This is a genomic window from Pseudonocardia acidicola, assembly GCF_012911935.1.
GTDB classification, from domain to species: Bacteria; Actinomycetota; Actinomycetes; order Mycobacteriales; family Pseudonocardiaceae; genus Pseudonocardia; species Pseudonocardia acidicola.
Genome location: NZ_JAAXLA010000039.1, coordinates 1 through 56308, shown reverse-complemented (window position 1 = coordinate 56308; position 56308 = coordinate 1). Strand labels below are relative to the sequence as shown.

The following is a 56308-nucleotide window of genomic DNA, read 5'->3' as shown; positions in this document are numbered from 1 at the left end:
CCGGGTCTCCGCCCTGCAGCGGATCACCCGCGACGGTGACGTCCTCGAGATCGGCGCCGGCGTCCGGCAGTCGGAGCTGGAGACCGACCCGGTGGTCGGCGACGCGGTCCCGCTGCTGGGCCAGGTCGTGCCGTACATCGGCCACATCGAGAACCGTCACCGCGGCACCGTCGGTGGCAGCCTCGCGCACGCCGACTCGGCGGCCGAGCTGCCGTGCGCCGCCGTCACCCTGGACGCCGTCGTGGTCGTGCAGGGCCCGGCGGGCCGCCGCGAGATCGGTGCCCGCGACTTCTTCCAGGGCTGGATGACCAACGCCCTCGAGCCCGACGAGCTCGTCGTCGCGGTCCGGATCCCGGTCACCCCGGCGACGTCGGGTTCGGCGTTCGTCGAGGTCGCCCGCCGTGAGGGCGACTTCGCCCTGGCCGCCGCCGCGGCCGTCGCCGCCGTGGACGCCGAGGGCCGGTTCACCTCGCTCGCCGTCGGTGTCGCCGGCATCTCCGCGACCCCGGTCCGGGCGAGCGGCGTGGAGAACGCCCTCGTCGGGCAGCCGGCCACGGCCGAGAACATCGCCGCCGCGGCCAAGGAGATCGCCGCCGAGGTCAGCTCGGGTGACGACCTGCACGCCACTGGCGCCTACCGCAAGCACCTCGCCGTCACCGTGGTGAAGCGTGCGATCGGCGCGGCCGTGAAGAACGCCGCTGCTGCTGAGAGGAGCGGGTCGTGACGACCACCGAGAACACCGACTTCGAGGCCAAGTACGGCAGCGACACCCGGACCGTGACCCTGCGGGTCAACGGCAAGGACGTGACCCGCGAGGTCGCCACCCGCACCACCCTGGCCGACTTCCTGCGCGACGACCTCGACCTGGTCAGCGTGCACCTCGGCTGCGAGCACGGCGTCTGCGGCTGCTGCACCGTGCTGCTCGACGGCGGGTCCGTGCGGTCCTGCCTGATGCTGGCGGTGCAGGCCGTGGGCCACGAGGTCTCCACAGTCGAGAGCCTGTCGGCCGACCAGAACAACCTGCACCCGATCCAGGAGGCGTTCGCCGAGGAGCAGGGCCTGCAGTGCGGGTTCTGCACCCCGGCGATGGTGCTGCGCGCCCAGGAGATCCTCGCCGACGGCAAGGAGCGCAGCGACGACGAGGTCCGCCACGAGATCTCCGGGATCCTGTGCCGCTGCACCGGCTACCAGAACATCATCAACGCGGTGCAGAACGCCGGTCGCAAGCTCCGCTGCGGCGGCGCGGGGAGCTGCGGCGCCGGCCACGAGGCTGACAAGAGCAAGGGGGCCTGACGCGATGACCGCTGTCGAGAACGAGAAGCCCCAGTACAAGTACATCGGCACCGACCGCAAGCGGGTCGAGGACCCGCGGCTGCTGGTGGGCCGCGGCGGATACATCGCCGACCTGAAGATGCAGGGGCTGCTGCACGCCGCCATCCTGCGCAGCCCGGTGCCGCACGCGAAGATCGTCTCGATCGACACGTCCGAGGCGCTGAAGATCCCCGGCGTCGTCGCCGTCATCACGGGCGAGGACGTCAAGGCGCACATGAACCCGTGCATGAACTTCGGCCCGCCGACGATCTCGCAGTACCCGATCGCGGTGGACAAGGTGCGCTATGTGGGCGAGGCCGTCGCGGCCGTCGTCGCGGACAGCCGCTACATCGCCGAGGACGGCGTCGAGGCGCTCGTCGTCGAGTTCGAGGACCTGCCTGCGGTCACCGACCCCAAGAAGGCGCTCGAGCCGGACGCGGCCCTGCTGCACGACGAGCACGGCAGCAACCTGGGCTACGAGCGCACCTTCGAGTTCGGTGACGTCGCGAAGGCCCTCGGCGACGCCGACCTGGTCGTCGAGGACACCCTGCACTGGGGCCGCTCCGCCGGCATGCCGATGGAGACCAGCGGCGCGATCGCGCGGCCGGGCCTCAACGGTGTCCTGGAGGTCTTCTGCAACTCGCTGAACTTCAGCTACCTGCAGTTCCTGGTCGCCGGTGCGCTGCGCATCCCGTCGAACAAGCTGACCATGCAGCCGGTCCCCGCCGGCGGCAGCTTCGGCAGCAAGTTCACCGCGCACAAGGTGCCGACGCTGGCCGCCTTCCTGGCGCTGCGCACGCAGCGGCCCGTGTCGTACGTCGAGGACCGCCTCGACCACCTGATGAACTCCGACCACCACGCCTCGGACCGCTACTACGAGGCGAAGATGGGCTTCACGGCCGAGGGCATCATCACCGGCCTGGACATCGACGTGGTCGACGACTACGGCGCCTACCTGCAGTTCGGTGTCGGCACCCACGGCAACGCGTTCTCCCAGGCCGTCGGCCCGTACAAGTTCCGCGACCTGAAGTACCGGCTGCGTGCGGCGCTGACCAACAAGTGCCAGCAGGGCGCCTACCGCGGCTTCGGCTCCGAGGTGCACAACTGGGTGCTGGAGCGGCTGATCGACAAGGCCGCCGCGCAGCTGGGGCTGCTCCCGGAGGAGATCCGGCGGCGCAACTTCATCCTGCCCGAGCAGTTCCCGTACAAGATCCCCGGCGGGAACGTGTACGACAGCGGGAACTACCCGGCGGTTCTCGACAAGGCGCTGTCGATGATCGACCTGGAGCACTGGCGGGCCGAGCAGAAGCGGCTGCGCGAGGAGGAGGGCCGCTACATCGGGATCGGCCTGGCCACCACCCAGGAGCGCTCGGTCTTCTCCTCGACGGAGTTCTGGTTCTGGTTCGACGAGCCGGCCTTCCCGATCACCTCGAGCCCCGAGAGCGCGACGATCACGATCGACCCGACCGGCGCGTTCCAGCTGCTGCTGCACTGCCAGGCCATGTGGGGCAACAGCCCGGAGACGGTGTCCACGACGATCGTGGCCGAGGAGTTCGGCGTCGAGCCGGAGACGGTCAACGTCAGCTACGCCGACACCGCGCGCGCGCTGCCGGGCACCGGCCCCGGCGGTAGCCGGTTCACCGTCATGGTCGCGGGCGCGGTCCGCGGCGCGGCGCGCAAGCTGAAGAAGAAGCTCATCGACATCGCCGCGCACACCCTCGAGGTGGCCGCCGAGGACCTGGAGCTGGTCGACGCCCGCGTCCAGGTCAAGGGGGCACCGGAGAAGTCGCTCGGCCTGCCGGAGCTGGCCGCGTCGGCCTACTTCTTCGCGCTCAGCCTGCCCCCGGGCATGCAGAGCGGGCTGGAGGAGAGCTACACCTACGACCACCCGTACACCACGCTGCCCTCGGCGGACCGTACGGACCTGGGTGTCTTCTACCCGATCATGGGCCACGCCTGCCACATCGCGGTCATGGAGGTCGACCCGGACACCGGGCAGACGACGTTCCTCGACTACGTCGCGGTGCACGACGCCGGCACCGTGGTCAACCCGAAGAGCCTGGGTGGCCACGTCACCGGCGGTGCCGCGCAGGGCCTCGGCTCGACGCTGTACGAGGAGCTGGCCTACGACGCCGACGGACAGTTCAAGTCCTCGACGTTCATGGACTACCTCGTGCCGACCGCCAACGAGGTCCCGCCGTTCCGGATCGGGCACGTCGAGACCCCGTCGCCGTACACCGAGTACGGCATCAAGGGCGGCGGCGAGGGTGGCCGCATGGTCACCCCGTCGGTGGTCTCCGCGTGCATCGACGATGCTCTGCGGGAGTACGGCATGCGCGTTCGCGAGCTGCCGGTGAAGCCGTCGGAGATCGTCGAGACCGTGCAGGCCGCCATCGCGGCGGCGGAGAAGTAGGCGACCGCCGCACCGAGCTCGGCCCGGCCCCGGAGTCACTCGCGCTCCGGGGCCGGGCCGATCCAGCGGCGTCGCGCCGCAGAGTGAGGATTGAGAGTGCAGCACCCTTTTGCGTCCCCCGCTGAGCTGAAGGACCAGCTCGGCAAGGTCAGCTACCTCGCCGACGACGCGTTGTCCATGGCGACCTTCCTCGCGCTGGGGCTCAACCGCCCGCTGCTGCTCGAGGGTGAGAACGGCGTGGGCAAGACCGAGATCGCCAAGGCGCTCGCCACTCTGCTGGGCCGGGACCTGATCCGGTTGCAGTGCTACGAGGGGATCGACACGAGCCAGGCGCTCTACGACTGGCACTACGGCCGGCAGCTGCTCGCCGTCCGCGGATCCGAGGACGCCGGCGCCGCCGACGTGTTCACCCGTGACTACCTGCTGAGCCGCCCGCTGCTCCAGGCCCTGGAGGCCGGCGACCGCGCGGTGCTGCTCATCGACGAGCTCGACCGCGCCGACGACGAGTTCGAGGCCTTCCTGCTCGAGCTGCTGTCGGACTTCGCGGTGACCATCCCCGAGGTGGGCCGGGTCGCGGCCGCGTCGCCGCCGCTGGTCGTGCTGACCTCCAACCGCACCCGGGACCTGCACAACGCGCTGCGCCGCCGCTGCCTCTACCACTGGGTCGCACACCCGGACGCCGACCGCGAGTTCGAGATCCTGCGGGTGCGCGCGCCCGAGGTGCCCGAGGCGCTGGCCCGGCAGGTCGCCGCAGCGGTGCACCGGATCCGCGGCCTCGGCCTGGGCAACCCGCCCGGGGTGGGGGAGACGATCGACTGGGCGGGCGCCCTGCACATGGTCGGTGTCGCGACGCTGTCCCCGGAGATCGCGGCCGCGACGCTGAGCGCACTGGTCAAGGACATCGACGACCAGCAGCTCGTTGCCGAGAAGATCGACGACGTGGTGATCACGACCTCGTGAGCACGAGCCACACCGAGGACGCGGGCGCCGGCAACGGCCGCGCCGACATCGGCGACCCGCTCGAGGTGACCGGGCGGACCTGCGTGGAGTTCGCCGGCCTGCTGCGCCGCCGGGGCCTGGACATCGGCCCCGAGCAGACCACGGCGTTCTACTCCGCGCTGCACCAGCTGGACCGTCCCGGCCTGCGCGACATCTACTGGGCCGGCCGGGTCGTGCTGGTCAACCAGCGTCACCTCTACCCGGTCTACGACTCGGCGTTCGTCGAGTTCTTCGGTCCGCCCACTGTGGATGACCACGGCCTGCCGCCGCTGCCGCAGCCCGCCAAGCCGACGAGCACCGTGGAGCGGGAGGCCGACAACTCGGGCACTCCCAGCCCGCGGGTCGCCGAGCTGGAGGAGAAGGCCGACGAGGCCCGGCTGGTGCCCAGCGAGGTGCAACTGCTCAAGACCAAGTCGTTCGCGCTGATGAGCGCCGACGAGCGGCGCAAGGTCGCCGCGTTGATCCGCCGGCTGAACCCGGAACTGCCGCGCCGGCGCGGCCGGCGGCGCAAGCCGGCCGCGACCGGCCCGCACCTCGACGTGCGCGGCCTGCTGCGGGCAGCGCTCCCGACCGACGGGGAGCCGATGCGATTGCCCCGGCGCCGGGTCCCGCCCCGGGAGCGGCCGCTGACGCTGGTGATCGACGTGTCCGGCTCGATGGGACCCTACGCGCTGGCGCTGCTCCGCTTCGGGCACGCCATGCTGCACGCCGGGCACCACGTCGAGGTCTTCACCTGCGGGGTGCACCTGACCCGGGTCACCGAATCGCTGCGCCGCGCCGGCGTCGACGCCGCGCTGCGCCGGATCGGTTCCGAGGTCGACGACTGGGACGGCGGCACCATGCTGGGCTCCTCGATGCGCGACCTGGTGGACCGCTTCGGGGCGCACTCCGCGGTACGCGGCGCGCTGGTCGTCATCTGCTCGGACGGCCTCGACCGCGACGACCCGCTGGTGCTGGGCGAGGCGATGCGCAGGCTGGCCCGCCGGGCGCACCGCGTGGTCTGGCTCAACCCGCTCAAGGGGGATGCGCGCTACCAGCCGCTGGCCCGCGGGATGGCGGCGGCGCTGCCGCACATCGACGCCTTCCTCCCCGGGCACAACCTGGTGAGTTTCGAGGCGATGTGCCGCGCGCTGGCCGCCCGCCGGACGGCGGCCTAGATGGCGGGCGCCGTGGATCCGCCGCACCGGGCCCGCGGGTTCGGCGCGGGCGTCGGCTTCTGGGTCGTGGCCTTCGGGTTCGTCGTCGTGATGTCCCTGGGCACGGTGCCGACCCCGCTCTACGTGCTCTACGAGGCACGCGACGGTCTCTCGGCCGCGGTCATGACCATCGTGTTCGCCGCCTACGCCGCCGGCGTGCTCGGCAGTCTGTTCCTGCTCGGTCACCTCTCCGACCGGCTCGGCCGGCGCCGGATGCTGGTGGGTTCGGTGCTGCTCAGCATCGCCTCCGCGCTGCTGTTCGCGACCTGGCCCGAGCTGGCGGGGCTGCTGCTGGCCCGGGTGCTGTCCGGCATCTCGGTGGGCATGGCCACCGCCACGGCCATCGCCTACCTCGGGGAGCTGCACGCGGTGGCGCGTCCCGGGGCGGGCAGGCGGCGCGCGAACGTCGTCGGGACCGCGGCCAATCTCGGGGGGCTCGCCCTCGGACCGCTGGTCGCGGGGCTGCTCGCCGATCTCGCACCGCGGCCGCTTGAGCTTCCGTTCTGGACCTACCTGGTGCTGCTGGGCGTCGCGCTGCTGTTGCTGAGCCGGGTGCCGGAGACCGTCACCGGCTTCCGGGCACCGTATCGGCCGCAACGGATCGTGGTGCCACCCGGCGCGCGGGGCCGGTTCGCGGCCGCGGCGTTCGCCGCGTTCGTGGGGTTCTCGCTGTTCGGGTTGTTCGCCGCCCTGGGCCCGGCGTTCATGCTCGGCACCCTGCACCGGTCGTCGCACACCCTCGGCGGGCTGACGACGACGTTGACCTTCGGGACGGCGGCGGTGGCCCAGTCCCTGGTGCGTGACCCCACGCGTCGCCGCCCGACCTTGGCGGGGTTCGCCGCGATCCCGCTCGGGCTCGCGCTGGTGGTCGCCGCGGCGTGGTGGGTGGTGCTCCCGCTGTGGGTCGTCGGGGAGATCCTCGTCGGCGCCGGGGTGGGCCTGGTGTTCGCCGCGGCCGTGGGTGTGGTGGCGGTGAGCACGCCGCAGGAGAACCGGGCGGAGGCGCTCGCCGGGCTGTTCCTCGCCGCCTATCTGGGCCTCGCCCTGCCGGTGCTCGGGCTCGGGGTGGCGATCGAGCTCATCCCGCTGGCGGTCGCGTTGACGGTGTTCGCAGGCCTGGCCGCCGCCGGTGCCGTGGCGGCGGGGTGGGTGGTGCTGCGGGCCAACCGCGACCTCGTCCCGGAGCCCTGACCCCGCTTCCTCACCCACGAGATGCCATCGGGGTGGCTTTGCCGGCACTCAACGCCAGCAAAGCCACCCCGATGCGGTGTGTCAGGACGGTGATCAGGCCAGGTGGACGTACTCGTACTCGAACGGCTTGCCGTTGATGCCGTTGGTCGGGGGGGCGATCCAGCCGGCGATCTTGCCGGGTTCGTAGACCGGGCGCATGAGCGAGCGGACGTGGGTCTTGTCGACCTCGCTGGGCAGCCAGGAGTCCTTCTTGGCCTCCCACTGCTGCTCGGTCATCAGCTGGCCGCCCGGTGAGACGTGGTGGTCGGCGAACAGGCCGACGTGGCGGTTGAACCCGACGTGCGGCAGCGTCAGCCGCCGGTCGACGCCGGCCTGCTCGAGGACCCGGTTCCAGCGCTTCAGACCGCTCTGGCAGTCCTTGACGTACTCGTTGCGCAGGTCGTGGTTGAGCGCGAGCAGCGCCGGGACCTCGTTCGTGGTGATCTCGCCGCCGGAGACCAGATCGACGTGCGCGGAGTCCTCGGTGAGCTGGTGGTCGTCGCGGCGGCGCTCCTCCTGCCAGCGGCCCTTCAGGCCGGCGGTGAAGTAGTTGGCCGCGTTGGTGGACTGCTCGGAGCCGAACAGGTCCAGCGACACCGAGTAGTGGAAGTTGATGTAGCGCTGGATGACGTCGAGCGGGATGCCGCCGTGCGCGGCGACGTCGGCGGTGTCGTGCTCGCGCATCAGCTCGGCGGTGCGGGCCACCACGCGGTCGACACCGGTGGTGCCGACGAACATGTGGTGCGCCTCCTCCTTGAGCATGAACTCACACGTGCGGCTCAGCGGGTCGAACGCCGATTCCTTCAGCGTGCCGAGCTGGTACTTGCCGTCCCGGTCGGTGAAGTAGGTGAACATGAAGAACGACAGCCAGTCCGGGGTCTCCTCGTTGAACGCGCCGAGGATCCGGGGGGAGTCGAGGTCACCGGAGTTGCGCTGCAGCAGCGCCTCGGCCTCCTCGCGGCCGTTGCGCCCGAAGTAGGCGTGCAGCAGGTAGACCATCGCCCACAGGTGACGGCCCTCCTCGACGTTGACCTGGAACAGGTTGCGCAGGTCGTACAGGCTCGGCGCGGTCTCGCCGAGGCGGCGCTGCTGCTCCACCGACGCGGGCTCGGTGTCGCCCTGGATGACGATCAGGCGCTGCAGGTCGGCGCGGTACTCGCCGGGCACCTGCTGCCAGACCGGCTCGCCCTTCTGCTCGCCGAACGCGATGCGCCGGTCGTCGCCGCGCTCGGCGAGGAACACCCCCCAGCGGTACTCCTCCATCGCGACGTGGCCGAACTGGGCCCAGCCCTCACGGCCGACGTCGACCGCGGTGCGCAGGTAGACGTCCTGCGTGGGCACCGCCGGGCCCATCGTCTTCCACCAGGTCAGGAAGTTGGGCTGCCACGACTCGAGCGCGCGCTGCAGCTTCCGGTCGCCGGCGAGGTCGACGTTGTTGGGAATCTTCTCGGTGTAGTCAATCGACATTGCTGGACATCCCTACTCAGACACGTCTGCGGTCGAATTCGGCCTTGCGTCCGGTGCCGTACTTGCGCAACGCCCCCTCCGGGCCGGAGGCGTTGGGGCGAACGAAGATCCAGTTCTGCCATGCGGTGAGCCGGGAGAAGATCCGCGACTCCATGGTCTCCGGGCCGACGAACCGGTGGTTGGCCTCCATCCCGGTCAGCGCGTCCGGGGACAGCGAGGCGCGCTCCTCGAGCATGATCCGGATCTCGTCGTCCCAGTCGATGTCGTCCGGGGCGTCGGTGACCAGCCCCAGGTCCATCGCCTCCCGGGCGGTGATCCGGCGGCCGACCTCCTGGCGCAGCTCGGCCACCGCGGTGTCGTCGCCGTAGAACCGCGAACCGAGCCGGGACAGCCCGTTACCCATCGGGAACACCCCGAAGTTGCTCTCGGACAGCACGATCTGGGCCTCGTCGCCCTGCTCGCTCGCGTCCTCGTCCAGGGTCCCGTCGAGCATGTACTGCCGGTCACACGCCAGCGCCAGCTCCAGCAGCGCGCCGGCGAAGCACGAGCCCGGCTCGATCAGCGCGATCAGCGACCGCGACGTCACGTCCAGGCGCTTGAGCACCCGCTTGAAGTAGTGCCGGATCTCGTTGACCAGCCAGTCGTCGCCGGAGTGCTCGGCGATGAGCCGCTCGAAGGCCAGCGCGTCCTCCACGTCGCCCCGGGTGCGGATGATCCAGGTGCCCAGCTCGAGCTCGTTGGCCCGCAGCCGCAGGATCAGGTCGTCGAGCTCGCGGGTCATGGCCAGCGGCCAGAACTGCGCACCCAGCTCGTGCACCCGCTCCAGCGACTCCGGCACCCCACCCGACGGGCCCAGCACGGTGATCTCCACCAGGCCCCGCGCGCGGTCGAAGCTCGCCTTCACGTGCCGGTAGGAGATGCCGTCGGCGCTCTCCTCGCGGTGCAGCGGCGCGAGCGCGATGCCCGTCGCGCCGGACGGACGCGGCGACCGCGCCGCCGCCTCGGCGGCCCGCTGGGCCACCGTCTCGTCCCAGGCCCGCTTCGGGATGGTCTCGTCGACCAGCTTCCACTCCACCGCCTGGCGGCCGCGGATGCCCTCGGCCCTGGTGGCGAACACGTCGGCGCGGTCCTTGCGCACCCGGCGCTTGTCGATCACCCGGGTCAGCCCGCCGGTGCCCGGCAGCACACCCAGCAGCGGCACCTCCGGCAGCGACACCGCCGAGGAGTTGTCGTCGATCAGCAGGATCTGCTCACACGCCAGGGCCAGCTCGTAGCCACCGCCGGCCGCGGTGCCGTTGACCGCGGCGATCCAGGTCTGCCCGGAGTTCGCCGTCGCGTCCTCGATCCCGTTGCGGGTCTCGTTGGTGAACTTGCAGAAGTTCACCTTCCACGGATGGCTGGACCGGGCCAGCATCCGGATGTTCGCCCCGGCGCAGAAGTTGCGGTCCTTGGCGCTGGTCACGACCACCGCGCGCACCTCGGGGTGTTCGAAGCGCAGCCGCTGGGTGGCGTCGTAGAGCTCGATGTCCACCCCCAGGTCGTAGGAGTTCATCTTCAACTCGTAACCGGGCACCAGACCGGCGGTCTCGTCGATGTCGAGCCGCAGATACGCCACCCCCGTCTCGGCGGCCTGCGACAGGTCGAGGGTCCAGTGCCGGTAGCTCTCCGGCGAGGCGTCGAAAGAGATCGTGGGGATCTCGGCAGCGTCCGGATCGGCCGGGGCGCTTGCGGTGGTGGTCATCTCGGGATCCTCCTGCGCTCGGGCGCGGTGGGTTGACCATCACTCTACAGCAACCTTGCGCCGCGGGACAGCAGTGTAGAACGTCGATCGGTGTCGTCAGCGCGGGTCGGCGCCCGGCACCCGCTTGCGCAGTTCACCGACGTCGTTGGGCGCGAACCCGTGCGCGGTCAGCCACGTGGTGACCGGCTCCGGGTCCGGATGCCCGTGCGGCACCACGTTGTAGATGTAGTTGAGGTGCCGCTCGGCGGCCTCCTGCTCGAGGTGGTCGAGGATGAAGGCGCCGACGCCGGACCCGCGCCGCTCCGGTTCCACCAGGACGAGGATCTCGGCGTCGCCCCAGGTGTCGTCGAGCCGGCCGTAGCCGAGCACCCGGCCACCGTCCTCGACCCGCCACCACTCGTCGCCCAGGGCGTCGCCGTCCGTCGGCGAGCCGAAGCCGAACAGAGCCGGGTCGAGCCCCCCGAGGACGCGGGTCTTGTCCGCATCCCATCTCGCGGGGGTCTCGCGGATCCACTGCGCCGATGTCAGCTGGGTCGTCATGCCGGCCTCCTTGCGGGCGTCCCGATGCGTGGCAGTGTGTCGGGGCCGCGACGACGGCGCAGCCCGGGAGCGGCGCCGATCCGCTGCTCACTCCGGCCAGTCGTAGAAGCCCCGGCCGGTCTTGCGGCCCAGCTCGCCGGCGGCGACCTTGTCCACCAGCAACCGCGGCGGGGTGAACCGCTCGCCGTAACTCTGCGCCAGGTTGCGGGCGACGTCGAGCCGCACGTCGAGACCGACCAGGTCGGTGAGTCGCAGCGGGCCCATCGGGTGCCGGTAGCCCGGCGCCATCGCCCTGTCGATGTCCTCGGCCGCGGCGACGCCCTCCTCCAGCATCCGGATCGCCTCCAGGCCCAGCGCGATGCCCAGCCGGCTGGTGGCGAACCCCGGGGCGTCGCGCACCACGATGGTCTCCTTGCCGACGAGCTCGGCGGCCGCGCGGGCGGCGTCGATCTGCTCGGGGGCGATGGCCGGCGCGTGCACGATCTCGATCAGCGGCATCGACCAGACCGGGTTGAAGAAGTGCGGCCCGAGGAAGTCAGCCGGTCGGGCAGCTCCTGCGCCGCGGCGGCGTCGAGCTTGCCCCGCTCGGCGGCGCGTGCCGCCTGGTGCGCGGCGATGCGCAGCGCGGTGGCGGCGCGTTCGGCGTCGGGCTCGACGACGGTCACCTCAGCGCCCGCGGCGGCGAACACATACGCGATCCCGACGCCCATCGTGCCGGCGCCGATGACTCCGATCCGTTGGGCCGCAACGGACTGCGTCACGCCGGCGCCTCCTCGCCGGTGGCCGCCCCGGGCGCCGGCGTCGTGGCCGCGAGCGCCCGCAGCCGGAACCGCTGGATCTTGCCGGTGGCGGTCTTGGGCAGCTCGGCGATCGGGAGCACGGCCCGGGGCCGTTTGAAGGAGGCCAGCCCGGCGCGGCAGAAGGCGATCACCTCGTCGGGGTCGATGACGGCCCCCGGCCGGGGCACCACGTAGGCGATCGGCTTGTCCAGGCCGTCGGAGTCCGGCACGCCCACCACGACCGCTTCCTCCAGGTCCGGGTGCTCGAGCAGTCGTGACTCGACCTCGGTCGGGCTCACCCAGATGCCGCCGACCTTGAGCACGTCGTCGGCGCGGCCCAGGCAGGTGTACGTGCCGTCGTCATTGCGCACGTACTGGTCGCCGGTGCGCATCCACTCGCCGTGGAACACCGCCCGGTTGACGTCGGTGCGGCACCAGTAGCCGGTGCAGACCGACTCCCCGGCGATGAACAGCATCCCGGACTCGCCGGTGCCCTCGATCACCGTGCCGTCGGTGCGCCGCAGCTCGATGCGGTAACCGGGGACGGGTGTCCCGGAACTGCCCGGGACCACCGCACCCGGCCGGTTGGAGATGAAGATGTGCAGCGCCTCGGTGGAACCGATGCCGTCGAGGATCTCGATGCCGAACCGGTCACGGATGCCGTGGAACATCCGGGCGGGCAGCGTCTCACCGGCCGAGGTGCCTTGCCGGACGGTGCGGAAGGCGTCGTCGGGCAGATCGCCGGCCAGCAGCGGACCCCAGAAGCTGGGGACGGCGAAGAACAGCGTGACGCCGTGCTCGGCCACCCGTTCGGCGAACAGGCGCGGATTCGGCCGCGACGGCTCGAGCACCGTGCTGGCGCCCACCGACAGCGGGAAGAACATCGAGTTGCCGATGCCGTAGGCGAAGAAGAGCTTGGCCACCGACAGGCACACGTCGTCGGCGTGGATGCCGAGCACCTGGTGGGCGTAGGTCTCGCACACGTACCGGATGTCGGTGTGCCGGTGCATCGCGCCCTTGGGCGTCCCGGTGGTGCCGGAGGTGTAGAGCCACAGTGCGGGGGACTCGTCCCAGGTGGTGTAGGGCGCGGTCACCGGGGTGTCGGCGCCCGCCGCCAGCAGTTGCGCCCAGGTCAGCGCTGTGACCTGGGGGCCCAGCGCGGCCGGGTCCGGGCCCTGCGCGCCGGTGAGGACGACGTGCCGCAGATCGGGCGCGCCGGCCGCCGCGGCATGCACGACGTCGCTGAACTGGTGGCTGCCCAGCAGCACCCGGGCCCGCGAGTCGGCGACCAGTTTGCCCAGTTCCGGGCCGGTCAGCATGGTCGACGACGGCACCGCGACGGCACCGATGTACATCGTGGCCAGGATCCCGGTGAAGAGCTCGACGTCGTCGACCATGCACAGCAGGACCCGCTCCTCGGGCCGGACCCCGATCGTGGTGAGCCCTGCGGCGACCCGGCGGACCTCGGCCGCGAGCTCGGCGTAGGTCAGGGTCCCGCCGGGATGCCGGACGGCCACCCGGTCGCCGTCGCCGGCGATGACCCACCGTTCGGTCAGGTACTCCGCAGCGTTGAAGAGATCGGTCATGAACGTGGCTCCTGTGCCGTTCGGGTGCTCGAACTCTACTGCTTGATCACGTTGCGTCAACGATTCGTAGAAAATCGCGATGTCCGAACTGTCCGGCCGGACACCTCCGGATGGGCTCCTCCGATGGGGACGCGAATCTTCACAACCTCATGCGCATGCTGATATGAAACCCGGGTAGTGGCGCGGCACACAGTCGGCCCCAGCGATCAACGCGGAGCCGGGGCTGCCCGCGCGGCTCCCCGACCCGAATCCGGCGACCCGACCGTCCGATGTTCAAGGGAGAACACAGCATGCAGACCCGTGGCGCGATCGTCCGGCAGGCGCCGGGCAAGTACGAGGTCGTAGACCTGGAGGTCGACGACCCCCGTGCGGGCGAGATCCAGGTCAAGTTGGTGGCGTCCGGGATGTGCCACTCCGACGACCACATCGCGACCGGTGACATCCCGGTCGGCGTCTACCCGTTCGCCGGTGGCCACGAGGGCGCCGGGATCGTGACCAAGGCCGGCCCGAACACGAAGGGCCTCAAGGAGGGCGACCACGTCGTCTTCTCGTTCCTGCCCGCCTGCGGGTACTGCCGCTGGTGCGCCTCCGGCATGCAGAACCTGTGCGACCTCGGCGCCGGCCTGCTTGCCGGGTCGCGCTGGGACGACCCGACCGACTTCCGCCTCAAGCTGACCGACGGCACCCCGGTCGGCCAGATGTGCGGCATCTCGACCTTCGTCGAGACCACCACCGTGTCGGTCGACTCCGCAGTCAAGATCGACGACGACATCCCGCTCGACAAGGCCTGCCTCGTCGGCTGCGGCGTCGGCACCGGCTGGGGCTCGGCGGTCAACTCCGCCGGCGTGCAGCCCGGCCACACCGTCGTCGTCATGGGTGTCGGCGGCATCGGCATCAACGCCGTCCAGGGGGCCGCGCACGCCGGGGCGTCGAACGTCATCGCCGTCGACCCGGTTGCGTTCAAGCGGGAGAAGGCCCAGGAACTCGGCGCCACGCACGCGGTCGAGACGATGGAGGAGGCCATCGAGCTGGCCAAGCAGTTCACCAACGGCCAGGGCGCGGACTCCTCGATCGTCACCACCGGTGTGGTCAAGCCCGAGCACGTCCAGCAGGCGTTCGCTGCGATCCGCAAGGCCGGCACCTGCGTGGTGACCGCCCTCGGTGACATCACCGAGGTCGGCATCCCGATTCCGCTGGGTGAGCTGACGCTGTTCCAGAAGCGCCTGCAGGGCGCGCTGTTCGGCGCCTCCAACCCGAACTGGGACATCAAGCGGCAGCTGCAGCTGTACCGGGAGGGCGTGCTGAAGCTCGACGAGCTGGTCACCAAGACCTACACCCTCGACGAGGTGCAGCAGGGCTACCAGGACATGCACGACGGCAAGAACATCCGCGGCGTCATCGTCTACGACAGCTGATGTCCTCGTCGGCGGGGTGGGCCGGATCGGCCCACCCCGCCGACGCGCGTCTTCTCCGGGAGCATCCGTGACGCCCAGCCCCCCGGTCACCACCGGGCCTCCACCCATCGTCGGCCTGCGCCGCGAGCGCGAAGTGCTGACCGTCGCGCTGGCGACCGGCCGGCACGTCGTCATCGAGGGTCCGCCCGGCACCGGGAAGTCGACGCTGCTGCGCTCGATCGCCCGCGACGCCCGGCAGGACGTCGTGTTCGTCGAGGGGAACGCCGAGCTGACGCCGGCCCGCCTGATCGGTGCCTTCGACCCGTCGCAGGTGCTGGTCGACGGCTACCAGCCCGCGAGCTTCGTCGACGGTCCGCTGCTCACCGCGATGCGCGGCGGCGGGCTGCTCTACCTCGAGGAGCTCAACCGCGTCCCGGAGGAGACGCTCAACGTCCTCATCACCGTGCTCACCGAGGGCGAGATCGCCATCCCGCGGCTCGGCACCGTGCACGCCGGCGCGCGGTTCCGGCTCATCGCCGCGATGAACCCGTTCGACGCGATCGGCACCGCCCGGGTCAGCCAGGCGATCGCCGACCGCATGTGCCGGGTCGTCCTCGGCTACCAGGACGAGCCGTCCGAACGCGCCATCACCGCCTCGGTCAGCGGGCTCGACGGGCGGGTCGTCGAGCTCGCCGTCGCACTGACCCGGGCGACGCGGGAGCACCGCGACGTGCGCATGGGGTCGTCGGTGCGCGGAGCGATCGACCTCGCGCTGGTCCTCACCGGACTCGGTGAGCTGCGCGGCGAGACCCGGCTGGAGGGCGAGACCGCGCGCGACGCCGCCTACGCCGCGCTGTCGGGCCGCATCCGGATCGCCGACGGGGTGGACCGCACCCCGGAATCGGTGATCGACGAGCTGCTGGACCGGTTCTGGCCTGCCGAGGAATCCGAGCCCGGCGACCCCGCCGAGGACCCCGCGGACGGCCCGGGAAAAAAAGCTGACGGCCTGCCGCCACCCGCGGCAGGCTTCCAGCCCCGGCAGCGCCCCGGTCGCGAGCGACCCGGCCGTACGGAGGGCCGCCAGCAGCTCGCGGCGCGCCACGAGCACTTCTCCGAGGTCTCACCCGAGGTGGGTGAACTGGACCCGGAGGCGTTCGACGCCGTGCTCGCCAAGGACCCGGATGCGGCCGCCGCGCTGCTCGCGGACATGGCGGTGGCCACCGACGTGCAGCTGCGCGCCGCCGCCCGGCGGCTGGCCGGGCGGGTGTTCATCCGGCTCGGCAAGGTCGGCCCGGCCAAGGCGCGCGGCACCCGCAAGCTGGGCCCGTCGCGCGGCGGGGAGGGCGACCTCGACCTCGACCGGACGCTCGACGGGTGGCAGCCGGGCATCTCCCGGCGGCCCATGCCCGAGGACATCGTCACCCGCACATGGACCGCGCACCGGCGCGCGATCTGCCTCGTCGTGGACATCAGCGGTTCCATGCAGGGGCTCGCGGTGGCACTGGCCGCGGTCGCCGCCGCGGGCGTGGTGCTGGCCGCGGAGACCGGCGGGTCCAAGCTCGAGCCGGGCGTGCTCGCGTTCAGTTCCGGGGTGACGACGCTGCAGCGCCAAGGGGTCCGCCGCCCGTCCGAAGAGTTGATCTCCGAGCTGGTCGCGCTGCGCGGGCACGGCACCACCGACCTGGCCGCGGGACTGCGCGAGGCCGGTGCGCAGCTCGCCGGGGCGGTGGCCGACGAGCGGATGGTGGTGCTGCTGTCGGACTGCCTGCACACCGCAGGCGACGACCCGGTGACCGCGCTCGCGGGTATCGACCGGCTGCACGTGCTGTGCCCGCTGCCCGGCGCCGACGCGGAGGCCGCCGCGGCGGCGCTGGCCGCCCGCGGTGGCGGCGTCAGCCAGCCGGTCCGCCGGCTGGCGGAGGTGGCCCCGGCGCTCACCCGCATACTCGCGTAGCTCGTGCGCGGTCAGTGGTGCTCTGGCGCCACCTACCGCGCACGATCGATACGCTCTGGGCGTGGGGACCATTGTCAGCTTCCACGCCCATCCCGACGACGAATCGATCGGCACCGCGGGCACGCTCGCCCGCGCCGCGGCCGCCGGGCACCGCGTCGTCCTCGTCTTCGCCACCCGCGGTGAACTCGGCGAACCGGTGCCGGGAGTGCTGGCCGACGGCGAGCAGCTGTCTCTGCGGCGCTCCGCCGAGTGCTACGCCTCCGCGCAGGCCATCGGTGCCGCCCGCGTCGAGTTCCTCGGCTACACCGACTCCGGGATGATGGGCGAGCCCACCAACGACGCCCCGTATGCCTTCTGGCAGGCGAAGGTCGAGCACGCGGCGCGGCGGCTGGCCGTCATCCTCGACGAGGAGGAGCCCGACGTCCTCACCGTCTACGACGACAACGGCGGCTACGGCCACCCCGACCACATCCAGGTGCACCGGGTCGGGTTGCGGGCCGCGGAGCTGAGCGCGGTCCCGGTCGTCGCGCAGGGCACGATCAATCGCGACTGGATGGTCCGCGGAATCAGCGGCATGGCTAAGTCGGGGGAACTGCCCGAGGGCTGGAACCCGCCGTCGGTGGACGCCCCGAGTTTCGGCAAGCCGGAGTCCGAGATCACCCACCGGGTCGACGCGATGGACTTCGTGGACGCCAAGCGGGCCTCGATGCGCGCGCACGCCAGTCAGATGGGCCCGGACCACTTCCTGCTGGCGATGCCCGAGCCGCTGTTCGCGATGGGGATGGGCACCGAGTTCTACATCGTCCACCCGGAGCCCAGCCCGGCCGAGGCCCCCGACCTTTTCCTGGACCTGTTCACGCCGATGCGCGACGGCCGGGCCGGCGTCTAGCGGTGGATCACGCCGCGGCACACCAGTTCCACGGTCACGGCCACCGCGACGGTCTCCACGGCCAGCAGCAGCACCAGCACGAGTAGTTGCACGGCACCGGCCTGGATCGGGGTCGCCCCGCCCAGCAGCATCCCGACGAACGCGCCGGGCAGCGTGACGAGCCCGACGGTCCGGGTCTGGTCCAGCGCCGGGACCATGGCCTGCGCCGCGGTCGGCCGGGCGATCTCGATCGCGGCGTCGCGGTCGAGGAACCCGAGTGACAGCGCCGCCTCCACCTCGCCGCGCCGTGCCGTCAGTTCGTCGAGTGCGCGGCGTCCCGCCAATGACGTGGCGGTCATGGCGCCGCCGATGAGGATGCCGGCCATCGGGATGATCGCGACCCCGTTGGCCGGGACGACGCCCGAGGCGACCAGCCCCGCGGTGACCGGCAGCGGCGCCAGCGCGACCGGAAGCGCCGCCCACCACCCGCTGCGGTGCCGTGTGATCCGCCGCGCAGATGTGAAGGCTGCCACTCCGACCATCAGCGCGACGAACCCGGCGCTCGCCCCGACGGAGCCGACGATCGCCCCCAGCAGCGCCGAGACGGCGCCCAGCTGCAGCACCGCGCGGCCCGCGGCCAGCACCGTTGCGCGCGCCGTCCCGAGCCGCGCCCAGAACGCGATCACGGCTCCGACCAGCACCGCAGCCGCCGCGGCGACCCCCAGCACGGGTCCGAGAACGATGTTGGGTGAGCCCACGTCGTCGTTCTACTCTCCGTAGAGCACAATGTCGGGCGCAGACTGCCCACCCAGGTGATGACCTTCAACCCGGGAGCGCCCCGGGCGGTCTGCGGAGATAGAGTCCGGCCTTGCCCCACCACGAGGCCAGTGCAGGAGGCACAGTGACAGCCGTCGCGCCCAAACCGATCACCGCGCGCCCGTTTCCGGCGCGACGATCGGCCAAGGGATCCACGCTGCTGAAGATGCTGCGGACAACGGACCCCAAGGACATCGCGATCCTGTACCTGGTCACGTCGTTCGGCTTCTTCCTACTCGGTGGCGCCATGGCGCTGCTGATGCGCGCCGAACTGGCGCGTCCGGGGCAGCAGTTCCTGTCCAACGAGCAGTACAACCAGCTGTTCACCATGCACGGCACGATCATGCTGCTGCTGTACGCGACGCCGATCCTGTTCGGGTTCGCGAACTACATCGTGCCGCTGCAGATCGGCGCCCCCGACGTGGCGTTCCCGCGGCTGAACGCCTTCTCCTACTGGCTGTTCCTGTTCGGCGGCCTGACGGTGATCAGCGGGTTCCTCACCCCGGGTGGCGCGGCCGACTTCGGCTGGTTCGCCTACAGCCCGCTGTCCGACGCAGTCCACTCACCGGGTGCCGGTGCCGACCTGTGGATCATCGGCCTGGTCGTCTCCGGGCTGGGCACGATCCTCGGTGGCGTCAACTTCATCACCACGATCGTCTGCATGCGTGCGCCCGGCATGACGATGTTCCGGCTGCCGATCTTCACCTGGAACATCTTCGTGACCGCGATCCTGATCCTGATCGCGTTCCCGGTGCTGACCGCCGCGCTGCTGGGCCTGGCCGCCGACCGGCACCTGGGTGCCCACGTGTTCGACCCGGCCAACGGCGGGGTCATCCTGTGGCAGCACCTGTTCTGGTTCTTCGGCCACCCCGAGGTCTACATCGTCGCGCTGCCCTTCTTCGGCATCGTCTCGGAGATCTTCCCGGTCTTCAGCCGCAAGCCGATCTTCGGCTACAAGGGCCTGGTGTTCGCGACCATCGCGATCGGCGCGCTGTCCGTGGCCGTGTGGGCGCACCATATGTACGCCACCGGCGCGGTGCTGCTGGCCTTCTTCTCCTTCACCACGTTCCTGATCGCGGTGCCCACCGGCGTCAAGTTCGTCAACTGGATCGGCACCCTGTGGAAGGGCAAGCTGACCTTCGAGACACCGATGCTGTTCTCGGTGGGCTTCCTGGTCACGTTCCTCTTCGGTGGTCTGACCGGCATCCTGCTGGCCTCGCCGCCGCTGGACTTCCACGTCTCCGACTCGTACTTCGTGGTCGCGCACTTCCACTACGTGCTGTTCGGCACGATCGTGTTCGCCACCTACGCCGGCATCTACTTCTGGTTCCCGAAGATGACCGGCCGGATGATGGACGAGACCCTCGGTAAGATCCACTTCTGGACCACGTTCATCGGCTTCCACATGACGTTCCTGGTGCAGCACTGGCTGGGCGCCGAGGGCATGCCCCGCCGGTACGTGGACTACCTGCCCACCGACGGCTTCACCACGCTGAACATGATCTCCTCGATCGGCGCGTTCATCCTCGGCGCCTCGACGCTGCCGTTCATCTGGAACGTGTTCAAGAGCTACCGGTACGGTCGCGTCGTGACGGTGGACGACCCGTGGGGCTTCGGCAACTCGCTGGAGTGGGCGACCTCCTGCCCGCCGCCCCGGCACAACTTCACCGAGCTGCCCCGGATCCGGTCCGAGCGCCCGGCGTTCGAGCTGCACTACCCGCACCTCGTCGCGCGGGCTCGCGCCGAGGCCCACGCCGGTCACTCGGCGGCACCGTCCGAGCTGGCGGCGCAGGCCGTCGGCCCGGAGTCCCAGCCCGACGACGACCCGAAGTCTCGGTGATCCCGGCAGCGCTGCGCCCGGTCGACATGAGGTCGGCCGCACAGTGAGCGACACCCCGAATACGGGTAACCGGTCGACCGTGCTCATCACGGTGACCGGCCCCGACCGGCCCGGTGTGAGTTCGGTGCTGTTCACCGCGCTCACCCGGCACGGGGTGGATCTGATCGACGTCGAGCAGGTCGTGATCCGCGGCCGGCTCACCCTCGGCGCGCTGGTGGCTGCCCACCACGACCCGGAGGACCTCCAAGAGGCCGTCGAGCAAGCGATGGACACCATCGGGATGCAGGTGCACACGTCGGTCCAGCGCGACGACGACGCGTCGGCCACGCGCGCGTCCACTCACGTCGTCGTGCTGCTGGGCCGGCCGATCACCGCCCGGGCGTTCAGTGAGGTGGCCCGGGAACTCGCCGCGGTCGGGGCGAACATCGACTCGATCCGGCGGGTGGCCGACTACCCGGTGACCGGTCTGGAGCTGGGTGTCTCGCCCGATCCGAACGACCCCACTGAACACCCGCACGGCACGTTGCGCGCGCACCTCGTGGAGGTCGCGCGTACCGCCGGGGTGGACATCGCGGTGGAGCGCGCCGGGCTGGCCCGGCGCAGCAAGCGGCTCATCGTGTTCGACGTCGACTCGACCCTCGTGCAGGGCGAGGTCATCGAGATGCTGGCTGCGCGGGCCGGTGCCGAGGCGGAGGCCGAGGTCCGCGCGGTCACCGAAGCGGCGATGCGCGGCGAGCTGGATTTCAGCGAGTCGCTGCGCCGCCGGGTCGCCGTGCTGGAGGGCCTGTCCGAGTCGGTGCTCGACGAGGTCGCCGCGCAGCTGGAGCTGACTCCCGGCGCCCGCACCACCATCCGCACCCTCAAACGACTCGGCTACCGCTGCGGTGTCGTCTCCGGCGGGTTCAGCCGGGTGATCTCCGGGTTGGTCGACGAGCTCGGCCTCGACTTCTGCGCCGCGAACGAACTGGAGATCGTCGACGGCCGGCTGACCGGCCGGGTGCTCGGCGACATCGTCGACCGGCCCGGCAAGGCCGTCGCGCTGCGCCGGTTCGCCGAGACCTACGGGGTTCCGCTCGAGCAGTGCGTTGCGGTCGGCGACGGCGCCAACGACATCGACATGCTCTCCACAGCGGGCCTGGGCATCGCCTTCAACGCCAAGCCCGCGCTGCGCGAGGTGGCCGACGCCGCGCTGTCCCAGCCCTACCTCGACGTCGTGTTGTTCGTGCTCGGGATCACCCGCGACGAGGTCGAGCGGGCCGACGCCGCCGAGGGTGTGCTGCGGCGGGTGCCGATCGCATGAGTGTGCTGGGGCGATCACCGTGTGACACCGACGCCCCGGTCCACCCCGGGGCCCCCGTGCTGGCGCCGCTGGCGCAGCGCTACTGCAGCGCGCCCGGGGTGATACCCCCGGAGGCCGACGGGGTCGTCTGGGCGATGCCGGTGGTGCTGCGCATCGAGCGTGACGCACCCCGGCGCACCCCGCTGCTCGAGGCGGCCGCCGAGGCGGCGCTCGCAGTCTGCCTGGATCCCCGCTCACAGCCCGGCGGGGAGTGGTACGACGACGTCTCGACGTGGATCAACGGGCGCATCCGCAAGATCGCCCGGCGGGCGCGCGGCAGGCATTGGCAGGTCGTGCAGGACCTGCCGGGAATCACGGTGGACGAGGACGGCGCGCAGGTGCGCGCGCTGGTCCCCGGACCCGTCAACGCAGTCCCCAAGATCGTCTCCAGGCTGCAGATCGAGGGCACCGACCTGCCGCCCGACTCGCCGCCCCCGCCGCCGCCGGGAGTGCCGGTGATCTGGCTGAACCCGTCCGTCGAGATGACCGTGGGCAAGGCCGCGGCGCAGGTCGGGCACGCGTCGATGTTGTGGGCCGCTGTCCGCGGGGTCTCCGAGGTGCCGCACTTCGCGGTACGGACGGCCGACGTGCCCGGGTGGACCGCGTTGTGCGACGCGGTCGAGCGTGGCGAGGCGGTGGCCGTGCGCGACGCCGGCTTTACCGAGGTCGAGCCGGGCACCATCACCTGCGTCGCGATCGGCTAGGACCCCTTCCGGAGGCGGCGCAGCGCGGCGCGGACCTTCTCCGGGTCGTCGGTGGTCCAGAACGGGGGCAGCGACGCGCGCAGGAACCCGCCGTAGCGCGCGGTCGCGATCCGTGGGTCGAGGATCGCGACGACCCCGCGGTCGTCCGTTCCGCGCAGCAGCCGCCCGGCGCCCTGGGCGAGCAGCAGCGCCGCGTGCGTGGCGGACACGGTGAGGAACCCGTTGCCGCCGCGGGAGTCCGCCGCCTTCTGCCGGGCCGCGACGAGCGGGTCGTCCGGGCGCGGGAACGGGATCCGGTCGATGATCACGCAGGACAGCGACGGCCCCGGCACGTCGACGCCCTGCCACAGGGACAAGGTGCCGAACAGGCAGGTCTCCGGGTCCTCGGCGAACCGCTTGACCAGCAGCATCGTCGAATCGTCACCCTGACACAAAAGCGGGACGTCGAGCCGGTCGCGCAGTGCCTCGGTGGCCTGCTTGGCCGCGCGCATCGAGGAGAACAGCCCCAGCGTGCGCCCACCCGCGGCCTCGATCAGCCCGGCGATCTCGTCCAGATAGGACGGAGCCAGCCCGTCTCGGCCGGGTGGGGGCAGCCGCTTGGCGATGTAGAGGATCCCGCTGCGCGCATGCGAGAACGGGGAGCCGACGTCCAAACCCGACCACCTGGGTGCGTCGGGATCCGGGACCGGGTCGCCGGCCTGCTCGGCGACACTCTTCGCCGGCGGTAGTCCCCACTGCCGGGCCAGCGCATCGAACGAGCCACCCAGCGTGAGCGTCGCCGACGTCAGCACGGTGGTGCGCTGACCGAAGAGCCGGTCGCGCAGCAGCCCGCCGACCGACAGCGGGGCGGCGCGCAGGACCTTCGAACGCGCCCCGTCGGGGCCCTGTTCGGCCAGCCACACCACGTCGCGGCGCTTGGCCGGGTCGGGCTCGTCGAACGCGCCGAGCAGCCGCACCGCGACCTCGGACACCTCGTCGAGAAGGGCCAGTGCGAGCTTGCGGCCGGTGGCTCCCTCCGGATCCTCGCGGCGCTCCCCGCCCAGGCTCTGCCGGCACGACGCCGCCGCGTCCCGGACCACCGACAGCGCACCGGCGGCGGCCTTCGGCAATGCGTCCCAACGGCCCGGTGGCAGGTCCTCGAGGACCATCGCGAGGCCCTCGCCGGACTCGGCGAGCCGGTCGGCGATGGTCTGGTCGACCAGCCGGCCGCAGCGGCGGGCGGCCGCGCCGACCATGCCGGAGGTCAGCTCGGCGGTGGCGGCGCCGGTCACCCGGTCGACCAGCTCGTGCGCCTCGTCGACGATCACGACACCGTGTTCGGGCAGTACCGAGGCGTCGCCCATGGCGTCGATGGCCAGCAGCGCATGGTTGGTGACGACGACGTCGGCGCGTCCGGCCTCAGCGCGGGCCTTCTCGGCGAAGCAGTCCTCGCCGACGGGGCAGCGGGCGGCGCCGAGGCATTCCCGGGCGCTCACCGAGACCTGCCGCCACGCGCTGTCGGGCACACCGGGGACGAGCTCGTCGCGGTCACCGGTCTCGGTGTCGGAGGCCCATTCGTGCAGCCGTTTCACGTGCCGGCCCAGCGCGGAGATCGCGAACGGGTCGAACAGCTGCTCCTCTGCCGGGTCCTCGGCCATCCCGTCGTCGCCGTGCAGCTTGTTCAGGCACAGGTAGTTGCGCCGGCCCTTGAGGATGGCGAACGTCGGGAGCCTGCCCAGCAACGGCTTGAGCGCCTTGGCCAACCGGGGCAGGTCACGGTCGACGAGCTGGCGCTGCAGCGCGATCGTCGCCGTCGAGACGACCACCGTCGCGTCGTCGGCCACCGCGTGCCGGATCGACGGCACCAGGTACGCCAGCGACTTGCCGGTGCCGGTGCCGGCCTGCACGGCCAGGTGCTCGCCGCTGCTGATGGCCTTGCGGACGGCCTGGACCATCGCGTCCTGGCCCTCCCGGCGCTGACCGCCGACCGAGGTGACCGCCGCTTCCAGCAACTCGGCGACGCCGGGGACGTCGTGGGCGGAGGGCACCCCGGGAGGTTACCCGGCGGCCTGCGGCGCCCGTGGCGGATCGGCCCGGATGCCGGTGGATCCGCCGACGAGGCCGGTGTGCGGGACTGCCCGGCTCGTCGCTACGCGACGGTGACGCCGGCGGCGCGCAGCTCCTCCAGTGCCCGCTCGGTGCTGTCCGGGGCGACGCCCGCGCAGTAGTCGAGCAGCACGGTGGTGGCGAACCCGGCCGCGGCCGCGTCGAGGGCGGTGGCCCGCACGCAGTGGTCGGTGGCGATGCCCACGATGTCGACGGTGTCGACGTCGTGGTCCCGCAGCCACAGGGCCAACTCGGTGCCTGCGGCGTCGGTGCCCTCGAAACCGGAGTATGCGGCCGCGTGGGCGCCCTTGCTGAACACCGCCTCGATGGGGGCGACGTCGAGATCGGGATGGAACGACGCTCCCGGCGTGCCGACCCGGCAGTGCGGCGGCCAGGAGTCCACGTAGTCGGGGGCGTCGCTGAAGTGCGCACCCGGGTCGACGTGGTGGTCGCGGGTGGCGACGACGTGGTCGTAGCCGGCACCACGGACGTGGCCCGAGATCCCCGCGGCCACCGCGGCGCCACCGGTGACGGCCAGCGACCCGCCCTCGCAGAAGTCGTTCTGCACGTCGACGACGATCAGTGCGCGTCCCATCAGGACCCCTCGAACGTGGTCGGGATGGCGGGCTCGCCGCGGGAGAGCTTGAGCCCTTCCCACGGCACGGACACCAGCGCCGCGCGCAGCCGTTCGCGGGACTGCTCCAGCGTGGGCAGGTCGGGCACCCGCTTCCCGCCGCGGACCAGGGGGACCGGCAGCACCCGGTCGTGCGGGCCGAGTGGGGGCTGCTCCGCGGCGGGGTACACAACCTCCTCCACCGCGGTGCCCGTCGGCTTGTAGCGGCGCAGCGCCGACTTGCGGCCGCCGCGCGACTCCTTCGACGTGCTCCGCTTCGCGACCGGGCGGCCGCCGACCTCGACGAGCTTGAAGACCATGCTCGCGGTCGGCGCGCCGGAGCCGGTGACCACCGACGTCCCGACGCCGTAGGAATCGACGGGCTCGGCGCGCAACGACGCGATGGCGTACTCGTCGAGGTCGCCGGACAGCACGATCCGGGTGCCGGTGGCGCCGAGTGCGTCGAGCTGTTCGCGGGCCTGCTGCGCCATCACACCCAGGTCCCCGGAGTCGATCCGGATGGAGTCCAGCTCGGGGCCCGCCGCGGTGATCGCGTTCTCGATGCCCTTGCGGATGTCGTAGGTGTCGACCAGCAGCGTCGTCTTGGGACCGAGCGCGGCGACCTGGCTGCGAAACGCGGCGAGCTCGTCGTCGTGCAGCAGTACGTAGGCGTGCGCGGCGGTGCCGGCGGTCGGGATGCCGTGGCGGCGACCGGCCTCGAGATTGGAGGTGGCGGTGAACCCGGCGAGGTACGCCGCCCGGGCGGCGGCGACCGCTGACTCCTCGTGGGTGCGCCGGGAGCCCATCTCGATGATCGGCCGGCCGCCCGCGGCCGTGACCATCCGGGCGGCGGCCGAGGCGACGGCGCTGTCGTGGTTGAGGATCGACAGTACGAGGGTCTCCAGCAGGACGGCGTCGGCGAACGTCCCGCTCACGGTCAGGATGGGGGAGCCGGGGAAGTACAGCTCGCCCTCGGGGTAGCCGTCGATGTCGCCGCGGAAGCGGTAGTTCGCCAGCCAGTCCAGCGCCGTCGGGTTCACGACCTCGGCCAGCCGCTCCAGCTCGGCGTCGCTGAAGCGGAAGTTCTCGAGCGCGTCGAGCAGCCGGCCGGTCCCCGCGACCACGCCGTAGCGGCGGCCCTCGGGCAGCCGGCGGGCGAAGACCTCGAAGACGGTCTCACGATCGGCGGTGCCGTCGGCCAGTGCGGCAGCCGCCATCGTCAGCTCGTACCGGTCGGTGAGCAGGGCGGTGCTGGTCGACCCTGAGATGCCGCTCATGGCACAGCAGCCTATGTGCCCTGCACAGCTCGCGGAGCGGGTGTCACCATGGAGCCCATGACCGCGCCACTCCCAGCCCCCACCCGACAGGTGGATCCGGTCATCGACGAGGATGCGGCGGGCGACACGCCGTGGCAGGCCATCGTGTGGAACGACCCGGTCAACCTGATGTCCTACGTGACCTACGTGCTGCAGAAGCTCTTCGGCTACCCCGAGTCGAAGGCGACCGCGCTGATGCTCGACGTGCACCACAAGGGCAAGGCCGCGGTGTCGTCCGGCGACAAGGACAAGATCGAGGGGGACGTGGCCAAGCTGCACGCCGCCGGCCTCTGGGCCACCATGCAGCGCACGTGAGCGCGCTCGCGGCGTCACCGTTGCACACCGCGGCGGGCACGGTACCGACGAGTGCCAGCGAGGAGGCGGCGTGAACGGATGGAAGCGTTCCGGGCGGGGCGCACGGGCCAAGCTGGTCGCGAACCTGGAGGTCCAGGAGGCGGCCGTGCTGCGCGGGCTGATCGGCGAGGTGCGCCAGATGCTGGCGGCCCGCACCGAGGAGAATCCCCCCGACGAGCTGGCCGTGCTCACCGGGCTGCGCACCGGCCCGTCGACGAAACCGGACGACCGCGTGCTCGCCCGCCTGCTCCCGGACTTCTCCGGTGACGACCCCGACCTCTCCGGGGCGATGCGCTCGCTGCACGAACCGGAACTGATCGAGGCCAAGGACGCTGCCGCGACCGTCGTGCTCGACACACTGCCCGAGCTCGGCGGCCGGGTGGAGCTCACCCCGGACCAGGCCGACGCCTGGCTGGCCGCGCTCAACGACGTGCGGCTGGCACTCGGTACCGCGCTGGACGTCAGCGAGGATCTGCCGGAGGAACTGCCGCCCGACGATCCCCGTTCTGCGCACCTCGGGGTGTACCACTGGCTGACGTTCGTGCAGGACGCGCTGGTGCAGTCGCGGATGCAGTTGTTGTAAGCGGTTCAGCTGAACCGCCCACGCGGGGCGGTGCGACCTGTCACGATGTCCGCTATGGCGGAAGATGGCGGGATTGCCGGGATCGGCGAGGCGTTCCGCGACCTCCAGCGTGTCGGCCCGGACCTCATGCTGGTGGCGTCGGAGATCGCGGTGGCGAGCCCGGGTGGGGTTGGTGCGGGGGCGTTCTACATCGACCCGGAGCGGGCGCAGGAGTGCATCGATCGGCTGAAGGCCGTCGCGCTGGATGTTGCCGATGTCCTCCCGTCATTGCTGACGGCTTACTTCTCGCCACCCGCCCGTGATGAAGTCAGCGCCAACATGACTCAGCAGGCCTGGGAGATGCTGAGGCAGTCGGAGGCCTTCGTGCGGGCTTGGCGCGACGACATAGCTTCGACCGTGGCAGCCCTCGAACAGCAGCTCGCTGCGTACCGGCGCGCTGAGACCGCGAATCGGGCGCAACGCGCGTGATTCGGCGGTCACGGGCAGCAGGCGTCGTAGCCCTTGCTGTGCTCCTCATGACTGGCTGCGGGCCGACGACGACAGGAACAGGTGCGGCGTCGCCTGCCTCGACAGCAGAAGAATCTGTGTCCAATCCAGCCTCCGCACTCGCTCCCCGGGTACAACACCCCAGAGATGCTCGGCGAATCAGCGGCTGTGCGGCACTCGCGACATCGCAACTCGCGGAGCTGAGTCTAGATCCGAGCTCAGCTGCCGATATCTCGAGCGCCTCTACCAGCGGATGCCGATGGCAGGCGTTTGACCGGTCGTTCATCGCGGCGGTCGTCGTGGCTGTCGACCTGCCTGTCGGCGGATTGGAGGGCGTCTACCTGGGGCGGGCCACCTTCACCGTCTTCGAGCCAGATCAGGTCGACGGATTCCCCGTTGTCCGTACCGATCGGAACGGTGGCCCAGACTGCACACTTCACGTAGGTCCGGCCGACGACCAGTTGGTGGATGTCTTGGTCAGCGAAGTCCTCAACAGGTCCATCGACACATGTGACGCCGCGAGCCGGGTTGCCTCGGCGGTCCTCTCGACACTCCCGCCCAGAAGCTCATAGGAGGAGCGATGGCGGCCGAATATCCCGGCACCGAAATCGCCTTTGAAGCGCGCTCGCTCGCTGAGATCCGGGATCCTGTCCTTGACGGGCCTGGCCATGCCGTTATCGATCAGGCCATCGACGCCTACGACAGGTTGGCCAGCACCCTTGAGCAGGCAGCTGCCGACGTCCGCGCCGCGCTCGCGGCCGCCCAGAGCGCCCACTCGGGCGCGGCTGCGGAGGCCAGCCAGGCACACATCACCCGGCTCGCGACGCCGGGCGACGTCGGGGCGGCGCATGCCCGCCTGGCCAAGCTGGCGTTGCAGGACCAGGCGGACTATCACGTGGCGATCCGCAATGAGATGCAGGCGCTGGCGGGTATCGACGAGACGGATCTCCCGCCGCAGGCCGGACTCTCGGGACGCACGGAGAACGAGGCTGTTCAGGAGCAGCGGGAAGCCGCTCGGCAGCGGGCCGTCGATGTCGCCAACGTCTACCAGGCCAACACCAACCACAACCTCGGGACGGCGTTCCAGGTGTTCGAGCCGCCGCAGGTCGGCGAGGTCGAGGTGAGTGCCGGGCCGGCAACGGCGTCGCCGAGCTGGGGCGGCGGTGCTGCTGGTGTGAGCGCGGCCGGTGCGGCGGCCGGAGGCGCGGGCGTGCCCGTCGCGGGCGGTGTGGCCACGGGCGCGGCCGCGCCCGGCGACGCTCCCACGGGAGCAGTCGGCGGGAACGTGGCCACGGTGCCGAGCGCCGGGGGCGCTGCGGTGGGCACGAAAGTCAGACCACCCGGCGCCATGGACAAGGCCCCCGGCGGGGGCGCGGGCGCGGGCGCGGGCGCGACAGCTGCGGGTTCACCGGTGGTCCGAGCACAATCCGCCCCGCGGGCCGGGACCACCCGAGGGCCGGTTGCGAACGCGGGCTCGCTCGGCCGCAACCCGTGGCAGGAGCTGGTCGCCAACCGCGCCACCACCGATCCCGTGCTGTCCGGGCCGGGGGTTGCGGGGATGCCGGGCCGCGGGCTGGCCGGGGGCGGCGTCGACGGCGAAGGGCGCGCACCCGGCTCGCGACCGCCGTCGACCGTCACCGGCAGCCAGGCGGGGGAGTCGGGCACCCGTGGCGCCGGGCCGAGAGCCGCCGCGGGCGGTGGCCTCGGCGCCGGTCACGTGCCGCTGATGCCCGGCGCAGGCGGCCGCGGCCAGGAAGATCATCGTCGCCCGTCCTGGCTGGTGCAGGATGACCCGGAGGCGGTGTGGCTGGCGGGCTTGCCGGAGCACGGGCCGGCGGTCATCGAGGGCCGGGAACCGCCCCCCGGCCAGGTGTGATGGTGCCCGCAACCCGTGTGACCCGTGCCGACGTGATGTGCGCCGTGTCGGGTACGGCCCGTACCCTGTACGGGTGCTGGTGATCCGAGCTGATCTCGTGGACGAGATCGTCGCCCATGCCCGCCGGGACCATCCCGACGAGGCGTGTGGCGTCATCGCCGGCCCTGAGGGATCCGACCGGCCCGAGCGCTTCATCCCCATGTTGAATGCCGCACGTTCGCCCACGTTCTACGAGTTCGACTCCGGCGATCTGCTGCGGCTGTACCGGGACATGGACGCCCGGGACGAGGTGCCCGTGGTCATCTACCACTCGCACACCGCGACCGAGGCCTATCCGTCGCGGACCGACATCTCCTACGCCTCCGAACCCGAGGCGCACTACGTCCTGGTCTCCACCCGTGAGCCGGACACCACTGAGTTCCGGTCGTACCGGATCGTCGACGGCGTGGTCACCGAGGAACAAGTCGAGGTTGTGGAGACTTATATGTTCGCGCACACCGGCGCGGACGACGTCCCCGACCACGGCTGACGCCACGCCCGCCCGCACTCAACGAGAACGATCCGACCAGGAGCATTCGCATGGCCGTCACCGTGTCCATCCCCACCATCCTCCGCACCCACACCGGGGGCGAGAAGGCCGTCGAGGCCAAGGGCGGGACCGTCGCCGAGGTGATCGAGGACCTGGAGTCGCGGCACAGCGGCATCAAGGACCGGCTGATCACCAACGGCTCGCTGCACCGTTTCGTCAACATCTACGTCGACGACGAGGACGTGCGCTTCGCCGGTGGCCTGGAGGCTCCTGTCGGCGAGAACTCGAACGTCACGATCCTGCCGGCCGTCGCCGGTGGCATGCGCTGAGTAGTGCGTGAGCGGCGGCCGGGCCGGGTAGTCGTCAACCAGGTCGGCCCCGCCGTCGTCCACCCACCGGCCTAACGCCCGAGGAGGCTCAATGGCCCGGTACGACTCGCTGCTGCAGGCGGTCGGTGACACCCCGCTGGTGGGCCTGCCGTCGCTGTCGCCCGCGCCGCACGTGCGGCTGTGGGCCAAGCTCGAGGACCGGAACCCCACAGGCTCGATCAAGGACCGACCCGCGTTGGCAATGATCGAGAAGGCCGAGGCGGAGGGACTCCTCACGCCCGGCTGTACCGTGCTCGAACCCACGTCCGGGAACACCGGTATCTCGCTGGCCATGGCGGCCAAGCTCAAGGGCTACCGGATGATCTGCGTGATGCCGGAGAACACCTCCGAGGAGCGCCGCCAACTGCTCCGCATGTACGGCGCGGAGATCATTTCCTCGCCGGCGGCGGGCGGCTCCAACCAGGCGGTCGCGATGGCCAAGGAGCTGGCGGCGCAGAACCCGGACTGGGTGATGCTCTACCAGTACGGCAACCCGGCCAACGCCGACGCGCACTACCGGACCACCGGTCCGGAGATCCTGCGCGACCTGCCCACGATCACGCACTTCGTGGCCGGCCTGGGCACCACCGGCACGCTCGTGGGCACTGGTCGCTACTTGCGCGAGCACAAGCCCGACGTGCAGATCGTCGCCGCCGAGCCGCGTTACGGCGAGCTGGTCTACGGCCTGCGCAACCTCGACGAGGGCTTCGTCCCCGAGCTCTACGACCCCGACGTACTCACCGCGCGCTACTCGGTGGGGAGCCACGACGCGCTGCGCCGCACCCGGGAGTTGGTGGAGAAGGAGGGCATCTTCGCCGGCATCTCCACCGGCGGGATCCTGCACGCGGCGCTGGCCGTGGCGGAGAAGGCCGCGGGAGCGGGGGAGACCGCCGACATCGTCATCGTGGTCTGCGACGGCGGCTGGAAGTACCTGTCCACCGGGGCGTACTCCGGTGAACTCGACGAAGCGGCCGAGGGACTCGAAGGGCAGCTCTGGGCGTAGACCAGGGCCGCTGCCCGCCTCGCGCGGGCCCCGGACCGCGTAATCTCAGGGCCATGGTCGCCCCTGGGTCGCAATCTTTCGGGCCGACGCCACCGGTGCCGACGCCCCGCCGGTCCATCGCCCGCGTGTTCCCAGCGGCCCCGATCGCCGCGCTGCTCGCGATGGTGGTCTTCACCGCTCTGCTGTACGTGGTCGAGGTCGTCGACCAGCTCACACACCTGCAGTTGGACGCCGACGGCATCGTGCCGCGTCAGGTCAACGGGCTCGAGGGCGTGCTGTGGGCGCCGCTGCTGCATCACGGCTGGCCGCACCTGTTCGCCAACACGCTGCCGTTCCTGATCTTCGGATTCCTCGCCATGGCAGGCGGGTTCGTCCAGTTCATCGCCGTCACCGCCCTGATCTGGATCGTCGGTGGGCTGGGGGTGTGGCTCACGGCGCCCCCGCACACGACCACCATCGGCATGTCCGGAGTGATCTTCGGGTGGCTGGTGTTCCTGCTGGTCCGAGGCTTCTTCGCGCGCAGCGCCAAGCAGATCCTGCTCGGTATCGTGCTGTTCATGTTCTGGGGTGGATTGCTGCTCGGGGTGCTGCCCGGCCAGCCCGGCATCTCCTGGCAGGCCCACCTGTTCGGCGCGCTGGCCGGGCTGCTCGCGGCCTGGATCGTGGCGCGTGCCGACCGTCGCTCGGCGCCGGGACCGGTCGCCGCGTGACCGAACGGGATCGCGACGCCCCCATCGGGATATTCGACTCGGGCGTCGGTGGCCTCACCGTGGCCCGGGCCGTGATCGACCAGTTGCCCGCTGAGCGGGTCATCTACGTCGGGGACACCGCGAACGGGCCGTACGGTCCGTTGCGCATCGCCGACATCCGCCGGCACGCCCTCGCCATCGGCGACGACCTCGTCGCGCGCGGCGTCAAGATGCTGGTCATCGCGTGCAACACCGCGTCGGCGGCGTGCCTGGCCGACGCCCGCGAGCGCTACCCGGTGCCGGTCGTCGAGGTGGTGCTGCCGGCGGTGCGCCGGGCCGTCGCCGCCACCCGCACCGGCCGGATCGGGGTCATCGGCACCCGGGCCACCATCGCATCGGGCGCCTACACCGACGCGTTCGCCGCGGCGCGCGACATCGACGTCACCGCGGTCGCGTGCCCGCGCTTCGTCGACTTCGTGGAACGTGGCATGACGAGCGGCCGGCAGATCCTCGGCCTGGCTCAGAGCTACCTGGAGCCGCTGCAGCGGGCCCGGGTGGACACCGTCGTACTCGGCTGCACGCACTACCCGCTGCTGGCGGGCGTGCTGCAGATCGTGCTGGGCCCGGACGTCACGCTCGTCTCGAGCGCCGACGAGACGGCCAAGGACGTGTACCGGCTGTTGCTCGACCGCGACCTGGCCCGTGACCCTGAGGACCCGGCACCCGAGCCGCACGAGTTCATCGCGACCGGGGACCCGGAACCGTTCCGCAGGCTGGGCCGGCGCTTCCTCGGCCCGGAGATCGGCGTGGTGGCGCCCGCCGGGTGAGGCCGGGGGCTCAGCGTTCGGCGGCGAGGACGCCGTCGAGCAGCCCGGGGTAGAGCGCGTCGAGGTCGTCGCGGCGCAGTGTGCTGATCCGCGACGTGCCCTCCGGGCGGGTCCGGATGACGCCGGCTTCACGCAGCGTGCGCAGGTGGTGGGTGACGGTCGACTTGCCCACCGGCAGGTCGAGGGTGCCGCAGGCGATCCCACCCGGCGCGTCCGCGAGCTCACGGACGATCTGCAGCCGGACCGGATCGGCCAAGGCGTGCAGTACTGCGTCGATCCGCATCTCCGCGCGGCTCGGGTGGGGGAGCGCGGCCGTCTCGGTCGTGGCCATGGCCACATGGTACGACGGCTATCGTAGTTCGATGCACATCGTAGTACGGTAACCATCGAATCAGTGGTGAGGCCTGGGGGAGTGGCATGACCGCACGCACCTATCTACTGGCAGCCGGCGCGTTCGCCGTCGGTACCAGCGGTTACGTCGTCTCGGGAGTCCTGCCCGAGGTCGCCGGCGAGCTCGGCGTGTCGCCGACCAGCGCCGGCCAGCTCGTCACCGTCTTCGCCATCGCCTACGCCGTGAGCGCGCCGCTGCTCGCGGCGGCGACCGGGCGCTGGGAGCGGCGCCGGTTGCTGGTCGTCGCGCTGCTGGTCGGGGCGCTGGGCAACGCGCTGGCCGCGCTGGCGCCGAACTACCCGCTGCTGATGGGGGCGCGCGTGGTCAGCGCGCTCGGCGCCGCCGTCTACACCCCGGCCGCGACCCTCGTCGCCACCGAGCTGAGCCCGCCCGAGCGCCGCGGGCGGGCCGTCGCGATCGTGTTCGGCGGGCTCACCTTCGCGCTCATCCTGGGCGTGCCGACCGGCAGCCTGCTCGGCGCCTCGCTGGGCTACCAGGGCGTGTTCGCGCTGGTGGCGGCGGCATCGTTGGTCGCCGCGGTCGCGGTCCGGCTCGCCGTGCCGACGGTGGCCGCACCACCTGTCGTGAGCCTGCGGGAACGGTTCGCGGTGGCCGCAGATCGCCGGGTGCTGACGGTGCTGTCGATGACCGTGCTCGCGGTGCTCGCCGCGATGAGCGTGTTCACCTTCATCACGTCGCTGCTCGACGCCGCGGCCGGCGTGCGCGGGGTGACCGTGAGCCTGCTGCTGCTCGTCTACGGGCTGGGCGCGGCGACCGGCAACGCGCTCGGCGGCCGGCTGACCGACCGTTTCGGTAGCCGTCGCCCGCTGGTCGTCATCTTCGTCGGGTTCGTGCTGGTGCTGGCGACGCTGCCGCTGACCGCCACCACCGTCGCCGGCGCGGCTGTCGCCCTGTTCGTGTGGGGCATGTTCACGTGGTCGGTGAACCCGCCGATCCAGAACTGGCTGATCGAGCTGGCACCGGTGAACAGCGGACTGCTGCTCTCCCTCAACGCCTCCGCGATCTACCTGGGTGCGGGGTTGTCCGGGGTGTTCGGCGGGCTGATCATCAGCCGGTCCGGGGTGCTGGTGCTGCCCCCGCTCGCCGCGGTGCTCGGCGTCGCCGCGCTGGCCCTGCTCGTCAGCGCGGCCCGTCGCCGGCCGGTCCCGGCCCCGTCGGACGAGGTCACGGTCCGCGAACCCGCCTGCTGCACGGCTGGAGTAGCGTCCGCCGAGTGATCGACGCCCTCGTGGTCGTGGTGCTCATCGCGACCGGCGCGCTGGCGGTCTTCGGCATCGTCAGCACCGTCCTGAACCGTCCGCCCACCCGTGTGCACACGCTGGCCACCGGCGTGGTCGAGGCGCTGCTCGTGGTCCAGGCCGTGATCGCCGCGGCCCAGGTGTTCCGGGGAGTGCACCTGCCCGAGACGAGCACGTTCCTCATCTATCTCGTGGTCTCGGTGTGCGTGATGCCGATCGCGCTGCAGTTCGCGAACGCCGAGCCGACGCGCTGGGGCGGCACGGTCATCGCGGTCGCCGCGATCGCCACCGGCGTCGCCGTGCTGCGGCTGCAGGGACTCTGGGCGGCCGGCGGTGTCTGAGCCGGCGCCGGCGTCGCAGCCGCGGGCGACGTCCAGCGGGCCCGGACGGGTCCTCATCGCCGTCTACGCGATCTTCGCGCTGTCCGCGACGGCGCGGGCCGCGGTGCAGATCGCGACCAAGTTCAGCGAGGCCCCGCTGGCCTACCTGCTGTCCGCGGTGGCCGGCGTCGTGTACATCCTGGCGACCATCGGGCTGGCCGGGCACGGCCCGGGCCGCCGGCGGCTGGCCTGGGCGGCGGTCGGATTCGAGCTGATCGGGGTGCTGGTGATCGGCACTGTGACGGTCCTCGACGCAGCCGACTTCCCGGACGACACCGTCTGGTCGGTCTACGGCCGCGGCTACGGATTCGTGCCGCTCGTGCTGCCGCTCTTCGGGTTGTGGTGGTTACGCCGGACGCGGGCGCGCTGACCGAGCGTGACTTCTGCGCCCGTTCCCGTGCGCGTTAGCCTCTCCGTTCATGCGGCTGATCGTGCTCGGCTGTTCGGGCAGCGGACCGGGGCCGGGTTCGCCCGCGTCGGGATACCTCGTCGAGGCCGGTGACGTCCGGCTCGCCCTCGACCTCGGGAACGGGACGTTCGGGGCGCTGCAGCGCCATCTCGACCCGTGGGAACTCGATGCCGTCGCGCTGTCGCACCTGCACCCCGACCACTGTTCGGACATGTCGAGCCTGGTCGTGAGCCGCCGCTACCACCCACGGCCGCCGTACGACGCGACGCGGCGGCGGATCGAGGTGCACGCCCCGGCGGAGGCCCCGGACCGGCTCGCCGCGGCCTACGCGCCGTCGGCGGCGGAGCGCACCGAGACCGACCTGGGCGACGTCCTCGACTTCCGGGTGCTCGGCGACGGCACGGTCGCCGACGTGGCCGGCGTGGTGCTGCGTGCCCGGGCCGTGGACCACGTGTGCGAGGCATACGGGCTGCGCGTCGAGCACGGCGGGCGCAGCCTGGTCTACAGCGGCGACACCGGTCCGTCGGAGGGCCTGATCGAGCTGGCCCGCGGCGCCGACGTCCTGCTCTGCGAGGCCACCTGGCCGCACCTCTCCGAGACCGGCGAGCCGCAGCCGCCGGGCGTGCACCTGAGCGGACGGCAGGCGGGCGAGCACGCGACCGCCGCCGGCGTCGGCCGGTTGCTGATCACGCACGTCCCGGCCTGGTACGACGGTGCACACTTGCTGGCCGAGGCCAAGGAGACCTTCGACGGGCCGGCCGAGGTCGTCCACCCGGACGCGAGCTACGACATCTGAGCCCCGGGCACGATCAGCGGACGACGCCTTGCCAGACCGCCGTCGCGCCGGCGTCCCCGATCCAGACCACCAGACCGGCGACGACGACGCCCAGCACCGCCGCGAGCACACCGGCGATCGTCGTGGTCCGGCGCCAGACGAGGCCGCCGTTGCCCGGCTCGGTGGTCCGGTCCGCCCGCCAGCCCGCCCCGACCGTCACCAGCACCAGGACGCCGAAGGCGACGGCGTAGGGCAGCAGCATGTGGGCGCGCCGAGCGTGCTCCAGGACCAGGGGGCCGCCGCCGTTCAACGCGGTCTGCAGCTGCTCGCCGGTCAGCACGGCCACGGGCACGGCCGCCACGGCGACCAGTGTGATCAGCGCGAGCGGGACGCCCAGCGAGCGCCGCCACGCGGGGCGGACGGCGATGACGATGGCCCCGAGGGCGGCCAGCGGCAGCAGGACGACGACGCAATGGATGATCAAGGGGTGAGCGGGGATTCCGCCGATCAAGATCATCGATGGGCCACCATGGGACGTGTGAACGGGGCATCTGCCGAGCGCGCCTAAGCTATCGCGGTGACACGAGCAGACGGTAGGTCCGACGACGAACTGCGCCCCGTGCGCATCACCCGCGGCTTCCAGAAGCACCCGGCGGGATCGGTGCTCGTCGGGTTCGGTGACACCACGGTGCTGTGTGCGGCGAGCGTGACCGAAGGGGTGCCGCGCTGGCGTACCGGCTCGGGGCTGGGCTGGGTGACCGCCGAGTACGCGATGCTCCCGTCGGCGACGCACACCCGCAGCGACCGGGAGTCGGTCAAGGGCAGGATCGGCGGGCGGACCCACGAGATCAGCCGGCTGATCGGCCGCTCGCTGCGGGCCTGCATCGACCTCGCCGCGCTGGGCGAGAACACCATCGCGATCGACTGCGACGTGCTGCAGGCCGACGGCGGCACCCGGACCGCCGCCATCACGGGCGCCTACGTCGCGCTGGCCGACGCCGTGACCTGGCTCGGCGCGCACGGCCGGCTCGCCGACCCCAAGCCGCTGTCCTGCCAGGTCGCCGCGGTCAGCGTCGGCGTCGTCGACGGCCGGGTGCGGCTGGACCTGCCCTACTCCGAGGACTCGCGCGCCGAGGTCGACACCAACGTGGTGGCCACCGACACCGGCACACTGATCGAGGTGCAGGGCACCGGGGAGGGCGCGACCTTCACCCGCCGCACGCTCGACTCCATGCTCGACATGGCGCTGGGCGGGATCCGGGAGCTGGCGAAGATCCAGGCGGCCGCGCTGGCCGAGCCGTACCCGGGCGAGCTGCCGGAGCAGGCCTCGTGAGCAAGCTCCTGGTGGCGACGCGCAACACCGGCAAGCTCGTCGAGCTGCGCCGGATGCTGGCCGCGGCCGAACTCGGTGACATCGAGGTGCTCGGGCTGGCCGACGGGCCCGAGTTCCCGGAGGCACCCGAGACCGGGGCGACGTTCGCCGAGAACGCCCTGGCCAAGGCGCGCGACGCGGCGTCGGCCACCGGGCTGCCGGCCGTGGCCGACGATTCCGGTCTCGCCGTGGACGCGCTGAACGGGATGCCCGGGGTGCTCTCCGCGCGCTGGTCGGGGCGGCACGGCGACGACCTGGGGAACACGCAGCTGCTGCTCGGGCAGCTCGGCGACGTCCCGGACGAGCGCCGCGGCGCCGCGTTCGTGTGCGCGGCCGCGCTGGTCGTGCCGGGCGGCGCCGAGCCCACCGAGGTCGTCGTGCACGGCGAGTGGCGGGGCCGGCTGGTCCGGGCGCCTCGCGGGACGAACGGCTTCGGTTACGACCCGATCTTCGTGCCCGACGGCGAGGAGCGGACCTCGGCCGAGCTCTCGGCGGAGGAGAAGGACGCCGCGTCGCACCGGGGCCGGGCCATGCGGGCGCTGCTGCCGCACCTCGCGGCGCTGGCGGGCTGAGTACCCGGTCGGCGGTCAGCTCGCGGCGTCGGGCTGCTCGGCGAGCACCCGCCGTGCGACGCCGAACGCCGAGTTGGCCGCCGGCACGCCGCAGTAGATCGCGGTCTGCATGAGCACCTCGACGATCTCCTCGCGGGTCAGCCCGTTGCGCAGCGCCGCGCGCAGGTGCAGCTCCAGCTCGGCCAGGTGGCCGTGCGCGACGAGCGCGGTGATGGTGATCGCGCTGCGCATCCGGCGGTCGAGCCCGGGGCGGGTCCAGATGCCGCCCCACGCGTAGCGGGTGATCATCTCCTGGAACTCGGCGGTGGTGGCGTCCGCGCGCTCCAGCGCGGCGTCGACGTGCTGCGAGCCGAGGACCTCCCGGCGCACGGCGAGGCCGTCCGGATCCAGGTCGAGGGCGGGGCGGCCGGGCTGATCAGGCGTACTCACGGTCGATCACGTTAGCCGCCGCGACTCCGCGCCTGCACGAGGTCGTCAGCGGGCCGGGGTGGCGCTCCGGTGTGCATTCGGTAAGCAACCGGACAACGGTCGACCGGGGCCGGGAGCGGCGTGTCCGGCGCCGGTACCGTCGAGGTGTGACGTGGTGGCGCCCGGTGATCGCCGGTCTCGCAACGGTGGTCCTGGTGGTGGGGGTGGCGCTGGTCGCCTACACGCACGGCGTACCCGGCATCCGCGACCTGCAGGCCATGATGGCCGCGGCCGGGCTCTGGGCACCTGCGCTGTTCGTCGGGCTGCAGGCGGCGCTGACCGTCACCCCGGTCCCGCGCACGGTGTTCACCCTGGCCGCGGGTCTGCTGTTCGGCTCGTTGCTCGGCCTCGCGCTGACCTTGCTGGCCACCACGCTCGCTGCCGCATTCGCGTTCTGGCTGGTCCGGATGACCGGTGGGCGGCTCGTGCGGCGCTACGCCCGCGGCGCGGCGGTGCACTGGGCACGCACGCGGCTGGACCACCACGGCACGCTCGCCGTCGCGTCGCTCCGGCTCGTACCGCTGGTGCCGTTCTCCGTGCTCAACTACCTGTCGGGGCTCTCCGCGGTGCGGTTCGTGCCCTACGTGATCGGCACGGTCGTCGGGATCCTGCCCGGCACGGTGGCGATGGTGGTGCTGGGTGACGCGGTCACGGGTCGGCCGTCGCCCGTGCTGATCGCGGTGTCGGTGGTGTGCGGCCTCATCGGGCTGGCCGGGATCGTGGTGGCCGCGCGGCGCCCGGTGCCGGAGGAGATCGAGCCCGACGCGGAGCCGGAGCCGGCGGGGCGCTGAGCCTCCCGGTTCGGGAATGAGGACCAGGCACGTACGGCCTGGTCTCCGGTGCCGGCGGCGGGATTCGAACCCGCACTGTCTCGGACCTAAACCGAGGGCCTCCTGCCAGTTGGGCTACGCCGGCGGCTGCTTCCACACCATGTATCGGTGATCGTGTGGCAGTTCGGGCACAGGATACGGAGGTTCTCCGGCCGGTTGTCGGTGTGGTCGGCATTGACGTGATCGAGTGCGAGCGGCAGCGGTCATCCCTGCCACTCCCGCAGCCCGCAGTCCTCGCACCGGCCGGACTCCGCACCGGCAGCGATCAGCCTCCTGCGCAGGCGGCTGATGGCCCGATCCCGCGAGTTCCTCGCCGAGGTGCTCGTCGGACCACCGCCTCCGGCGCTGCGGTGAGCCCGCCGCTCCGAATCGTCCACAAGGTCAGATTGTGAGGTCCTTGCGCAGTTTCGCGACGTGCCCGGTGGCGCGCACGTTGTACAGCGCCTTCTCGATCTTCCCCTCGGCGTCGACGAGGAAGGTCGAACGGATGACCCCGGTGACGGTCTTGCCGTACATCTGCTTCTCGCCGAAGGCGCCCCACTCGGTGAGCACGGTCTTGTCCGGGTCGGACAGCAGTGGGAAGGTCAGTCCCTCGTTGTCGCGGAACTTCGCGAGCTTGGCCGGCTTGTCGGGGGAGATGCCCAGGACGTCGATGCCGGCGTCGCCCAGCTCGGCGAGGTTGTCGCGGAAGTCGCAGGCCTGCTTCGTGCAGCCGGGGGTGCTGGCGGCCGGGTAGAAGTAGACGATGACGCGACGGCCGCGGTAGTCGGCCAGGGAGACCGGCTTGCCGTCGGCGTCGGGGAGGGTGAAGCAGGGCGCGGGGTCGCCCGCCGCGAGTCGGTCACTCATACGACGATCCTGGCAGGTCTGCCCGGTCGCGGCGCGCCGACCACCCGACGGTACGGCTGGTCGGACGTCCCGACCAGCGGTGATCTACGGTGTGGCTCGAGCTGTTCTGGCAGGCACCATCGACCGGTACCGAGGAGGAGTCGTGGCGCGCGACCCTGAGACCATCCAGCATGAGATCGAGCGGACCAGGGACGAGCTCGCCAGCAGCCTGGACGCGCTGGCCGATCGGGCCAACCCGAAGCACCTCGTCGACCAGGGCAAGGAACAGCTGCAGGCCAAGCTGGCCGACCCGCGGATCAAGTACGCCCTGATCGCGGTGGGTTCCATCGTCGCGCTGGCGATCCTTCGCAAACTGTTCCGCTGACGGCCGGCCGCGCCGGCCGCGGTCAGCCCAGCGACTCGGCGGTGCTGAGCGCCTCGGCCCGGCCGGCCCCGCGCGCGACCAGCGGGCGGTAGCGGGCGATCAGCCGCGCCGCGCCGAATCCGGCGACCGCGACGAGGGTGTCCCCGGCGAGGTAGCCGGCGACGGTGCCCCTGACGGCCCCGCCGTCGAGGCCCTCGCCGTGCAGCGGCAGCGTCGAGTCGGCGAGCTCGGGTCGCCCGATCAGCTGGATCTTCAACCCGAACTGGTCTGACCAGAAGTACGGCACGGTCGGTGCCGGGGGTTCGACGCCGGCGATGGTGTGCGCGACCACCGCCGCCTGGTCCGATGCGTTCGTCCAGTGCTCGGTGCGGTGCGGACGGCCGTGCTCGAGGTCGTCCCAGGCGGCCACGTCACCGACCGCCCAGACGCCGTCCAGCCCGCGCACCCGCCCACTCGCGTCGCACACCAGCCCGTCGCTCAGGTCCAGCCCGGTGTCGGCCAGCCAGTCCAGCTGCGGCCGCCCACCGACCCCGACGATCGCCACGTCCGCGTCCACGTGGCTGCCGTCCTCCAGTTCGACGGCGACGTGCCCGGGCCCGGACTCGAGGAACCGGGTCAGGCGAGCCCGGGTGCGCAGTGTGACGCCCCCCTCGGTGATCAGCCGGCCGCACAGCGCGCCGACCTCGTCGCCCAGCGCCCGGGAGAACGGCACCGGCAGCGCCTCCAGCACGGTGACGTCCAGTCCGCGGTTCTTCGCGGTGCTCGCCACCTCCGCGCCGATGAAGCCACCGCCGATGACCAGAAGCGACGCGCTCTTCTCCAGCGCGTCGCGCAGGATGAGCGCGTCGTCGAGGGTGCGCAGGGTGTGGAGGTGTCCGGGCTGGCCGGGGAGCCGGCGGGCGACGACGCCGGTCGCGATCACGATGGCGTCGGCGTGCAGCGCCGACCCGTCCGACAACTCCACCTCGCCGGGGTGCAGCGCGACCGCGCGCAGCCCGAGGTAGGGGCGCACGGCCAGCTCGTCGAGGCCCGCCATGCCACGGAGCAGCACGCGGTCGGGCTCCCACTCGCCGGCGAGCAGCTGCTTCGACAACGGCGGCCGGTCATAGGGCGGATGTGGCTCCTCGCCGACGAGACTGATCCGCCCCTCGAAGCCGGCCACACGGAGCTGTTCGGCGGTCCGCACGCCGCCGAGGCCCGCACCGACGACCAGCACGTGCTCCGGCTGACCGCTCATCGGGTCGTCCCGACGCGAGTGCGCACTGCCGAACCCCTCTCCGCCGGGCCCCTCGCCCGGCCGCACGCCCATCTTGACGGATATTCAACTCGGACCCGTTCTCAGGCACCCCGCCCGGATGCACCCGGGCCGAGGTGGCGCCACAGCTGCCGCGCCACGCGGGCCGCGTCGCTGGGCGGAGGGCCGGGCCGGGCGGTGGGCCGGGGTGTGCCCGGTGCCTCCTGCACGAGCGCGGCGGCGAGGTCGCGGATCTTCACGTTCTGTTGCTGGCTGACCCGCACCAGCAGCTCGAACGCGCGCTCCGCGTCGAGCCCGGCCCGGCCCATGACCATGCCCTTGGCCTGCTCGATGAGCCGGCGCCGGCGCATCATGTCGATCATCTCGTCGGCCTTCACGAGCTCGTCGGTGCAGTACTCGACGACGCCGAGGCCGGTGGCCAGCAGCGGCTCGTAGCGGTCGATGACGGCGAGCGCCGCCGGGTCCGCGGGTTGCTTCGTGTAGACGGAGAGCACCATCGGGCCGTTCTCGTCCCAGCCGCCCGGAACCGCGATCACGGCGAGCCCGCCGGCGTCCGCAGGGCGGGAGAAGCCGGGCCAGCGCGGGTCGGAGCCGAGATCGTCCGTGGTCACCGCCCCGTCGGCCCCGGCCGCCTCCACCACCGGGCCGTCACCTGCGGCCCACTGCGCGGCGTCCAGCTCGGCCGCGACCCCGGATGCCCCCGCGCACCGACCCGTGCCCGGGTTCGGCGCCACGCTCAGACCCACGCCTGCGCATCCGGGCAGCGCCGCCGCCAGCGACGACATCAGCAGTTCGAGCAGCCGATCACCGAACTGAACCTGCTCCATCCCACGCCCTCCCGCGCCAGATCGCCGACGGCGATTCTGGCACCGGGGGCACGGGGGCCGGCAGGCCTGCGACCCGGACCACGACGGCCCCGCCTCAACTGGTCCCGGTCTCCGGGTCGAGCCGGTTGCGCAGCCGGTCGAGGGTCTGCGCGAGCAGCCGAGAGACGTGCATCTGGGAGATCCCGACCTTCTCGGCGATCTGGGTCTGGGTCATGTTGCCGAAGAAGCGCAGCATGACGATGGTGCGCTCGCGCTCGGCCAACTCGGCCAGTACCGGACGCAGGGCCTGGCGGTAGTCCACCCGGTCCAGCTCGGCGTCCGCCGCCCCGACGAGCTCGCCGACCGTGGCGCTGCCCTCCTCGGAGGAGAGCATCTCGTCCAACGACGAGCTGCGGTAGGCCTCGGCGGCCTCCAGCCCCTCGAGGACGTCGGCGACCGGCACCCCGAGCTGCTCGGCGATCTCGCTGGGCCGCGGGGCGCGGCCCAGCCGCTGCGACAGCTCGGAGACCACGCCGTTGATCGAGACGTGCAGGTCCTTGAGCCGCCGTGGCACGCGCATCGACCAGCCCTGGTCGCGGAAGTGCCGGCGCACCTCGCCGCTGATGGTGGGCACCGCGAAGGAGAAGAAGTCGGAGCCCTTCTCCGGCGAGAACCGGTCCACCGCGTTGATCAGCCCGACGGTGGCCACCTGGACGAGGTCGTCCAGCGGCTCGCCGCGATGGGCGAACCGGCGCGCGATGTGTTGCGCGATCGGCAGGTAGCCGGTCACGAGCTGGTCGCGCAACGCCTCGCGGCGCGGATCGTCCGCCGGCAGGTCCGCGTATTTTTCGAGGAGCGGGACGAGATGGCCGTACTCCGGGTCGGCCCCGCTCACTTCGTCGTCGCGCCGGCGCGCTTGTCGAGCATGATGGCGACCATGGGGAGGCCGTCTGTGCCAGGAGCGTGCTGCACCGCGACCTCGTCGGCGAGCGTCTGCAGGACCCGCCAGCCGAAGGTGTCCGTGGACACCGTGGCGCCGGGGCCGGCCGCCTGAACCTGCGCGGTGACCTGAATCTGTTCCTGCAGCACGGTGAACCTGCAGTCCAGCCGCGACCCCGGCGCGGCGACGTCGACGAGTGTGGCGCACGCCTCGTCGACGGCCATCCGCAGGTCGGAGATCGCGTCGAGGTCGAAGTCGGCGCGTGCGGCGAGATCGGAGGCGACCGCGCGGATGGTCGGGATCAACGCGGCACTTGCCGTGGTCCGGACCTCCACGGTGGAGGCGTTGTCCGCCGTGGTGAAGTCGGCAGGGTCCTTCTCGGACACGCGGACGCTTCTCCTTCCGTCTGGGTTCCCCCGGATCGGGTTGCCATCTTGCTACCCGGCCGTGTGGCCGGGCAATCGCCACGGTCACTCAGCTGGGTCGAGCACGTCGTCGAGCGCCGGGTGCATGTCGAAGAGCTGGTCGGAGCCGGTGACCTCGAGCGGACGGGTCACGGCACGGCTGCCGGCCACGAGGTGGAGCCGGCGCTCCTGGCCTTCCGCGCGGTGCGCGGCCCGGATCAGCACCGCCAGTCCGCTGGAGGCGAGGAACGAGACCTCGCCGAGGTCGACGACCGCGGTGGCGGCGGCGTCGGTGTCGAGGAGCTCGGTGAGCCCGTGGGCGAGCTCGGGGGCGGTGAGCGTGTCCACCTCGCCCCCGACGCTGAGCAGGACCACATCGGGCCGGGGCCGGGACAGGTGGACGTGCAGACCCCCCACCGGCCCGGACGGGTCTCGCGAGATCGGGTCGAGCAGAGCCGTCACCTCCAGCGACGAACCTCGAGGGCGTGGCGGCGCGCAGAAAGCGGAGCGTGCTTCCCGGCGCGCCGGGCGCGCTGTCAGGTCGGACGGCTGGGGTCTCAACCGTGTCAACACGACCATATCCCGCAGGTGCGGTGATTCGCCGACCCACTCCCGTCATCCCCTCCGTTCGTCGGGGGCGCATCCCGGACCTGCGGCCATTAGGCTGTACGGGTGGTGAGTTCGGACGCGGGGCCCGACGCGATCGCCGAGGCGATCCGTGGTGGCGACGACCCGGTACCCGCCGCCGACCTCCCGCAGGTGCTGAACGGTGCCCCCGCGGCCGTGCTGGTGATCGACGTGAAGCAACGCCAGGTGGTCTACGCCGACGCGGCGGCCACCGAGCTGACCGGTGACCGGGTACGGCTGCCGGTGGACATCGACGCCTGGGGGGACGCCGCCGGGCTGACCGACCTCGGCGGCAAGCGGATGAGCGACACGAGCTCGCCGTTGTCGCTGGTCGCGTCCGGGATCCCGGTGGCGGGCGAGCCGGTGGCGGTGCACGACGCCGCCCGCCGCGGGTCCACCGCGACGGCCGAGCAGCGCGAGGCCAACGAGGGCCGCCTGCTGTGGGTGACCGGGTTCGGGCTGTCCGGCGCGCCCGGTTCGGCGGTCCCGGAGCCGCTGGAGTCGCGCGCCCTCGTGGTGTTCCTGCACCTGTCCGGCAGCGAGCACGGTGACCGGCGGCGCCTCGAGGTGCTGCGCGACCGGGCCGTCGTGGCCACCGAGATGTCGTTCACCATCACCGACCCCCGGCAGCCCGACGACCCGCTGATCTGGGTCAATCCGTCCTTCACCCGGCTGACCGGATACAGCCTCGACGAGGTGATCGGGCGGAACTGCCGGCTGCTGCAGGGCCCCAACACCGACCGCGGGGCGGTGGAGCGGATCGTCGCGGCGTTGCGCGCGCAGGAGCCGATCACCGAGGTGCTGCTGAACTACCGGCGCGACGGCACCGCGTTCTGGAACCAGGTGTCCATCTCGCCGGTGCTGGACGGCGCCGGTGACCTCGTGAACTTCGTCGGCGTGCAGAACGACGTCACCGAGCGCGTGCTCGTCGAGCAGGAACGCCGGGCCGCGCTGGCCGACGCCGAGGAGGCCCGCAGCCAGTTGCGGCTGCTCGCCGAGGCCACCACCCAGATGACCGAGGCGCTCGACGTCGCCGACGCGTGCGCCCGGCTCGCCCGGATCGTGGTGCCGCAGCTGGCCGACATGTGCGTCGTCGACCTGCTGGAGCGGCCCGGCTCCGGCATGCCGCAGCGACTCGCCGTGGCGGCCCGCGACCCGGGCGACGAGGTCCGGCTGCGCGAGTTCAGCCTGATCCGCGACTACCGCATCGGCGGTGGCAGCGACACCGGCAGCGTGCTCGCAGGCGACCAGCCGGTGCTCCTCTCGGAGCTGCCCGAGCGCGGCGCCGACCGGCACCCGGGCGACGGCCGCGCCGCCGAGGCCTACGACCGGCTGCGGCTGCGTTCGGCGATGGTGGTGCCGGTGCGGGCCCGCGGCCGTGTGCTCGGCGCGCTCACCCTGCTCACCCAACACCCCTACGGTCGCCGCTACGGCTCCCGCGACCTGCACCTGGCCACCGACCTGGCCGGCCGTGCCGGGCTGACCGTGGACAACGCCCGGCTCTACGAGGTCGAGCACGCTGCCGCGGCCACCCTGCAGCGCAGCCTGCTGCCCGCGGTGCCGCAGGTCGCGGGGTTGCAGGTGGCGGCCCGGTACCTGGTCGGCGCGGACGGCAACCAGGTGGGCGGGGACTGGTACGACGTGTTGCCGCTGCCCGACGCTGCGGTCGGCATCGCCGTCGGCGACGTCGTGGGCCACGACCTGGCCGCGGCGGCCGCGATGGGGCAGCTGCGGGGTGTGCTGCGGTCCTACGCGTGGGACGGGGGCCACCCGGGCTCCGTCCTGGACCGGTGCGACCAGCTCGTGCAGGGCCTCGAGATGGCCGCGATGGCGACCGCGGTCTACGCCCGGCTCGAGCCGCCGGATGCCGACGGCCGCCGGCTGATGCGCTACGCCAACGCCGGGCACCCGAGCCCGCTGCTGCTCACCCGTGAGGGCGAGCTGATCCGGCTGGATGCGCACCGCTCGCCGATGATCGGAGCCGTGCGGATGCTGGGCCGGGTCGCGGGGCCGGGCCGCACCGAGGCCTCGCTGAGCGTCCCGCCGGGGTCGCTGCTGCTGCTCTACACCGACGGCCTGACCGATGTGGCCGGCGAGGACGCCGACGAGCGGACCGACCTGCTCGAGCGCACGCTGGCCGGGCTGCCCGCCGACTCCGACGCCGAGACGGTGGCCGAACGAGTTCTCACCGCGTGCATTCCGAGCCCACTGCGCGACGATGTCGCGCTGCTGGTGGTCCGTCTCGCGAGCTGATCGTGAGGCGCAGCCGTTCGTCCACTCGGACAGCACCGGTGGTGCCCCGAACGGACTAACCGGCAGTCCGATCAAGTGGCCCGCTCACGGATCGCCAGCGGCCGTTCGCCGTATTGCGCTGCGTGAACTGGACGAGACCGGAAGCGATTCGGTTAGGTCATGCGCAAGTAAGCCGCTGCAGCGACGGGGCGACAGTCGGCGCCGAGGGGGACGACACATGGTCGCAGTTCCGGAGATGGGTATTTCCGGACCTGTTCTTACTTTTTCCGCAGGGCCTGCCACCGCCCCGGCGCGTTCTCGCTTCGTGGCGATCGCGGTGAGCCCGATGGAACTGCTGCGGCCGGAATCGGATCTGGCCCGGTTGATCACGGGGGCCGGACAGGTCGATCTGCTGACGGCGTGTGAGGACGGCCCGGCCGGCGCGGAGCGCGCGGTTACCAGCTACCTCGATTACCCGGACTACGACTACGACGGCGGCGACGACGACGGCGACGACGACGACGGCGACGACGGCGGCCCGGACGATCTCGCCGGGACCCCGCCCGTGCTCCCGGCACCGGCCGACGACGTGTTGGCCGGCGTCGCCCGGCTCGACCTGCCCGACCTGCAGTTGCACCGTCTGGGTCTGCGCACCCCGCTCGGCCCGGACGCGGAGGCCGACCTGGTCGCGGCGCTCAGCGAGCTCATCGGGTTCGACCCCGAACCCGGCGTCTACTGTCTCGCTCCGGTCCCGGCGCCCGGCGACCCGAGTCGATCGGTGATCGTCCGGGCTGCGCAGCGCGTCGCCCAGGTCTACGGGCTGCCGGTGCTGCGCTACCGCTGCCTCGAACTGTCGGTGGTCGCGAATCCCGCCTGACCTGCCGGCGACCGCCGGGAGCGGGCCGGATCGCGCCGCCGGATGACGGCGCACCCGGTCGCCACGACGAAGGGGCGATCCCGGTCGGGACCGCCCCTCGCTCGTCCGCTCCAGGCCCCGGTGGGAACGCGGCCTCACATCACCCGGTGCCTCCCGCGGCCCCCGACGCCACGGGAGACACCGGGGGGCTCAACTCGCCGCGCGGATCCCGCGGCGCTCCAGGATCACCCGGCGCTCGGCCTCGGCCAGGCCACCCCAGACCCCGAAGGGCTCCCGAGTCTGCAGCGCGAACTCCCGGCACTGCTCGATCACCGGGCAGCGCCTGCACACCTCCTTGGCCTGGGCCGTGCGACGTGCCCGCGACGGGTTGCGCTCCCCGTCGGGGTGGAAGAACACCGCACTGTCCATGCCGCGGCACGACCCCAGGCGCTGCCACTGCCAGGCGTGATCCATCGGTCCTGGGAGTCGAGAAACATCGCTCATCGCGGCCCACCCTCGTTCTCGCGCTTGCCCCGACGACGTGTGCCGGGCGATCGAGGTGCTGATTCCCAGATGTTCAGAATGCCAAACGCGGCGCAAACCCGTCCGGACCGCGCAGGTGGCCGGACCCGGGCGACGAGCCGGTGTGAGCCGGCGGCGCAGATCGTCCGGGCGTGACGTGCGGCGGCTGGCCGCCAGGGGGCGCCGCCGGGCCCGGGCGCGCGGGGCGGGGCGCGATCCGCGCCATCGTGGCTGGTCACCGCCGTGTGAGCGGAAGCCGCGGTGGAACCGCGGGCCGATGAGGATCAGCGACCGCCCGCGCAGGCCTGCTCGGATCTCGGTGCCGCGGGCCCTTCCCCGATGGAGATCGACAACGAAAAAAGTGTTCCAGGTCACAGCATGCTGTCGCCCGGAAACCGCCCGGAATGGACGGACCGCCTCATCCGTCGGCTCAGGTGGCGACCAGCGCCTGCTCCACGGTGTCGTGGATGTCGAACATCGGCACGAGGCCCGCGATGGTCAGCGGCCGCAGCACCCGGCGGCCGGTACAGGCCAGCCGGAGCTCGACACCGGCCTTGTGCGCCGCCTCCCGCACCTCGATCAGGACAGCCAGGCCGCTGGTGCCCAGGAAGGTCACGGAGTCCAGGCTCAGGACGATCAGCTCGACGTCCGATCCGGTCGCCAGCTTGTCCAGAACCACCCCGCGCAGCTGTGGGGAGGTGAGCATGTCGACCTCACCGCCGACCTCGATGACAGCCCGCCCGGGGGCGGGGGTGGTCGTGAGGACGGTGATCTGGTCGTCCCCGTCGCTGCCGCGGCGGATCGACGACGGATCGCTGGGTGAGGACTCGCGCGTGTCGGGCATCGAGGCAACCGTACGGCCAGTGGGGCGGCGATGCCACTCGTGCGTCAGACCAGCCGGTGCCCGCCGTCGGGGGTGCGGGTGGTCCGGCCGGTGCGGGCCAGCAGCTCGAGCAGCGGCACCGCGACCCGGCGGGTGGTCTTCAACGCCTGCCGGGCGCTGCTCAGAGTGAACTCCGGGCCGAGCCCGGCCAGCACCTCGACGGCCCGGTCGTCGGCTCCGGGCAGCAGCACGATCCCGTCCGCGACGCGCAGCAGCTCGCCGGCCCGCACCAGCGACGCCAGCTGTTTCGGCCCGAGCCGCAGCTCGGCCAGCCGGGCCGCCTCCGGTGCGGCGAACGGGTCGCGGCGCAGGTCGGCGCGCAGCTCCTGGAGCGCGTCCAGGACGGTGGCCGGCAGCCCGGCGGCCGCCGAGCGGGTGACGCGGCCGTCGCGCAGCACCAGCTCGCCCGGCACGTGCCGGAGCACGGCCTCGACGAGCCGCGCCTCCGGGAGCCCGACGGCCCGGCGCGCCGCCTCGATCGGCAGACCGGGGTCCAGCGGGTCGGCGGCGTCGTGCTCGGCGACCGCGGCGGTGAGCTGGGCGGCGAGTTCGGTGGCCCGCTCCGGGGCGACGATCCAGCCCGCGGCGGCCGGATACCCGGACTGCGCCAGCCGGTCGACCGCCCGAGCCGGTACGCCCATCGCGATCAGCTCGGCCCGGCGGGCCACCCCGCGCCGGGTGAGCTCGCCGGCGGCGTCGGGGGTGTCGCCCATCCCGGCCAGCTCGGTGGCCCGCCCTGCGGCGGCGCCGCGCCGGCGCAGCTCCGGTGGGCGCACGTCGAGCACCGTGACACCGGCGGTGACCTGGCGCCGGCCGGGGTCGCGCAGCACGGCCCGGTCGCCGATCCGCAACGGCAGCCGGTGCCGCAGCCGCAGCCGCACGGTGTCCTGACCGAGCGGGCGAACCCGCGCCGCGACGGCCGCCGAGCCCACGTGGAAGGTCAGTTCCTCGGGCAGTGTGGCCGGGTCCGGAGTGTCACCGCGTACGCCGTGCAGCCGCACGTCGAGCAGGTCGGTGCCGAGCCAGGCGCCCGGGGTGAGGAGCAGGTCGCCGCGGGCGACCGCCTCCCGGGGCAGCCCGCGCAGGTTCACCGCCACCCGGGCGACCCCGCGTACCTCGTCGGCGGGCTGCCCGAGGCTCTGCAGCGCGCGGACCGTGACGCGGCGGTCCGAGCCGTCGGCCGAGGCCAGCTCCAGTTCGTCGTCGGTGCGGATGCGGCCGGCGGCGAGCGTCCCGGTGACGACGGTCCCGGCGCCGCGGATGGTGAACGCACGGTCGACCCACAGCCGGACATCGGCCGCCGGGTCCGGCGTCGGCAACCCCGCGGCGAGCTCGTCCAGCGCGGCCCGCAGCTCGTCCATCCCGGCGCCGGTGGTCGCCGACACGCAGACCGCCGGGAGCCCGCCCAGGGTGGTCCCGGCCAGGTGTTCGCACGCCTCGTCGCGGGCGAGTTCCGGGTCGAGCAGGTCGCTGCGGGTGACGACGAGCAGCCCGTGCCGGACCCCGAGTGCCTCCAGCGCGTCCAGGTGTTCGGCGGACTGCGGCATCCAGCCCTCGTCGGCGGCCACCACCAGCAGCACCGCCGGGACCGGGCCGACGCCGGCCAGCATGGTGGTGACGAACCGCTCGTGCCCGGGGACGTCGACGAACGCGACGGTCGCGCCACCGGGCAGGGTGGTCCAGGCGAATCCCAGGTCGATGGTCATCCCGCGGCGGCGTTCCTCGGCCCACCGGTCGGGCTCCATCCCGGTCAGCGCCCGGACCAGCGTGGACTTGCCGTGGTCGACGTGCCCCGCGGTCGCGATCACCTGCATGAGACCTCCCGTGCGCGGTAGGTGGTGCCCTGGCACCACTTACCGCGCACGACCGGCTCCGGCGTGGAGGACGGCGGTGGCCAGGGCGTCGTCGGACTCCGCGGGCAGCGCGCGCAGGTCGAGCAGGCAGCGGCCGTGCTCCAGCCGGCCGAGCACCGCGGGATCCCCCGCGCGCAACGCCGCGGCGTACCGCTCGGGGAGCGCGACGGCGGCGCTCGGCAGCGTCACCCCGGGCGCGCCGCCCCCGCCGACGGTGGCCGCCGAGTCGACCGCCTCGGCCTCGACGCCGTGTCCGGTCAGCTGTTCGGCGAGCCGCCGCGCCCGGGCGTGCAGCTCGGCCGGGTCCGCGTCGAGCGCCCGCCGGGTCGGCGGCACCGGGCCACGCAGGGTGGCCTCGAACGCGGCCAGCGTCAGCTTGTCCACCCGCATCGCCCGGGCGAGCGGGTGCCGCCGGATCTTCTGCACGAGGTCGGCGCCGATGCCCGGCGCGCCCAGCAGCAGGCCCGCCTGCGGCCCGCCGAGCAGCTTGTCACCCGAGGCGGTGACGAGCGTCGCGCCGGCGGCGAGCGCGCCGGCCGCGTCCGGCTCGTCGGGCAGCAACGGGTGCGGCGCGAGCAGCCCGGAGCCGATGTCGGCGACCACCGGGACGCCGAAACCGGTCAGCTCCGAGATGCCGACGGCGCGGGTGAACCCGCTGATCAGGAAGTTCGACGGGTGCACCTTGAGGATGAACGCGGTGTCCGGCCCGATCGCGTCGGCATAGTCGGCCACGTGCACCCGGTTGGTGGTGCCGATCTCGCGCAGCCGGGCGCCGGTGGACGTCAGCAGGTCGGGGATGCGGAACCCGTCGCCGATCTCCACCAGCTCGCCGCGGGCGATGACGATCTCCCGGCCGGCCGCGAGTGCGGTGGCGACGAGAGCGAGCGCGGCGGCGCCGTTGTTGGCCAGGTGCGCGGCACCCGCGCCGGGCACGGCGGCGAGCAGCGCGTCGATCGCGCCCTGCCCGCGGCGGCCGCGCCCGCCGGTCTCCAGGTCCAGTTCGACGTCGCAGGTGCCGGCGGCGAGGGCGAGCGCCTCCCGGGCCGCGGCGGACAGCGACGCCCGGCCCAGGTTGGTGTGCAGCAGCACGCCGGTCGCGTTGAGCACCGGGCGCAATCCGGTGGCGGTGGCCGGCAGCGCGCCCAGCGCCGCCGCGGGCACCGCGTCCGGGGTGATCTCGCCGCGGCGGGCACGTTGCTGGGCGGTGGTGACCGCCCGCTTCACCAGTTCCCGGCCGAGGCGTTCGACGGCCGCGGCGATCCGCGGCTCGGCGAGCACCGCGTCGGTCCGCGGCACCAGCCGCCGGGGGTCGGTCGCAGGGCCGGTCACAGCGCCTCCCGGGTGCCGTTGCCCGGCGCCGGCCGCCGCAGCCGCGGGTTCCTCACGCCCGCACCCTACGACCTCGGCGGCGTCGCGGTGCCGGAGGCGCTAGACGTTCGCCGGGACGGAGTCGGCGTGCCGCCCGCCGGGGCCGGCCGGGCCGCTGCGGGCCCGCTCCACGTCCGGGGTGCCGGCGGCCGGGATGCCGACGGCCGACGTCGGCGCGTGCGGGTGGGCCTCCGGCCCGGACGGTGCGGGCTCCACGGACATCGGGCCGGGAATCGGCCGCGGGGCCGGGATGTCGGCGCGCCGCTGGTGCGGCGCGCCCTCGATCGCCTCGGTCCGGTCCTCCAGCCCGGCGCCCAGCAGCTGGTGCAGCCGCGCCATCTCGGTGCGCACCGCGTCGCGCAGGGCGGTGAGCCGCCGCAGGTCGCGCTCGTCGTGTTCGCGGCGGCGGGCGAGGTGCTCGCGCGCGTCGGTGAGCAGCCCGTCGGCCTCCTGGCGGGCGGCCTCCCGCATGTGCGCCGCCTCCTCGGCGACCACGGCGAGCCGCTCGGCCACCTGCTGTTCGCGTTCCTGCAGCACGCTCTCGCGCCGTGTCGCCTCCTGCTCGAGCTCGTGCATCCGGGTCTCCAGCTCGCGGCGCACCTCGTCGTGCAGCCGGCCGGCGTCGTCGTGCACGCGCTGCAGGAGCGCCTCGGCCTCTTCGTTCGCGCGTGCCCGGATGTCGGCGGCCTCGTGCTCGGCCAACCGCAGGATCTTCTCGGCGCGGAAGCCGAAGCTCTCCGTCACCGGGGCGGGCTCGGTCCGGGCGGCCCGGAGCTCCTCCTCGGTGGCCGCGGCGTGCTGCTCGGCCACGGCCCGGGCAGCCTCGGCGGCGGCGCACCGCTCGCGCAGCGCAGCGATCTCGGCGTCGACCTGGTCGCGGTCGTAGCCGCGGCGAACGACGTCGAAGCGGGGCATCGGCGGCGGGCTCGGTTGATGGGGGCTCGCAGTCACGCCCTGCAGCGTTGTTCGCGATCCGGCGCGGTTCCACGACCGCGGCGATTCCGTCGCCGGGCGGGGCGACGGCTGCGATCGGCGGCGGTTCCAGGCCGTCGGGCACATTCCACCCGCACCGGACGGGTGCGCCCCGGCGACCGGGCGGTCGCCGGGGCGCGCGGTCAGCAGGCGTTGCCGGAGGCCCCGGAGAACCCGGGCCGGTCGGTGGCCGCCGCCGGTGTCGTGGCGCCCGCTCGTGTCGCCGTCCGCCCCGCGCCCGGCTGCCGGGACCAGTGCCGCTCGTCGACCGTCACCTCGGCGATCTCGAAGGTGGTCCGGTACGGCCCGAAGCCGACGTGGTTGTTGACCGCGTACAGCGCCTGCGGTGCGCACAGGAAGACGGCGAGCGCGTGCTCGAAGCAGTACCTGTCGATCTGCTCCGCGATGCGCACCAGCCGCTCGGCGTCGAGGGTGACGGCCATCAGGGCGAACAGCTCGTCGAACCCCTCGTCCGGCGGCCCGGCCCGGAACGCGCCGTCGCGGCCGAAGAACTCCCGGTGTACCGCGGCCGGCGGTGCCTCCGAGGACAGGTCGAACCACGCGTGCACGAGCAGATCCCAGGGCAGGTCGAGCTTCTTCTCCACCAGCGCCCGGGACCCGGCGAGCACCTCCTCCTCGGGCACCCGGAGCACCTCGACGGGGACGTCGAGGGCTTTGCGCAGATCGCCGGCGATCAACTGCGCGATCCCGACGAAGGGCGGCGGCGCGGCGATCCGGACCGGCCGCCGCGACGGCCACCCGCCCTTGTCGAACAGTCGTTTCGCCTCGTCCGGGTCGTAGGGGTAGGGATGCGCACCCTCCGGGAAGCCGGAGCACCACGACGGGGTCAGGGCCGGGATCTCGTTGGCGTAGCCGGCCAGTCCGTCGGCGATGAGCCGGCTGCGGTCGACGGCCAGGTTCAGCGCCTTGCGCACGTCCACGCTGTCCAGCGGGACGTCGTGGCGGTCCCGGTTGATGATGCAGGTGAGCACCCGGTTGGCGTCGGCGGTGAGCAGCCGGGCGTGCTCGGACCGGGCGACCCGCTCCGCGTCGGCCGGGCTGACCTCGGTGACGATGTCCACCTCACCGTCGGTGCTGATGCACAGCTCCAGCGCCTCGGCGGGGGACAGGTCGTTGCGGAAGACCGCCCGCTGCACGCGCGGGCCGCGCCGCGCCCGGTTCCAGTGGGTGGGGTTCGCCTCGAGGATCACCTCCGGCGAACGGTCCTCGGACTCGATCAACCACGCGCACGTGTACGGGTCCGGTGACATGATGGCGTTGCGGGTGAGGATGGACGACGCACCCTGAACCAGGGTGAACGGCCCGGTGCCCCAGGGGCCGGGCTCATCGATCACTCACCAGTGGCCTTCGCCGGAGCCGAACTTCTTGTAGCCGAAGCCCGGCGCGTCCGGGCCCTTCCAGAACGCCGTGGACGCGATGTGGAACCCGCGCATCTTGCCCACCGCGAGCCCATCGGGGCCGGGGAACCGGAAGCGGATGGTGTGGTCGTCGACGACCTCCGCGACCGAGTCCGGCGGGAAGTTCAGCCAGGTGCCCGGCGGATGCGGGGCGGCCCAGCGCTGCATCTCCTCGAAGTTGAGTTTGACGTTGTGCGCGGTGAACGGCTCCCCGTCCTGGAACACCACGCCGTGGCGCAGCCGGAGCTCCAGGGTCCGTTCGTCGGGCCACTCGGCCGATTCGGCGAGCGCGAAGACGGTCCGGCCGTCCTCGTCGATGCGGATGGGTTCCTCCATCGTGTTCCAGGTGGTGAACAGCCAGTTCAACGGCGAAGGATCGACGACGTTGATCGTCCCGACCGGCGCCGGTGCTGCGGGTGTCACGTGCACCTCCTCGTGCATGTGTCGCAGGTCACTGATCGGTCGACGCTAACGAGGGGGTGGGGCGGGGACAACCGGCCGGACGGCCCTGATCGGCGGCGACGTAGGCTCAGGCGGTGTCCGAGGAACCGACCACCCGGCGCCTCACACAGTTCAGCCACGGCGCCGGTTGAGCGTGCAAGCTCGCCCCCGGCGAGCTCGCGCAGGTTCTGCGCACTCTGACGCCGGCCGAGCACCCGGACCTGCTGGTCGGCACCGAGACCGGTGACGACGCGGCCGTCTGGCGGCTGGATGCCGCCCGGGCACTGGTGGCCACCACCGACTTCCTCACCCCGGTGGTCGACGACCCGCGGACCTGGGGCCGGATCGCCGCGATGAACGCGGTGTCCGACGTCTACGCGATGGGTGGGCGGCCGCTGTTCGCGCTCAACCTGGTGGCCTGGCCGTCCTCGGAGTTGCCGACGGAGATGCTCGGGGAGGTGCTGGCCGGGGGTGCCGACGTCGGCCGCGAATGCGGGTTCGCCGTCGTCGGCGGGCACTCCGTCGACGATCCCGAGCCCAAGTACGGGCTGGCCGTCGTGGGGGAGGTGCACCCGGACCGGCTCCTCACCAACGCCGGCCTGCGCGACGGCGACGCGCTGGTGCTCACCAAGCGCATCGGCATCGGCATCGCGACCACGGCGATCAAGGCCGGGACCGCGCCGGAGTCCGTGGTCGCCGACGCCGTCGCGTCGATGACCGCGAGCAACGCGGCCGCCGCGGCCGCCGCGACGGCCGCGGGTGCGACCGGCTGTACCGACGTCACCGGTTTCGGGCTGCTCGGGCATCTGGCCAAGATGGCCGCCGCCTCCGGTGTGGACGCCGAGATCGAGGTGGCCGCGGTCCCCCTGCTGCCCGGCATCCGGGAGATCGCCGAGCGCGGCACCGTGCCCGGCGGCAGCAAGCGCAACCGGGACTGGACCGCGCCGATGGTCGATCCCGGCGACACCGATGAGCTCGACGTGCTGCTGCTCGCCGATGCGCAGACCTCGGGCGGGCTGCTGTTCGGTGCCGCGCCGGACCGGGCGGCCGCGGCCGTCGACGAGCTCACCGCGCAGGGCGTGCCGGCGACGGTGATCGGCTCGGTGCGGGCGGGCACGGGGCGGGTGGCGCTGCGCGCCCGTGCGCGGAAATAGTC

59 protein-coding genes and 1 tRNA gene (1 of these 60 cut by a window edge) are annotated in these 56308 nt (G+C 72.5%); 33 read left to right on the top strand and 27 right to left on the bottom strand.

Translation table 11 applies throughout. The features are described 5' to 3' along the window. The 6 genes from HF526_RS20355 to HF526_RS20330 form a co-directional block, all read left to right on the top strand. A protein-coding gene (locus HF526_RS20355) for an FAD binding domain-containing protein (RefSeq protein ID WP_169383131.1) crosses the window boundary here: on the top strand, positions 1–724 show its 3' portion. It extends 164 nt beyond the left edge of the window; the window shows 724 of its 888 coding nt (coding positions 165–888); its start codon lies beyond the left edge, outside the window; the stop codon is at positions 722–724. Continuing rightward, the gene (locus HF526_RS20350) at positions 721–1293 is read left to right on the top strand and encodes a 2Fe-2S iron-sulfur cluster-binding protein (RefSeq protein WP_169383130.1); all 573 of its coding nucleotides are present in this window, start codon (positions 721–723) and stop codon (positions 1291–1293) included. The genes HF526_RS20355 and HF526_RS20350 overlap by 4 nt, the downstream gene beginning before the upstream one ends. Positions 1294–1297: 4 nt before the next feature. Next, positions 1298–3724, top strand: a complete 2427-nt coding sequence (locus HF526_RS20345; protein WP_169383129.1) for a xanthine dehydrogenase family protein molybdopterin-binding subunit — start codon at positions 1298–1300, stop codon at positions 3722–3724. A gap of 96 nt (positions 3725–3820) precedes the next feature. Then, positions 3821–4684, top strand: coding sequence for an AAA family ATPase (locus HF526_RS20340; protein WP_338051621.1), 864 nt, complete (start codon positions 3821–3823; stop codon positions 4682–4684). Continuing rightward, positions 4681–5880: a vWA domain-containing protein gene (locus HF526_RS36995; RefSeq protein WP_211177520.1), complete on the top strand. Its 1200-nt coding sequence runs from the start codon at positions 4681–4683 to the stop codon at positions 5878–5880. Before HF526_RS20340 ends, HF526_RS36995 begins: the two co-directional genes overlap by 4 nt. Beyond that, a complete protein-coding gene (locus HF526_RS20330) occupies positions 5881–7110 on the top strand; it encodes an MFS transporter (RefSeq protein ID WP_169383128.1) in 1230 nt (409 codons plus the stop codon). It abuts the gene before it with no gap. Positions 7111–7203: 93 nt separating this feature from the next. Here HF526_RS20330 and boxB read toward each other — a convergent pair whose 3' ends face one another. From boxB to HF526_RS20305, 6 genes are all read right to left on the bottom strand, one after another. Continuing rightward, positions 7204–8616 carry a benzoyl-CoA 2,3-epoxidase subunit BoxB gene (gene boxB, locus HF526_RS20325; RefSeq protein ID WP_169383127.1) on the bottom strand — a complete coding sequence of 471 codons (1413 nt, stop codon included), beginning with the start codon at positions 8614–8616 and terminating at the stop codon, positions 7204–7206. 16 nt (positions 8617–8632) lie between these two features. Then, on the bottom strand, positions 8633–10357 hold the full coding sequence (gene boxC / locus HF526_RS20320) for a 2,3-epoxybenzoyl-CoA dihydrolase (RefSeq protein WP_169383126.1): 1725 nt from the start codon (positions 10355–10357) through the stop codon (positions 8633–8635). Between the two features lie 96 nt (positions 10358–10453). Then, positions 10454–10897 (bottom strand): GNAT family N-acetyltransferase, encoded by a 444-nt coding sequence (locus HF526_RS20315; RefSeq protein ID WP_169383125.1) that lies wholly within the window; start codon positions 10895–10897, stop codon positions 10454–10456. Between the two features lie 87 nt (positions 10898–10984). Further along, positions 10985–11395, bottom strand: a complete 411-nt coding sequence (locus HF526_RS20310) for a 3-hydroxyacyl-CoA dehydrogenase family protein (protein WP_338051620.1) — start codon at positions 11393–11395, stop codon at positions 10985–10987. Continuing rightward, positions 11386–11658, bottom strand: coding sequence for a 3-hydroxyacyl-CoA dehydrogenase NAD-binding domain-containing protein (locus HF526_RS36990; protein WP_338051619.1), 273 nt, complete (start codon positions 11656–11658; stop codon positions 11386–11388). The genes HF526_RS20310 and HF526_RS36990 overlap by 10 nt, the downstream gene beginning before the upstream one ends. Continuing rightward, complete coding sequence (locus HF526_RS20305; protein ID WP_169383124.1) at positions 11655–13262, bottom strand: benzoate-CoA ligase family protein; 1608 nt, start codon at positions 13260–13262, stop codon at positions 11655–11657. The genes HF526_RS36990 and HF526_RS20305 overlap by 4 nt, the downstream gene beginning before the upstream one ends. A 290-nt stretch (positions 13263–13552) precedes the next feature. On the opposite strand from HF526_RS20305, the gene HF526_RS20300 reads away from it, so the two are divergent. The 3 genes from HF526_RS20300 to HF526_RS20290 all read left to right on the top strand — a co-directional run bounded on the left by HF526_RS20300 (position 13553) and on the right by HF526_RS20290 (position 17499). Continuing rightward, positions 13553–14677: an NDMA-dependent alcohol dehydrogenase gene (locus HF526_RS20300; protein WP_169383123.1), complete on the top strand. Its 1125-nt coding sequence runs from the start codon at positions 13553–13555 to the stop codon at positions 14675–14677. Positions 14678–14744: 67 nt separating this feature from the next. Beyond that, a complete protein-coding gene (locus tag HF526_RS20295; RefSeq protein ID WP_169383122.1) occupies positions 14745–16610 on the top strand; it encodes an AAA family ATPase in 1866 nt (621 codons plus the stop codon). Positions 16611–16671: 61 nt separating this feature from the next. Further along, positions 16672–17499: a PIG-L family deacetylase gene (locus tag HF526_RS20290; protein ID WP_169383121.1), complete on the top strand. Its 828-nt coding sequence runs from the start codon at positions 16672–16674 to the stop codon at positions 17497–17499. Here the strand turns inward: HF526_RS20290 and HF526_RS20285 are convergent. Continuing rightward, entirely contained in the window at positions 17496–18236 is a 741-nt protein-coding gene (locus HF526_RS20285) for an ABC transporter permease (RefSeq protein WP_338051617.1), read from the bottom strand. The two genes, HF526_RS20290 and HF526_RS20285, sit on opposite strands and share 4 nt — an antisense overlap. Positions 18237–18379: 143 nt before the next feature. On the opposite strand from HF526_RS20285, the gene ctaD reads away from it, so the two are divergent. Genes ctaD through HF526_RS20270 form a run of 3 tightly spaced genes read left to right on the top strand, consistent with a single transcriptional unit; the run spans position 18380 to position 22177 of the window. Next, positions 18380–20134, top strand: coding sequence for an aa3-type cytochrome oxidase subunit I (gene ctaD, locus HF526_RS20280; RefSeq protein WP_169383120.1), 1755 nt, complete (start codon positions 18380–18382; stop codon positions 20132–20134). Between the two features lie 43 nt (positions 20135–20177). Then, positions 20178–21434: a phosphoserine phosphatase SerB gene (gene serB / locus HF526_RS20275; protein ID WP_169383119.1), complete on the top strand. Its 1257-nt coding sequence runs from the start codon at positions 20178–20180 to the stop codon at positions 21432–21434. Further along, positions 21431–22177, top strand: coding sequence for a peptidyl-tRNA hydrolase (locus HF526_RS20270; RefSeq protein ID WP_169383118.1), 747 nt, complete (start codon positions 21431–21433; stop codon positions 22175–22177). The genes serB and HF526_RS20270 overlap by 4 nt, the downstream gene beginning before the upstream one ends. Here the strand turns inward: HF526_RS20270 and HF526_RS20265 are convergent. From HF526_RS20265 to HF526_RS20255, 3 genes are all read right to left on the bottom strand, one after another. Beyond that, positions 22174–24204, bottom strand: coding sequence for a helicase C-terminal domain-containing protein (locus HF526_RS20265; RefSeq protein WP_169383117.1), 2031 nt, complete (start codon positions 24202–24204; stop codon positions 22174–22176). The two genes, HF526_RS20270 and HF526_RS20265, sit on opposite strands and share 4 nt — an antisense overlap. 101 nt (positions 24205–24305) lie before the next feature. Then, positions 24306–24857: an isochorismatase family protein gene (locus HF526_RS20260; protein ID WP_169383116.1), complete on the bottom strand. Its 552-nt coding sequence runs from the start codon at positions 24855–24857 to the stop codon at positions 24306–24308. After that, positions 24857–26152 (bottom strand): nicotinate phosphoribosyltransferase, encoded by a 1296-nt coding sequence (locus HF526_RS20255; protein WP_169383115.1) that lies wholly within the window; start codon positions 26150–26152, stop codon positions 24857–24859. Before HF526_RS20255 ends, HF526_RS20260 begins: the two co-directional genes overlap by 1 nt. Positions 26153–26209: 57 nt before the next feature. Here HF526_RS20255 and clpS point away from each other — a divergent pair, with 57 nt between their 5' ends. The 10 genes from clpS (at position 26210) to murI (ending at position 32906) form a co-directional block, all read left to right on the top strand. Next, entirely contained in the window at positions 26210–26506 is a 297-nt protein-coding gene (gene clpS, locus HF526_RS20250) for an ATP-dependent Clp protease adapter ClpS (RefSeq protein ID WP_169383114.1), read from the top strand. Positions 26507–26576: 70 nt separating this feature from the next. Next, a complete protein-coding gene (locus tag HF526_RS20245) occupies positions 26577–27128 on the top strand; it encodes a DUF2017 family protein (RefSeq protein WP_169383113.1) in 552 nt (183 codons plus the stop codon). A 54-nt stretch (positions 27129–27182) separates the two neighbouring features. Further along, positions 27183–27596, top strand: a complete 414-nt coding sequence (locus tag HF526_RS20240; protein ID WP_169383112.1) for a PE domain-containing protein — start codon at positions 27183–27185, stop codon at positions 27594–27596. Positions 27597–27643: 47 nt separating this feature from the next. Continuing rightward, the gene (locus HF526_RS37490) at positions 27644–28186 is read left to right on the top strand and encodes a DUF3558 family protein (RefSeq protein WP_169383111.1); all 543 of its coding nucleotides are present in this window, start codon (positions 27644–27646) and stop codon (positions 28184–28186) included. Positions 28187–28194: 8 nt separating this feature from the next. Then, complete coding sequence (locus HF526_RS20230) at positions 28195–29490, top strand: hypothetical protein (protein ID WP_169383110.1); 1296 nt, start codon at positions 28195–28197, stop codon at positions 29488–29490. 73 nt (positions 29491–29563) lie between these two features. Next, on the top strand, positions 29564–30019 hold the full coding sequence (locus HF526_RS20225) for a Mov34/MPN/PAD-1 family protein (protein ID WP_169383109.1): 456 nt from the start codon (positions 29564–29566) through the stop codon (positions 30017–30019). A gap of 50 nt (positions 30020–30069) precedes the next feature. Then, positions 30070–30348: a MoaD/ThiS family protein gene (locus HF526_RS20220; protein ID WP_169383108.1), complete on the top strand. Its 279-nt coding sequence runs from the start codon at positions 30070–30072 to the stop codon at positions 30346–30348. A 91-nt stretch (positions 30349–30439) separates the two neighbouring features. Then, on the top strand, positions 30440–31390 hold the full coding sequence (locus HF526_RS20215) for a PLP-dependent cysteine synthase family protein (protein WP_169383107.1): 951 nt from the start codon (positions 30440–30442) through the stop codon (positions 31388–31390). A 125-nt stretch (positions 31391–31515) separates the two neighbouring features. Next, positions 31516–32100, top strand: coding sequence for a rhomboid family intramembrane serine protease (locus HF526_RS20210; RefSeq protein WP_338051616.1), 585 nt, complete (start codon positions 31516–31518; stop codon positions 32098–32100). Then, positions 32097–32906: a glutamate racemase gene (gene murI / locus HF526_RS20205; protein ID WP_169383105.1), complete on the top strand. Its 810-nt coding sequence runs from the start codon at positions 32097–32099 to the stop codon at positions 32904–32906. The genes HF526_RS20210 and murI overlap by 4 nt, the downstream gene beginning before the upstream one ends. Before the next feature lie 10 nt (positions 32907–32916). On the opposite strand, the gene HF526_RS20200 is transcribed toward murI, so the two are convergent. Continuing rightward, positions 32917–33237 (bottom strand): ArsR/SmtB family transcription factor, encoded by a 321-nt coding sequence (locus HF526_RS20200; RefSeq protein WP_169383104.1) that lies wholly within the window; start codon positions 33235–33237, stop codon positions 32917–32919. Positions 33238–33323: 86 nt separating this feature from the next. Here HF526_RS20200 and HF526_RS20195 point away from each other — a divergent pair, with 86 nt between their 5' ends. Genes HF526_RS20195 through HF526_RS20180 form a run of 4 tightly spaced genes read left to right on the top strand, consistent with a single transcriptional unit; the run spans position 33324 to position 36141 of the window. Then, positions 33324–34535 carry an MFS transporter gene (locus HF526_RS20195; protein WP_169383103.1) on the top strand — a complete coding sequence of 404 codons (1212 nt, stop codon included), beginning with the start codon at positions 33324–33326 and terminating at the stop codon, positions 34533–34535. Then, positions 34532–34897, top strand: coding sequence for a hypothetical protein (locus tag HF526_RS20190; protein ID WP_169383102.1), 366 nt, complete (start codon positions 34532–34534; stop codon positions 34895–34897). The genes HF526_RS20195 and HF526_RS20190 overlap by 4 nt, the downstream gene beginning before the upstream one ends. Further along, on the top strand, positions 34890–35306 hold the full coding sequence (locus tag HF526_RS20185; RefSeq protein WP_169383101.1) for a hypothetical protein: 417 nt from the start codon (positions 34890–34892) through the stop codon (positions 35304–35306). The genes HF526_RS20190 and HF526_RS20185 overlap by 8 nt, the downstream gene beginning before the upstream one ends. A 49-nt stretch (positions 35307–35355) precedes the next feature. Then, a complete protein-coding gene (locus HF526_RS20180) occupies positions 35356–36141 on the top strand; it encodes an MBL fold metallo-hydrolase (protein WP_169383100.1) in 786 nt (261 codons plus the stop codon). Between the two features lie 13 nt (positions 36142–36154). Here the strand turns inward: HF526_RS20180 and HF526_RS20175 are convergent, their stop codons facing one another. Then, positions 36155–36637, bottom strand: coding sequence for a DUF2231 domain-containing protein (locus HF526_RS20175; protein ID WP_169383099.1), 483 nt, complete (start codon positions 36635–36637; stop codon positions 36155–36157). A 60-nt stretch (positions 36638–36697) separates the two neighbouring features. Between HF526_RS20175 and rph the strand changes: the two genes are divergently transcribed. Continuing rightward, positions 36698–37453, top strand: a complete 756-nt coding sequence (rph, locus tag HF526_RS20170; RefSeq protein ID WP_169383098.1) for a ribonuclease PH — start codon at positions 36698–36700, stop codon at positions 37451–37453. Further along, positions 37450–38064 carry an RdgB/HAM1 family non-canonical purine NTP pyrophosphatase gene (gene rdgB / locus HF526_RS20165; RefSeq protein WP_169383097.1) on the top strand — a complete coding sequence of 205 codons (615 nt, stop codon included), beginning with the start codon at positions 37450–37452 and terminating at the stop codon, positions 38062–38064. Before rph ends, rdgB begins: the two co-directional genes overlap by 4 nt. A 15-nt stretch (positions 38065–38079) precedes the next feature. Here rdgB and HF526_RS20160 read toward each other — a convergent pair whose 3' ends face one another. Then, complete coding sequence (locus tag HF526_RS20160; protein ID WP_169383096.1) at positions 38080–38493, bottom strand: carboxymuconolactone decarboxylase family protein; 414 nt, start codon at positions 38491–38493, stop codon at positions 38080–38082. Between the two features lie 146 nt (positions 38494–38639). On the opposite strand from HF526_RS20160, the gene HF526_RS20155 reads away from it, so the two are divergent. After that, positions 38640–39323, top strand: coding sequence for a TVP38/TMEM64 family protein (locus HF526_RS20155; protein ID WP_338051615.1), 684 nt, complete (start codon positions 38640–38642; stop codon positions 39321–39323). A 49-nt stretch (positions 39324–39372) separates the two neighbouring features. On the opposite strand, the gene HF526_RS20150 is transcribed toward HF526_RS20155, so the two are convergent. Both HF526_RS20150 and bcp read right to left on the bottom strand, forming a co-directional pair. After that, positions 39373–39447 (bottom strand) — tRNA-Leu (locus HF526_RS20150). 296 nt (positions 39448–39743) lie between these two features. Further along, positions 39744–40211, bottom strand: coding sequence for a thioredoxin-dependent thiol peroxidase (gene bcp, locus HF526_RS20145; RefSeq protein WP_169383095.1), 468 nt, complete (start codon positions 40209–40211; stop codon positions 39744–39746). Between the two features lie 142 nt (positions 40212–40353). Here bcp and HF526_RS20140 point away from each other — a divergent pair, with 142 nt between their 5' ends. Then, complete coding sequence (locus tag HF526_RS20140) at positions 40354–40575, top strand: DUF3618 domain-containing protein (RefSeq protein WP_169383094.1); 222 nt, start codon at positions 40354–40356, stop codon at positions 40573–40575. A gap of 22 nt (positions 40576–40597) precedes the next feature. Here the strand turns inward: HF526_RS20140 and HF526_RS20135 are convergent, their stop codons facing one another. The 5 genes from HF526_RS20135 to HF526_RS20115 form a co-directional block, all read right to left on the bottom strand. Further along, positions 40598–41812 carry an NAD(P)/FAD-dependent oxidoreductase gene (locus tag HF526_RS20135; protein WP_169383093.1) on the bottom strand — a complete coding sequence of 405 codons (1215 nt, stop codon included), beginning with the start codon at positions 41810–41812 and terminating at the stop codon, positions 40598–40600. A gap of 101 nt (positions 41813–41913) precedes the next feature. Next, a complete protein-coding gene (locus HF526_RS20130) occupies positions 41914–42657 on the bottom strand; it encodes an ANTAR domain-containing protein (protein ID WP_169383092.1) in 744 nt (247 codons plus the stop codon). A gap of 94 nt (positions 42658–42751) precedes the next feature. Further along, the gene (locus HF526_RS20125) at positions 42752–43531 is read right to left on the bottom strand and encodes a SigB/SigF/SigG family RNA polymerase sigma factor (RefSeq protein ID WP_169383091.1); all 780 of its coding nucleotides are present in this window, start codon (positions 43529–43531) and stop codon (positions 42752–42754) included. After that, complete coding sequence (locus HF526_RS20120) at positions 43528–43962, bottom strand: ATP-binding protein (RefSeq protein ID WP_169383090.1); 435 nt, start codon at positions 43960–43962, stop codon at positions 43528–43530. Before HF526_RS20120 ends, HF526_RS20125 begins: the two co-directional genes overlap by 4 nt. 84 nt (positions 43963–44046) lie before the next feature. Then, complete coding sequence (locus tag HF526_RS20115) at positions 44047–44442, bottom strand: anti-sigma factor antagonist (protein ID WP_169383089.1); 396 nt, start codon at positions 44440–44442, stop codon at positions 44047–44049. A 210-nt stretch (positions 44443–44652) separates the two neighbouring features. Here HF526_RS20115 and HF526_RS20110 point away from each other — a divergent pair, with 210 nt between their 5' ends. Continuing rightward, positions 44653–46860 (top strand): SpoIIE family protein phosphatase, encoded by a 2208-nt coding sequence (locus tag HF526_RS20110; RefSeq protein WP_169383088.1) that lies wholly within the window; start codon positions 44653–44655, stop codon positions 46858–46860. A gap of 304 nt (positions 46861–47164) precedes the next feature. Then, the gene (locus HF526_RS20105) at positions 47165–47716 is read left to right on the top strand and encodes a hypothetical protein (RefSeq protein WP_169383087.1); all 552 of its coding nucleotides are present in this window, start codon (positions 47165–47167) and stop codon (positions 47714–47716) included. Positions 47717–47905: 189 nt separating this feature from the next. Here HF526_RS20105 and HF526_RS20100 read toward each other — a convergent pair whose 3' ends face one another. The 7 genes from HF526_RS20100 to HF526_RS20070 all read right to left on the bottom strand — a co-directional run bounded on the left by HF526_RS20100 (position 47906) and on the right by HF526_RS20070 (position 55134). Continuing rightward, a complete protein-coding gene (locus tag HF526_RS20100; protein ID WP_169383086.1) occupies positions 47906–48199 on the bottom strand; it encodes a WhiB family transcriptional regulator in 294 nt (97 codons plus the stop codon). Positions 48200–48647: 448 nt separating this feature from the next. Beyond that, positions 48648–49061, bottom strand: a complete 414-nt coding sequence (locus HF526_RS20095) for an STAS domain-containing protein (protein WP_169383085.1) — start codon at positions 49059–49061, stop codon at positions 48648–48650. 44 nt (positions 49062–49105) lie between these two features. Next, on the bottom strand, positions 49106–50914 hold the full coding sequence (gene selB, locus HF526_RS20090; protein WP_169383084.1) for a selenocysteine-specific translation elongation factor: 1809 nt from the start codon (positions 50912–50914) through the stop codon (positions 49106–49108). A 39-nt stretch (positions 50915–50953) separates the two neighbouring features. Continuing rightward, a complete protein-coding gene (selA, locus tag HF526_RS20085) occupies positions 50954–52282 on the bottom strand; it encodes an L-seryl-tRNA(Sec) selenium transferase (protein ID WP_169383083.1) in 1329 nt (442 codons plus the stop codon). A 99-nt stretch (positions 52283–52381) separates the two neighbouring features. Further along, positions 52382–53236, bottom strand: a complete 855-nt coding sequence (locus HF526_RS20080; RefSeq protein WP_169383082.1) for a hypothetical protein — start codon at positions 53234–53236, stop codon at positions 52382–52384. A gap of 200 nt (positions 53237–53436) precedes the next feature. Next, positions 53437–54648, bottom strand: coding sequence for an ABC transporter substrate-binding protein (locus tag HF526_RS20075; RefSeq protein WP_169383081.1), 1212 nt, complete (start codon positions 54646–54648; stop codon positions 53437–53439). After that, positions 54649–55134, bottom strand: a complete 486-nt coding sequence (locus HF526_RS20070; RefSeq protein WP_211177517.1) for an ABC transporter substrate-binding protein — start codon at positions 55132–55134, stop codon at positions 54649–54651. It abuts the gene before it with no gap. A 113-nt stretch (positions 55135–55247) separates the two neighbouring features. On the opposite strand from HF526_RS20070, the gene selD reads away from it, so the two are divergent. Further along, complete coding sequence (selD, locus tag HF526_RS20065; RefSeq protein ID WP_169383079.1) at positions 55248–56306, top strand: selenide, water dikinase SelD; 1059 nt, start codon at positions 55248–55250, stop codon at positions 56304–56306. Positions 56307–56308 lie beyond the last annotated feature (2 nt).

Excerpts from the sequence above, each read along its gene's own strand:
- HF526_RS20345 (WP_169383129.1), top strand. The coding sequence starts at position 1,298 with ATGACCGCTGTCGAGAACGAGAAGCCCCAGTACAAGTACATCGGCACC.
- HF526_RS20330 (WP_169383128.1), top strand. The coding sequence starts at position 5,881 with ATGGCGGGCGCCGTGGATCCGCCGCACCGGGCCCGCGGGTTCGGCGCG.
- boxB (WP_169383127.1), bottom strand. The coding sequence starts at position 8,616 with ATGTCGATTGACTACACCGAGAAGATTCCCAACAACGTCGACCTCGCC.
- boxC (WP_169383126.1), bottom strand. The coding sequence starts at position 10,357 with ATGACCACCACCGCAAGCGCCCCGGCCGATCCGGACGCTGCCGAGATC.
- HF526_RS20315 (WP_169383125.1), bottom strand. The coding sequence starts at position 10,897 with ATGACGACCCAGCTGACATCGGCGCAGTGGATCCGCGAGACCCCCGCG.
- HF526_RS20310 (WP_338051620.1), bottom strand. The coding sequence starts at position 11,395 with ATGCCGCTGATCGAGATCGTGCACGCGCCGGCCATCGCCCCCGAGCAG.
- HF526_RS20305 (WP_169383124.1), bottom strand. The coding sequence starts at position 13,262 with ATGACCGATCTCTTCAACGCTGCGGAGTACCTGACCGAACGGTGGGTC.
- HF526_RS20300 (WP_169383123.1), top strand. The coding sequence starts at position 13,553 with ATGCAGACCCGTGGCGCGATCGTCCGGCAGGCGCCGGGCAAGTACGAG.
- HF526_RS20270 (WP_169383118.1), top strand. The coding sequence starts at position 21,431 with ATGAGTGTGCTGGGGCGATCACCGTGTGACACCGACGCCCCGGTCCAC.
- HF526_RS20260 (WP_169383116.1), bottom strand. The coding sequence starts at position 24,857 with ATGGGACGCGCACTGATCGTCGTCGACGTGCAGAACGACTTCTGCGAG.
- HF526_RS20255 (WP_169383115.1), bottom strand. The coding sequence starts at position 26,152 with ATGAGCGGCATCTCAGGGTCGACCAGCACCGCCCTGCTCACCGACCGG.
- clpS (WP_169383114.1), top strand. The coding sequence starts at position 26,210 with ATGACCGCGCCACTCCCAGCCCCCACCCGACAGGTGGATCCGGTCATC.
- HF526_RS20240 (WP_169383112.1), top strand. The coding sequence starts at position 27,183 with ATGGCGGAAGATGGCGGGATTGCCGGGATCGGCGAGGCGTTCCGCGAC.
- HF526_RS37490 (WP_169383111.1), top strand. The coding sequence starts at position 27,644 with ATGACTGGCTGCGGGCCGACGACGACAGGAACAGGTGCGGCGTCGCCT.
- HF526_RS20230 (WP_169383110.1), top strand. The coding sequence starts at position 28,195 with ATGGCGGCCGAATATCCCGGCACCGAAATCGCCTTTGAAGCGCGCTCG.
- HF526_RS20220 (WP_169383108.1), top strand. The coding sequence starts at position 30,070 with ATGGCCGTCACCGTGTCCATCCCCACCATCCTCCGCACCCACACCGGG.
- HF526_RS20215 (WP_169383107.1), top strand. The coding sequence starts at position 30,440 with ATGGCCCGGTACGACTCGCTGCTGCAGGCGGTCGGTGACACCCCGCTG.
- HF526_RS20200 (WP_169383104.1), bottom strand. The coding sequence starts at position 33,237 with ATGGCCACGACCGAGACGGCCGCGCTCCCCCACCCGAGCCGCGCGGAG.
- HF526_RS20195 (WP_169383103.1), top strand. The coding sequence starts at position 33,324 with ATGACCGCACGCACCTATCTACTGGCAGCCGGCGCGTTCGCCGTCGGT.
- HF526_RS20180 (WP_169383100.1), top strand. The coding sequence starts at position 35,356 with ATGCGGCTGATCGTGCTCGGCTGTTCGGGCAGCGGACCGGGGCCGGGT.
- HF526_RS20175 (WP_169383099.1), bottom strand. The coding sequence starts at position 36,637 with ATGATCTTGATCGGCGGAATCCCCGCTCACCCCTTGATCATCCATTGC.
- bcp (WP_169383095.1), bottom strand. The coding sequence starts at position 40,211 with ATGAGTGACCGACTCGCGGCGGGCGACCCCGCGCCCTGCTTCACCCTC.
- HF526_RS20135 (WP_169383093.1), bottom strand. The coding sequence starts at position 41,812 with ATGAGCGGTCAGCCGGAGCACGTGCTGGTCGTCGGTGCGGGCCTCGGC.
- HF526_RS20130 (WP_169383092.1), bottom strand. The coding sequence starts at position 42,657 with ATGGAGCAGGTTCAGTTCGGTGATCGGCTGCTCGAACTGCTGATGTCG.
- HF526_RS20100 (WP_169383086.1), bottom strand. The coding sequence starts at position 48,199 with ATGAGCGATGTTTCTCGACTCCCAGGACCGATGGATCACGCCTGGCAG.
- HF526_RS20095 (WP_169383085.1), bottom strand. The coding sequence starts at position 49,061 with ATGCCCGACACGCGCGAGTCCTCACCCAGCGATCCGTCGTCGATCCGC.
- selB (WP_169383084.1), bottom strand. The coding sequence starts at position 50,914 with ATGCAGGTGATCGCGACCGCGGGGCACGTCGACCACGGCAAGTCCACG.
- HF526_RS20080 (WP_169383082.1), bottom strand. The coding sequence starts at position 53,236 with ATGCCCCGCTTCGACGTCGTTCGCCGCGGCTACGACCGCGACCAGGTC.